This window comes from Rhizomicrobium sp. (genome assembly GCA_037200985.1).
In the GTDB taxonomy this organism is placed as follows: Bacteria; Pseudomonadota; Alphaproteobacteria; order Micropepsales; family Micropepsaceae; genus Rhizomicrobium.
Map to the genome: position 1 here is coordinate 1022664 of JBBCGJ010000001.1, position 54022 is coordinate 1076685.

Sequence of the window (54022 nt, forward strand, 5' to 3'; positions counted from 1 at the left end):
GTCCCGCGCTTGACGCCCCCATGCCCCCCGAATATAAGGCGCGACCTTTCAGGGACAGGTCGTTGGGCGCAAATCGCCCAAAACGCTGTCGGAAAGCCAGTTTAGAGCGTTAAACGCGCGACTCAGGGGCCACCCCTCAGTCCTCCGCGCTCAACCGGGGCGGGCCTTCAGGCCGGCACCGGATTTTGTTTCGGCTTTGGCGATGGTCGCCAAGGCTCGTCGAAGCCGGACGGTGAAAGCCGTCCAAGTTTGGAAGCCCGCGCGGCATAGCCGCGCAAAAGTGGGAATAGGTATGCCGACGATCAATCAGTTGATCCGCAAGCCCCGCGGCGAGAAGCCCAGGCGCAACAAGGTGCCGGCGCTCCAGGAGTGCCCGCAGAAGCGCGCGGTCTGCACCCGCGTCTATACCGTGACGCCCAAGAAGCCGAACTCGGCCCTGCGCAAGGTGGCGAAGGTTCGCCTGACCAACGGCTACGAAGCCCTCTCTTACATCCCCGGCGAAGGCCACAATCTGCAGGAGCACTCGGTCGTGCTCATCCGCGGCGGCCGCGTGAAGGATCTTCCCGGCGTTCGCTACCACATCATCCGCGGCGTGCTCGACACGCAGGGCGTCAAGGACCGCAAGCAGCGCCGGTCCCTGTATGGCGCCAAGCGTCCCAAGTAAGGAGCACTGATCGATGTCACGCCGCCGCCGCGCCGATAAACGCGAGATCACCCCGGACGCCAAGTTCGGCGACCTCGTCCTCGCCAAGTTCATGAACAGCCTGATGTATGACGGCAAGAAGTCCGCCGCCGAAGGCATCATCTATGGCGCCTTCGACACCATCCAGCAGAAGACCAAGACCGATCCGATCCAGGTCTTCCATGAGGCGCTGCGCAACGTCGCCCCGGCGATCGAAGTGAAGTCCCGCCGCGTCGGCGGCGCCACCTATCAGGTGCCGGTCGAAGTCCGCACCGACCGCGCCCGCGCGCTCGCGATCCGCTGGCTGATCACGGCGGCCCGCGGCCGCAACGAGCCGACCATGACCGGCCGCCTCTCGGGCGAGTTGATGGACGCCGCCAACAACCGCGGCACCGCCGTCAAGAAGCGCGAAGACACCCACAAGATGGCGGACGCCAATCGCGCGTTCTCCCATTACCGCTGGTAAAGCTCCGGAAGAGTTAGAACCATGGCCCGCACCACTCCGCTCGAACGCTATCGCAATATCGGCATCGCCGCGCATATCGACGCCGGCAAGACGACCACGACCGAGCGCATCCTCTACTACACCGGCAAGTCCCATAAGATCGGCGAAGTGCACGACGGCGCCGCCACGATGGACTTCATGGAGCAGGAGCAGGAGCGCGGCATCACGATCACGTCGGCCGCCACGACGTGCTTCTGGAAAGACCACCGCATCAACATCATCGACACGCCCGGCCATGTGGATTTCACCATCGAGGTCGAGCGTTCGATGCGCGTGCTGGACGGCGCGGTCGCGGTGTTCGACGCCGTCGCCGGCGTCGAGCCGCAGTCCGAGACCGTGTGGCGCCAGGCCGACAAGTACCACGTGCCGCGCATCTGCTTCGTCAACAAGATGGACCGCACCGGGGCGGACTTCCAGCGCTGCATCGACATGATGATCGACCGCCTCGGCACCCGGCCGATGGTCATCACCTGGCCGATCGGCTCGGAGAGCGACTTCAAGGGCATCGTCGACATCGTCAAGATGAAGGCGCTGATCTGGCACGACGAGCAGCTCGGCGCGAAGTTCGACGAGGTCGAGATTCCGGCCGAATACGCCGACAAGGCCAAGCAGCTCCGCGCCGCCCTGGTCGACATGGCGGTCGAGCAGGACGACGACGTGATGACGGCCTATCTCGACGGCACCGAGCCGTCGGAAGCCGATCTGAAGCGCTGCATCCGCAAGGGCGCGATGGCGTTCGCCTTCGTGCCGGTGATGTGCGGCTCGGCCTTCAAGAACAAGGGCGTGCAGCCCCTGCTCGACGCGGTCGTCGACTACCTGCCGTCGCCGCTCGACATCCCGCCGGTCAAGGGCACCGATCCCAAGGGCAACGAGGTCGAGCGTCCCGCCGACGACAAGGCGCCCTTCGCCGGCCTCGCCTTCAAGATCATGGACGATCCCTTCGTCGGCTCGATCACCTTCGTGCGGCTCTATTCCGGCACGATCGCCTCGGGCACCGCCGCGCTCAACTCGGTCAAGGACAAGACCGAGCGCGTCGGCCGCATGCTCCTGATGCACGCGAACTCCCGCGAGGACGTGAAGGAAGCCAATGCGGGCGACATCGTCGCCTTCGCGGGCCTCAAGCTCACGACCACGGGCGAGACGCTGTGCGATCCCAACAATCCGGTGATCCTGGAGCGCATGGAATTCCCCGATCCGGTCATCGAGGTCGCGATCGAGCCGAAGACCAAGGCCGACCAGGAGAAGATGGGCATGGCGCTGGTGCGTCTGGCGCAGGAGGATCCCTCCTTCCGCGTCTCGACCGACCAGGAATCCGGCCAGACCATCCTCAAGGGCATGGGCGAGCTCCATCTGGAGATCAAGGTCGACATCTTGAAGCGCACCTACAAGGTCGACGCCAATGTCGGCGCGCCGCAGGTCGCCTATCGCGAGACGCTCAGCAGGCCGGTTTCGATCAAGTACACCCACAAGAAGCAGACCGGCGGTTCGGGCCAGTTCGCCGAAGTGTCGATCGATTTCGAGCCGCTGGAACCGGGTTCGGGCTTCGTGTTCGAGAACGACATCGTCGGCGGCTCGATCCCGAAGGAGTTCATCCCCTCGGTCGAAAAGGGCCTCAAGGCGCAGAAGGAATCGGGCCTCCTCGCCGGCTTCCCGGTGATCGACTTCAAGGCGACCCTGACCGACGGCAAGTACCACGAGGTGGACTCCAACGCGCTCACCTTCGACATCGCGGCGCGCGCGGCGTTCCGCGAGCTCGCGAGCAAGGGCGTCGTCAAGCTGCTCGAGCCGATCATGAAGGTCGAGGTCGTGACGCCGGACGAGTTCACCGGCGGCGTGATCGGCGATCTGCTCGGCCGCCGCGGCCAGGTGCAGGGCCAGGACACCCGCGGCAACGCCGCGGTGATCTCGGCCATGGTGCCGCTCGCCAACATGTTCGGATACATCAACCAGCTGCGCTCGCAGACCCAGGGCCGCGCGCAGTATTCGATGGAATTCGATCACTACAGCCAAGTGCCGCAGACCATCGCGGACGAGATCAAAGCGAAATACGCCTAATCACGCGCCACATCGACCGGAGAATAAAATGGCGAAAGCTAAATTCGAGCGTAACAAGCCGCATTGCAACATCGGGACGATCGGCCATGTCGACCATGGCAAGACGTCGCTGACGGCCGCCATCACCAAGGTCCTGGCCGAGACGGGCGGGGCGACGTTCACCGCCTATGACCAGATCGACAAGGCGCCGGAAGAGAAGGCGCGCGGCATCACGATCTCGACGGCGCATGTCGAGTACGAGACCGCGAACCGCCACTACGCCCATGTCGACTGCCCGGGCCATGCGGACTATGTGAAGAACATGATCACCGGCGCCGCCCAGATGGACGGCGGCATCCTGGTGGTGTCGGCGGCCGACGGCCCGATGCCCCAGACCCGCGAGCACATCCTGCTGGCCCGCCAGGTCGGCGTGCCGGCGCTGGTGGTGTTCCTGAACAAGTGCGACATGGTCGACGATCCGGAGCTCCTGGAACTGGTGGAGATGGAAGTGCGCGAGCTGCTTTCGTCCTACAGCTTCCCGGGCGATGACATCCCGATCATCCGCGGTTCGGCGCTGATGGCCTTGGAAGACAAGAACAAGGAACTCGGCCATGACGCGATCCTGAAGCTGATGGCGGAGGTGGATCGCTACATCCCGCAGCCGGAGCGTCCGATCGACCAGCCCTTCCTGATGCCGATCGAGGACGTGTTCTCGATCTCGGGCCGCGGAACCGTGGTCACCGGAAGAGTCGAGCGCGGCATCGTGAAGGTGGGCGAGACGGTGGAGATCATCGGCATCCGCCCGACCTCCTCGACCACGGTGACGGGTGTCGAGATGTTCAGGAAGTTGCTGGACCAGGGCCAGGCGGGCGACAACATCGGCGCCTTGCTGCGCGGCGTGGAGCGCGAGGGCGTGGAGCGCGGCCAGGTCCTGGCCAAGCCGGGCAGTGTCACGCCGCACACGAATTTCACGGCGGAGATCTACGTGCTGACGAAGGACGAGGGCGGCCGTCACACGCCGTTCTTCGCGAACTACCGTCCGCAGTTCTATTTCCGCACCACGGACGTGACCGGCATCGTGAAGCTTCCGGAAGGCACCGAGATGGTGATGCCGGGGGACAACGTGTCGATCGAGGTCGAGCTGATCGTTCCGATCGCGATGGAAGAGAAGCTGCGCTTCGCCATCCGCGAGGGCGGCCGCACCGTCGGCTCGGGAGTTGTGGCGAAGATCATAAAGTGACCTGCCGATAGGCAGGTCATCCCCGCGAAAGCGGGGATCCAGAAAATAAAGCGTTGAGAACGGAATCGAAGGTCTAAAATGCAAAATCAGAACATCCGCATCAGGTTGAAGGCCTTCGATCACCGCATCCTCGACAATTCGACGCGGGAAATCGTCAACACGGCCAAGCGCACCGGCGCGCAGGTGAGGGGCCCCATTCCGCTCCCCACCGGCATCGAGCGCTTCACCGTGAACCGGTCCCCGCATATCGACAAAAAGAGCCGCGAGCAGTTCGAAATCCGGACCCACAAGCGTCTCCTCGACATCATCGATCCCACGCCGCAGACCGTCGACGCTTTGATGAAGCTCGACCTTGCGGCCGGCGTCGACGTCGAGATCAAGCTTTAAGGAGTGAGCGCGATGCGCACAGGCGTCATCACGCAGAAGGTCGGCATGACCCGTCTGTTCCTGGACGACGGACGGCACGTGCCCGTCACCGTCCTCAAGCTGGACGGCTGTCAGGTCGTCTCCACGCGTACGGAAGACAAGGACGGCTACACCGCGGTGCAGCTCGGCTCGGGCTTCGCCAAGCCGAAGAACCTGACTAAGGCCGATCGCGGCAATTTCGCGAAGGCCGAAGTGGAGCCCAAGCGCAAGCTTGCGGAATTCCGCGTCGACGCGGGCAACCTGCTGGAAGTCGGCGATCTGATCCAGGCGGATCATTTCGTGGTCGGCCAGAAGGTGGACGTCTCGGGCGTCACCATCGGCCGCGGCTTCACCGGCGCGATGAAGCGGTGGAATTTCCGCGGCCTGGAAGCCTCCCACGGCGTCTCGATCTCGCACCGCTCGCTGGGCGGCACCGGCGGCCGCCAGGATCCGGGCAAGACCTTCAAGAACAAGAAGATGCACGGCCATTACGGCGTGGACAATGTGACGACGCAGAATCTCGAAGTCGCGAAAGTCGACGTCGAGCGCGGCCTGATCATGATCCGCGGCGCGGTCCCGGGCCACAAGGGCGGCTGGGTCATGGTGCGCGACGCGGTCAAGCGTCCGCACAAGGACATCCCGCTGCCCGGCTCGGTGAAGAAGCGCGAAGCGGCCCCGGCCGTCGCCAAGGCGGAGGGCTGAACGTGAAGACCAAGGTCCTCAAACTCGACAACACATCGGGCGGCGACGACGTCGAGCTCAACGACGCCATTTTCGGCCTTGAGCCGCGCGCCGACCTGATCCAGCGCGTCGTCGTCTGGCAGCTTGCCAAGCGCCGCTCCGGCCAGCACAAGACGCTGACCCGCGCCGAGATCAACCGCACCAAGCACCGCTTCGGCAAGCAGAAGGGCGGCGGCACCGCCCGTCACGGCGCCCGCTCGGCTCCGCTGTTCGTCGGCGGCGCCAAGGCGATGGGTCCGGTCAGCCACAGCCACGAATTCGACCTGCCCAAGAAGGTCCGCGCGCTGGGCCTGCGCCACGCGCTGTCGGCCAAGGCGAAGTCCGGCTCGATCGTCGTGCTCGACGAGGCAAAGTCCGCCGCGGTCAAGACCGGCGCGCTGGCCAAGCAGTTCGCGGGCCTCGGCCTGTCGAAGATGCTGATCATCGACGGCACCTTCGACCGGAATTTCGAGTTGTCGGCGCGCAATCTCAACCATGTCGCGCTGCTGCCGGCCGCCGGCCTCAACGTCTACGACATCGTCCGGAGCGACAAGCTGGTCCTGACCAAGGCCGCCTTGACCGCGATCGAGGAGCGCCTCGGCGCGGAGCGCCGGCAATCGGAGTCGACTCCATGACCTATCATCACGACGTCATCCTCTCGCCGGTGATCACCGAAAAGGCGACCAAGCTGACCGAGACCAACCAGGTCGTATTCCGCGTGCCGCTCTCCGCCACCAAGCCGAAGATCGCCGCCGCGGTCGCCGAGCTCTTCAAGGTCAAGGTCAAGGCGGTGAACACGGTCACGGTCAAGGGCAAGAAGAAGCTCGCCCGCGGCAAGCCGTACAAGCGCAGCGATTTCAAGAAAGCGATCGTGACCCTCGAGCCGGGCCACCAGATCGACATCACGACGGGACTCTGAGATGGCGCTGAAACAATACAAGCCCACCACGCCCGGCCAGCGCCAATTGGTGCTGATCGACCGCTCCGGCCTGCACAAGGGCGGACCGGTGAAGGCCTTGACCGAGGGCAAGCACTCCCATGGCGGGCGCAACAACACCGGCCGCGTCGTCGTGCGCTGGCAGGGTGGCGGCCACAAGCAGCGCTATCGCATCGTCGATTTCAAGCGCCGCAAGTTCAACGCGCCCGCGACGGTCGAGCGCCTGGAATACGATCCCAACCGCACCTCCTTCATCGCCCTCATCAAGTACAAGGACGGCGAGCTCGCCTACATCCTGGCGCCGCAGCGCCTCGCCGTCGGCGACAGCGTCGTCTCGGGCGAGAAGGTCGACGTCAAGCCGGGCAACGCCATGCCGCTCTCGGCCATGCCGGTCGGCACCATCGTGCACAATATCGAGATGAAGCCGGGCAAGGGCGGCCAGATCGCCCGCTCCGCCGGCACCTATGCGCAGTATCTCGGCCGCGACGCCGGCTACGCGCTGATGCGCCTCAACTCGGGCGAAGTGCGCAAGGTCGCGCTGACCTGCATGGCGACGGTGGGCGCGGTGTCGAACCCCGACCACATGAACGAAGTCATCGGCAAGGCCGGCCGCAACGTCTGGAAGGGCAAGCGCCCCTCGGTCCGCGGCACCGCGATGAACCCGATCGACCATCCCCATGGCGGCGGCGAAGGCCGCACCAAGGGCGGCCGCCATCCGGTCACCCCCTGGGGCAAGGGCACCAAGGGCAACAAGACCCGCACGAACAAGCGCACCACGAAATTCATCGTGCGTACGCGCAAAGGCAAGGCACAGGGCTAAGCAATGACGAGATCTGTTTGGAAAGGCCCGTTCGTCGACGGCTATCTGCTGAAGAAGGCGGAGACCGCGCGCAATTCCGGCCGCAAGGACGTGATCAAGACCTGGTCGCGCCGCTCGACGATCCTGCCGCAATTCGTCGGCGTGACCTTCGGCGTCTACAACGGCAAGAAGCACATCCCGGTGCTCGTGACCGAGGACATGGTCGGCCACAAGCTCGGCGAGTTCTCGCCGACCCGCACCTTCTCCGGCCATTCCGGCGGCGGCGACAAGAAAGCGAAGAGGGGCTAATGGGCAAGCAATCCCGCGCGCGCGTATTGCCGGACACCCACGCCAAGGCGGTGGGCCTGATGATCCGCACGAGCCCGCGCAAGCTCAATCTCGTGGCGCAGACGATCCGCGGCCAGAAGGTCGAGAGCGCGCTGAACACGCTGACGTTCTCGCCCAAGCGCGTCGCCAAGGTGGTCAAGAAGGTCCTCCAGTCGGCGATCGCCAATGCCGAGAACAACCACGACCTCGACGTCGACGATCTCATCGTGTCCGAGGCGTCGGTCGGCAAGAACCTCGTGATGAAGCGCTTCATGGCCCGCGCGCGCGGTCGCGGCGCGGGCATCCAGAAGCCCTTCTCGCAGATCACCATCGTGGTCCAGGAGAAGCGCGAGGAAGCCGAAGACAAGACAGCGAAGGGCAAGGGCAAGAAGAAGTCCTCGCCCAAGAAGCCCGCGGCCAAGGCCGCGGCTGAGGAGACCGCCTAATGGGTCAGAAAGTTAATCCGATCGGGCTTCGCCTGGGCATCAACCGGACCTGGGACTCGCGCTGGTACGCGGGCAAGAAGGATTTCGGCCGGCTGCTCCAGGAAGACATCAAGATCCGCGAGTATCTGAGCGAGAAGCTCAAGGCTGCCGGCGTGTCGAAGATCGTCATCGAGCGTCCGCACAAGAAGTGCCGCATCACCATCCACTCGGCGCGTCCGGGCGTGGTGATCGGCAAGAAGGGCGCCGACATCGAGAAGCTGAAGAGCGACGTCCAGAAGTTCACGACGGACGAAGTGCATCTCAACATCGTCGAGATCCGGAAGCCCGAGATCGACGCCAAGCTGGTGGCCGAGAACATCGCCCAGCAGCTCGAGCGCCGCGTCGCCTTCCGCCGCGTGATGAAGCGCGCCGTGCAGTCGGCCCAGCGCCTGGGCGCGCTCGGCATCCGCATCAAGTGCGGCGGCCGCCTCGGCGGCGCCGAGATCGCGCGCGTCGAGTGGTATCACGAGGGCCGCGTTCCGCTGCACACGCTGCGCGCCGACATCGACTACGGCGTCGCGACCGCCAAGACGACCTACGGCACCTGCGGCGTGAAGGTCTGGATCTTCAAGGGCGAGATCATGGAACACGACCCCATGGCCCAGGACAAGCGCGCCGCCGAAGCCGAGCAGAGCCGTGGCGGCGGCGAACGCCGCGAACGCCAGCCGGCGCCCGCGGCAGCCAGTTAAGTAGAGCCCGGTAAGAGAAACCCATGCTTCAACCGAAACGCACCAAGTTCAGAAAGCAGTTCAAGGGCCGCATCCATGGCGCCGCGAAGAAGGGCACCGCGCTCAACTTCGGCGCCTATGGCCTGAAAGCCATGGAGCCCGAGCGCGTCACCGCGCGCGAGATCGAGGCGGCCCGCCGCGCCATCACGCGCCAGATGAAGCGCGCCGGCCGCGTCTGGATCCGCGTCTTCCCGGACGTTCCGGTGTCGAAGAAGCCGGCCGAAGTCCGCATGGGCTCCGGCAAGGGCGCGCCGGAATTCTGGGTCGCCAAGATCAAGCCGGGCCGCATCCTGTTCGAGGTCGACGGCGTCGACCTCGCGACCGCGAAGGAGGCGATGCGCCTGGGCGCCGCCAAGCTTTCGATCGCGACCAAGTTCATCGCGCGCATGGGTGCTTGAAGATGGCAAAGGCGAAGAAACAGAAACTGTCCGCGAAGACCTCGTCGAAGGCCGACGATATTCGCGGCAAGACGCCCGACGAGCTGGGCACCGAGCTGGTGAAGTTGAAGAAGGAGGCCTTCAACCTCCGCTTCCAGCGCGCCAACGGCCAGCTCGAGAAGACGCATCGCGCCCGGGTGGTCCGCCGGACCATCGCGCGCATCGAAACGGTTTTGACGGAGCAGCGCCGCAAGGCCGGCTGACGGAATAGAGGACTTAAGGGTTATGCCAAAGCGCGTGCTGCAGGGTGTCGTGGTCAGCGACAAGAACAAGAAGACGGTGGTGGTGAAGGTGGAACGCCGCTTCACCCATCCCGTGATGAAGAAGACCGTTCGTCGGTCGAAGAAATACCACGCCCATGACGAAGCGGGCGAATACAAGTTGGGCGACATCGTGCGCATCCGCGAGTGCCGGCCGCTTTCCAAGCTGAAGACCTGGGAAGCGTTCGAGCGCGTGGCCAAGTAAGCGCCCAGGACCGGAGTTTTTCACAATGATTCAGATGTCCACCGAACTCGACGTCGCCGACAATTCCGGCGCGCGCCGCGTCATGTGCATCAAGGTGCTCGGCGGCAGCCACCGCCGCTATGCCGAGGTCGGCGACATCATCGTCGTGTCGGTCAAGGAAGCGATCCCGCGCGGCCGCGTGAAGAAGGGCGAGGTCCTCAAAGCCGTCGTCGTGCGCACCGCCCATGGCGTGCGCCGCCCCGACGGCTCGCTGATCCGCTTCGACGGCAACGCGGCGGTGCTGATCAACGCCCAGGGCGAGCCGATCGGCACGCGTATTTTCGGGCCCGTGACGCGCGAGCTGCGCTCGAAGGGCCAGATGAAGATCATTTCGCTTGCGCCGGAGGTGCTGTGATGGCGGCCAAGATCAAGAAGGGCGACCGCGTCGTCGTGACGGCGGGCCGCGACAAGGGCAAGAAGGGCGAAGTGCTCAAGGTGATGGCCGAGGAGAACCGCGCATTGGTCTCCGGCGTGAACATGGTCAAGCGCCACACCAAGCAGACCCAGCGCGAGCAGGGCGGCATCGTGTCGAAGGAATCGCCGGTGCATATCTCGAACCTGTCGCATGTCGATCCGAAGGACGGCAGCGCGACGCGGATCGGCTGGAAGGAACTGAACGACGGACGGATGGTGCGTTTCGCCAAGAAGTCCGGTGAGGTCATCGATGTCTGACGCAGGCAGCAAGAATCCGCGCGAGCGGGAAAAGGCCGACGCGAAAGCCGCCAAGGCCGACAAGAAGGGCGCCAAGCGCGAGATCAACGCCGGCACGAAGGTGGCGGTGGGCGAGCATGCGCGCGACGCGAACTATGTGCCGCGCTTCAAGCAGCGCTACAACGAGGTCATCCGCCCCGAGCTGATGAAGAAGTTCGGCTACACGAACCTGCTTCAGGTGCCGCGGGTCAACAAGGTCGTGCTGAACATCGGCGCCGGCGAGGGCAGCCAGGACACCAAGAAGATCCAGGCCGCGCTCAACGACCTGACGGCGATCGCCGGCCAGAAGGCCGTCATCACCCGGGCCAAGAAGGCGATCTCGACCTTCAAGATCACCGCCGGCCGCCCCGTCGGCGTGAAGGTCACGCTGCGCCGCGACCAGATGTACGAATTCCTCGACCGCCTGATCACCATGGCGCTGCCGCGGGTGCGCGATTTCCGCGGCATCAAGGCGACCAGCTTCGACGGCAAGGGCAACTACGCCATGGGCCTGAAGGAGCACATCGTGTTCGTCGAGATCGACTACGACAAGACCGAGACGGTGTGGGGCATGGACATCATCGTGAACACGTCTGCGAAGACCGACGCGGAGGCGCGCGCGCTTCTCGAAGGCTTCCAGTTCCCGTTTGTGAAATAAGGACGAGCCAGATGGCGAAAACCAGCCAGATCAACCGGAACAAGAAGCGCGAGAAGCTTGTGGCGCAGTTCGCCGTCAAGCGCGCGGCGCTGAAGTCGACGGCCGAGAACATGAAGCTGCCGGCCGAGGAGCGCTTCGCCGCGCGGCTCAAGCTCTCCAAGCTGCCGCGCAATTCGTCCAAGGTGCGCATCCATCACCGCTGCGACCTCTCGGGTCGCCCCAAGGGCTATTATCGCAAAGTAAAGCTGTCGCGCATCGCGCTGCGCGATCTGGCGAATTTCGGCCAGATCCCCGGCATGACCAAGGCGAGCTGGTAAGGAGAACGATCGACATGGCAATGACAGATCCCGTCGGCGATCTCCTGGCCCGCATCAGGAACGGCCAGCTCCGCGGCTTGCACAGCATCAAGTCGCCGAACTCGCGCCTGCGCGTCAGCGTGCTCGACGTCCTGAAGGAAGAAGGCTTCATCCGCGGCTACACCGAGGTCGAGCTTCAGTCCGGCAAGCGCGAGATCGAGATCGAGCTGAAATATCACGAAGGCCAGCCCGTGATCCGCGAACTCAAGCGCGTGTCCACCCCGGGCCGGCGCGTCTACACCTCGGTGAAGGACTTGAAGCCCCATCGTCAGGGCCTCGGTGTCTCGATCGTCTCCACGCCCCAGGGCGTGATGACCGACACCCATGCCCGCGAGAAAAATGTGGGCGGCGAAGTCCTCTGCCAGGTGTTCTAAGGAGAAGACGATGTCTCGTATCGGCAAGAAGCCGGTTCCGCTGCCGAAGGGCGTCACCGCCACGGTCACCGGCAGGACCGTGTCCGTGAAGGGCCCCAAGGGCGAACTCAAGGTCAACCTCGTCGACGAGGTCGACGCCTCGATCGGCGCGGACGGCATCACCGTCATGCCGAAGAAGGAGATGGACCGCGCCGCCGCCATGTGGGGGATGAGCCGCACGCTGGTGAACAACCTCGTCGTCGGGGTGACCACGGGCTTCACCTCCAAGCTCGAGATCCAGGGCGTCGGCTACCGCGCCGCGGTGCAGGGCAAGAACCTGAACCTGCAGCTCGGCTTCAGCCATGACGTGGCCTATCCGATCCCGGCCGGCATCACGATCACCGCCGAGAAGCCGACGCTGCTGACCGTCGCCGGCATCGACAAGCAGCTCGTCGGCCAGGTCGCGGCCGAGATCCGCGCCTACCGCAAGCCGGAGCCCTACAAGGGCAAGGGCGTGCGCTACGAAGGCGAGTATGTCCGCCGCAAGGAAGGCAAGAAGAAATGACGAAGGACCTGTTCGGCCGCCGCAAATCGCGGACCCGCTTCAAGCTCACCAGCCATGCCTATGGCCGGCCGCGCCTGTCGGTGTTCCGTTCGGGCAAGCACATCTACGCCCAGGTCATCGACGACCGCGCCCAGGCGACGCTCGCCGCCGCCTCGACCAACGAGAAGGAAGGCAAGGCGCCGAAGACCTACAATGTCGACGCTGCTTCCAGCGTCGGCAAGAAGATCGCCGAGCGCGCGATCGCGGCCGGCGTCAAGCAGGTCGTGTTCGACCGCGGCGGCTACATCTATCACGGGCGCATCAAGGCGCTGGCAGACGCGGCCCGCGAAGGCGGCCTGGAATTTTGAAGGACCTGAAACATGGCACGTGAAGAAGGCAGTGAAGGCGGCGGACGCGAGCGCCGCGGCCGCCGCGAACACCGGGGCGACCGCGAAGAGCGCGACAACGAGTTCGTCGACAAGCTGGTCCACATCAACCGCGTCGCCAAGGTCGTGAAGGGCGGACGCCGCTTCGGCTTCGCCGCCCTCGTGGTCGTCGGCGACCAGCGCGGCCGCGTCGGCTACGGCCATGGCAAGGCGCGCGAAGTGCCCGAAGCCATCCGCAAGGCGACGGAAGAAGCGAAGAAGTCCCTGATCCGCGTGCCGCTGAAGGACGGGCGCACGCTGCATCACGAAGTGCGCGGCCATCACGGCGCCGGCAAGGTGATCGTGCGTCCGGCGCCGGCCGGCACCGGCGTGATCGCCGGCGGCCCCTTGCGCGCGGTGTTCGAAGCGCTCGGCGTCGGCGACGTCGTGTGCAAGTCGATGGGCTCCTCGAACCCCTACAACATGGTGCGCGCGATCTTCGACGGCCTGATGAACCAGCAGTCGCCGCGCATGGTCGCGCAGCGCCGCGGCCGCAGCGTCACGGAAATCCTGGCCCGCCGCGAAGGCGGCAAGGCCGAACAGGCGAGCGCCTAACCCTGTCTGTCGTGCCCGCGCAGGCGGGCATCCAGGCGACACGAACGAGACGGTAAGATGGCTGAGAAGAAGACAGGAAAGACGGTTACGGTCCGCCAGGTTCGCAGCGCGGCCCGCCGCCCCGCGATCCAGACCGCGACCCTCAAGGGCCTCGGCCTGGGCAAGATGCATCGCGTCCGCACGCTGGAGGATACGCCTTCGGTGCGCGGCATGATCAAGTCGATCGGTCACCTCGTCGAAGTGGTCGAGGAGAAGTAGCCAGTCGCCCTTCGAGGCGCCCCGAAGTGGGGCGCACCTCAGGGTGACGGACATTTTTGAGAAGCGTCATCCTGAGGAGCGAGCGAAGCGAGCCTCGAAGGATGACAGAAGGTGAAGCAGGATGAAGCTCAACGAAATCCGTAACAATCCCGGCGCCCATAAGCGCAAGGACAAGGTCGGGCGCGGCTCGTCCTCCGGTCTCGGCAAGACGTCGGGTCGCGGCGTCAAGGGCGCGAAGGCGCGTACCGGCAATCAGGTGCATGGCTTCGAAGGCGGCCAGATGCCGCTGCACATGCGCATGCCCAAGCGCGGCTTCAACAACATCTTCGCCAACGACTTCGCGGAGCTCAATCTCGGCCGCCTGCAGAAGGCGATCGACGACAAGAAGCTCGACGTCTCGGCGAAGATCGACGGCGAGGCCCTGCGCAAGGCCGGCATCGTGCACAAGAGCCGCGACGGCGTGCGCTTGCTCGGCAAGGGCGAATTCACGGCCAAGCTGGAGATCGAAGTCGCCGGCGCCTCGGCTTCCGCCAAGGAAGCCATCGAGAAGGCGGGCGGCACGCTGACCACGACCTTCAAAAAGGCCAATTATATGAACAAGAAGGGCCAGCCGGGCAAAAGGAAGCAGCGCCGGGCCGAGGCCGCGGAAAAGCGGGCGGCGCGCAGCGGCAACGCCTGATAGTGTAACCCGCGCACCACGCGCGGGTGCACAAAAGCCGCACTGACGCTTGTCGCGGGACCGAGGCGACCAGATATAAAGTCGGCCCGAAGCGGGAGTGAGACATGGCCTCAGCAGCCGAACAATTGGCCGCCAATTTCAATTTCAGCAATTTCGGCAAGGCGACCGAGCTGCGCCAGCGCATCCTGTTCACGCTGGTCGCGCTGGTGATCGCGCGGCTGGGCACCTACATCCCGATGCCCGGCATCGACCCGGCCGGCATGAAGCACCTGATGGACACCCAGTCGGGCGGCTTCCTGGACGTGTTCAACGTCCTGGCCGGCGGCGCGATCTCGCGCATGGCGATCTTCTCGCTGGGCATCATGCCCTACATCTCCGCCTCGATCATCATCCAGCTGATGACGACGGTGTTCCCCGAACTCGAGAACCTGAAGAAGGAAGGCGAGGCCGGCCGCAAGATCATCAACCAGTACACGCGCTACGGCACGGTCGGCCTGGCCGCGATCCAGGCCTTCGGCATCGCCATCGGCCTGGAGCATCTGCAGGGCATCGTGATCGCGCCCGGCCTGTTCTTCCGGCTGGAGGCCGTGATCACGCTGACCGGCGGCACCGTGCTCCTGATGTGGATCGGCGAGCAGATCACCAGCCGCGGCGTCGGCAACGGCATCTCGCTCATCATCTTCGCCGGCATCGTGGCGCGCTTCCCGCAATATATCGGCCAGGCCTTCGAATCGGTCCGCACCGGCGCCATCGGCCCGCTGACGGTCATCCTCGGCGCCGCCGCGATCGTCGGCCTCGTCACCGGCATCGTGTTCATGGAGCGCGCCCAGCGCCGGCTTCTCGTTCAATATCCGAAGCGCCAGGTCGGCAACAAGATGTATGGCGGGGAATCCTCGCATCTGCCGCTGAAGCTTAACGTCGCCGGCGTCATCCCGCCGATCTTCGCGTCCTCGATCCTGCTCCTGCCGACCACGGTCGCCGGCTTCAACGCGCAGAACATCCCCGACTGGCTGCAGACCATCGTGCAGTATCTCAGCCACGGCCAGCCGCTCTACCTGATCCTCTACGCCCTGATGATCCTGTTCTTCTCCTTCTTCTACACCTCGATCGTCTTCAATCCGGAGGAGACGGCGGACAACCTGAAGAAGTATGGCGGCTTCATCCCGGGCATCCGCCCCGGCAAGAAGACCGCCGAGCACATCGACTACGTCCTGACCCGCATCACGGTGATCGGCGCGATCTATCTCGCCTTCGTCTGCCTGATCCCGGAGATCGTGACGACCTATTACGCCATTCCGTTCTATCTGGGCGGCACGTCGATCCTGATCGTGGTCAGCGTGACGATGGACACGGTTGCGCAGATCCAGAGCCATCTGATCGCGCAGCAATATGAGGGCCTCATCAAGAAGGCCAAGCTACGGGGAGCGCGTCGTTGAATATCGTTCTGTTCGGGCCTCCGGGCGCCGGCAAGGGGACGCAGGCGAAGATCCTGCAGGAGAAGCGCGGCCTGCCGCAGCTTTCGACCGGCGACATGCTGCGCGCGGCCGTCGCGTCGGGCTCGGCGCTCGGCCGCGAGGTGGAAGCCATTCTCGCCAAGGGCGATCTGGTCTCCGACGGGATCGTCATCCGCATCATCGAGGAGCGGCTGCGCATGGCCGACTGCGTCAAGGGCGCGGTGTTCGACGGCTTTCCGCGCACCATCCCCCAGGCCGAGGCGCTGGACACGCTGCTGGTCGGCTTCCATCGCAAGATCGACGTCGTGATCGAGCTTCGGGTCGACGACGAGATCCTTCTCAGCCGCGTGAAGCAGCGCATCGATTCCGGCACCACGCGCCCCGACGACAATCCGGAGACGCTGAAGAACCGCCTCGCGGTCTACCACAAGAACACCGCCCCGCTGCTCGACTATTACGGCAGCCAAGGCAAGGTCGTGACGGTCGACGGCATGCTGCCGATCGCCGCGGTGACCAGGGCCATCGCCGCCGCGCTCGACGCCAAGGCGAAGTGATCGCGCGTATCGTGCGTCGGCGTGAATGTTGACCGTGCCCGCCCGAGGATATCGGTGCGAGGCGCGCCGCCGCCGTGTTGGCGGGCGTCCTGATTCTGCCGCTTGCAACTTGCATTGGTTGACGCGTCGGGTTCCCATTGCGTAGCATTCCGGAAAGCGCTGCCTGTGGGGGGGGGGATTCCATGCGTCGCATCGGATTGCTGCTTGTCCTTGTCTGCGGATTGTTTCCTTCGCTCGGCGAGGCACGGGACGGCAGCGAGAAGCTTCGCGCAGCGCTCGATCATCTGGTCGCGGTCGACTCGCAGAGCTGGATGTTCAACCGCTACGATGTCGGCAGCATGACCAATGTGGCCGTGCAGCAGCGTTCGCGCGACGGCGGCACCGCGACGCTCTATGGCGAGTACACTTACAATGGCGGCGCGCCGGGCTGGGTGCGGGTGCGCCTGGAGGGCGGCGAGCTCAAATGCATGGAGTTCTGGGATTTCTCCGGCATCTGCCGTCCGATCGGCGCCTCGCCGTCGCACCGCATCTTCTCGACCGTGGTGACCGGCGTCCTGGCCGGTGCCATGTCGGGCGGCGGCGGTTCGGACGACCGTCCGGCGCCCGGCCAAGGCTATTGCCCGAGCGGCGATCCGGACCATCCCTTCTATCCCTGCTAGGGCCGCGCTGCCCGCGCAGAGGCGGGCATCCGGAATCGCTGCGGCCAAGCCCGGATTGCGGTTCCCACGCTGACGCCATGAACTTGCGGGCAGGCAAGCGGAGCCGCGGCGATCCGCCCCCCTCCGCCGCCCTGGCGCTCATTCTCTGCGCCACGGCATGCAGGCGCCGCCAGATGCCCACCAGCTGGACGTCTCGCAGCCAGACCGTCGGGACGTCCCGGCCTGGACGGCCCGCATCCACGCCGCCGCCGTCGATGTCTGCGGCCCGGTACAAGCCGGGTCAGGCATCGTGCAGTTCATCGAAGATCGCCGGACCGTCGCCTTCTGCGTCTGGCAGGCTGGCGGGACGCTCGCCAGCAGCTTGCCGGTCTGCGGAACGCCTTGTCCGCCGGCCGGCTGGCGGCTGCCGGCAACTAGCCACCCTCATGGCTGGTTGCTAAAAGCCGTCTCCGCGGGCGCCCGACGGCACTCGGGCGCCCGCGGAACCCCGGTTTTCCGCCGAAAAAATAAGCCGCCGCGGCCTGTTGACTGAGGGGGGTGCATTAATATACTCCGCGCCCTCGCGGCAGAACTCCTGTCCAATTTGGCGGCTTGACGCCCTTTTCCATGAAAGGGCGCGCTGACGGTTTGGAGAGGGCGCTGTCGCCCTTTAATCGAGTAGGCCCTCGAACGGCTTACGGAACGCGGAGCACAACGTGGCACGTATCGCCGGCGTCAATATTCCCACCCAGAAGCGGGTCGAGATCGGCCTTCGCTACATCCATGGCATTGGCCCGGCCAAGGCCAAGGAGATCATCGAAAAGGTCGGCATCGCGCCGAGCCGCCGGGTCCACGACCTGACCGATGCCGAGATCATCCAGATCCGCGAGGCGATCGACCGCGACTATCTCGTCGAGGGCGATCTGCGCCGCGAAGTGGCGATGAACATCAAGCGCCTCATGGACCTCGGCTGCTATCGCGGCCTGCGTCACCGCAAGGGCCTGCCGGTCCGCGGCCAGCGTACTCACACCAACGCACGCACGCGCAAGGGCCCCGCGAAGGCCATCGCCGGCAAGAAGAAAGTGACCAAGTAATCCGATGGCGACTCCCGCATCCGCAGACAAGAAGGGCGCCGGCCGCGCCCGCAAGAAAGAAAAGAAGAACGTCGTGGTCGGCGTGGCGCATGTCGCCGCGACCTTCAACAACACGATCATCACCATCACCGACCAGCAGGGCAACGCCATCTCCTGGTCGTCCGCCGGCATGATGGGCTTCAAGGGCTCGCGCAAGTCGACGCCCTATGCCGCCCAGGTCGCCGCCGAGGACGCCGCCAAGAAGGCGGTCGATCACGGCATGCGCAGCCTCGAAGTGGAAGTCTCCGGTCCCGGCTCGGGCCGCGAATCCGCGCTGCGCGCGCTCCAGGCCGTCGGCCTGATCGTCACCTCGATCCGCGACGTGACGCCGATCCCGCACAATGGCTGCCGGCCGCCCAAGCGCCGCAGAGTCTAGAGGAGCATCGGCCAGGAAAAGTGCGGAGCGAAGCGGAGCGGTTTTCCGTCCGGCCGTGCGACCAGCCAAAAAGAGTATCCGAGAGCAGTCCCAAGAACCCTTCGTCGCAAGAATGGGCGCGCGCTCTCCGCGTCCGGGACACGATGAGGAAAAACATATGTTTCAGAAGAACTGGCAAGAACTGATCAAGCCGGGAAAGTTGAAGATCGAGACCGGCCACGATGTCGGCCGCTCCGCGACCATCACGGCCGAACCCCTGGAGCGCGGCTTCGGCCTGACGCTCGGCAATGCGCTGCGCCGCGTGCTCTTGTCCTCGCTGCAGGGCGCGGCCGTGACCTCGATCCAGATCGAGGGCGTGCTGCATGAATTCTCCTCGATCCCCGGCGTCCGCGAGGACATGACCGACATCGTGCTCAACGTGAAGCAGCTCGCGCTGCGCATGCACGCCGAAGGGCCGAAGCGCCTGTCGCTGCGCGCGCAAGGGCCGGTCGAAGTCACCGCCGGCATGATCACCGCGACCGCCGACGTCGATATCCTGAACCCCGAGCTCGTGATCTGCACGATCGACGAGAAGGTCGAGTTCCGCATGGAGCTCACCGTCGCGACCGGCAAGGGCTATGTCCCGGCCGACCGCAACCGCCCGGAAGACGCCCCGATCGGCCTCATCCCGGTCGACTCGCTGTTCAGCCCGGTCAAGAAGGTCTCCTACAAGGTCGAGAACACCCGCGAGGGCCAGATCCTCGACTACGACAAGCTGACGCTGACGGTCGAGACCAACGGCGCGGTCACGCCGGACAACGCGGTCGCCTATGCCGCGCGCATCCTGCAGGACCAGCTCCAGGTCTTCATCAACTTCGAGGAGCCGCGCGAGCGCGTCGCCGAGGAAGCCAAGCCGGACCTCGCGTTCAACCCGGTGCTGCTGAAGAAGGTCGACGAGCTCGAGCTGTCGGTCCGTTCGGCCAACTGCCTGAAGAACGACAACATCGTCTATATCGGCGACCTGATCCAGAAGACGGAAGCGGAGATGCTCCGTACACCGAATTTCGGCCGCAAGTCGCTGAACGAGATCAAGGCGGTGCTCGCCGAGATGGGCCTGCATCTCGGCATGGAAGTGCCGGGCTGGCCGCCGGAGAACATCGAAGACCTCGCCAAGCGGTACGAAGACCAGTATTAGCGGAAGGGATGGCCGGGTCGCGCCGACCCGGCCATGACAAGGATTGAACTGCCATGCGCCATCGCAACCAAGGCCGTAAGCTCAACATCACCTCGTCGCATCGCACCGCGATGTTCGCGAACATGATGGCCGCCCTCATCAAGCACGAGCAGATCAAGACGACGCTGCCCAAGGCCAAGACCATCCGTCCGGTGGTCGAGAAGCTCGTCACCCTGTCGCGCCGCAACAGCCTGCACGCGCGCCGCCAGGCGCTCGCGCAGATCCGCGACGAGGACCAGGTGCGCAAGCTGTTCGAGGTGATCGGCCCGCGCTACGCCTCCCGTCCGGGCGGCTACACCCGCGTGCTGAAAGCCGGCTTCCGTCACGGCGACAACGCGCCGATGGCCTTCATCGAGTTCGTGGACCGCGACGAGGACGCCAAGGGCAAGGATTCCGGCCCGGTGGAAGTGGCGGACGCCGACGAGGAGTAGTCCTCGCACCCGCGACTGCCTGACGATCAGGGCGGCCCTTGCGGCCGCCCTTTTTCATACCGCCTGTTCTTCGCTCTGGACCGCGCGCGCCACGGTCCGCACCAGCGAATCCGCCGCCAGCCGCATCATCCGCCGCGGCACCCGCATCGGCGCGGCGACCGCGGTGCCGTGCAGCAGCTGATAATCGGCCGCGAGCGCGACCGCCAGGGTCTGCGGATCGGACACGTTCAGGATCATCGGCCCCAGCCGCGTCGCCTGGCCGGCGCGGCCGACGCGGCGGATGCGCGTGCGCGTCAGGTCCGCGCCGCCGGTCTCCTTGCTGGGGTCGAAGGCGAAGGCGGTGAAGCCGTTGCCGTCATAGGCGCTGAAATTGCGGCAGCCGCCCGAAACGCTGGCGATGACATGCCCGAAGGGCCGCATGATCATGGCGAGGTCCGTCATGCGCGACTGCGTCACCCCGACCGGCAGGTCGGTGAGCACGAACATGATGTAGGGCCGGTAGATCGCCGGCAGGCCGCGGCAGGTGCGCCCGAACTCCGCCCGTCCGCTCGGCGTGCACACCGTCTCGAACGAGATCGGCACGCCGAGCAGGAAGCGGTCGCCGGATTCCAGGCTGCGGCTGAGCTGGCCGACGCCCGACCGGAGGCACGACAGCTCGATCGTGGTGCGCTCGCCCTGGGTCAGGTCGGCGATGTTGAGCTCCTCGCCCGGCGCATCGCGGCTCTCGATCGATTCCGGCGTGCACAGATAGGTCGAGATGACCTCGTTCTTGGCGTCCCAGACCGGCTCGAACTGATGGACGATCTCGAGGCCCGAGCGGCGCTTGCTCGGCCGCTTGGCCTGACGCCGGCGGTCGGCGCGGCCGGAGAGGCCTTGCCCCGCCTGGGAGGGATCGTCGGCGTCGAAGATCTGCCCCCGCTGCGCCAGCAGGCTGAGCTGTTCCGGCCAGATGCGGTGGCTCTTCATCTTGTGCGGGCTGTCATAGATCGCTTCCTCGATATGGATGCGGTCCAGGTCGCAGCGCCCGTTGAGCGTCATCTCGAGTTCCGCGCCGATGCGCAGCGCGGTGATCGCCCCGCCGTCGTTCTGTGTCAGCGGCGTGACGATCACATAGCGCGTGTCGCTCACGCGTTCGTAGCTGCATTCCGGCGTGAGACGGGCGTGCAGGATCGATTCCAGCCGCGCGCGTATGCTGTCCCCGATCTCGTCCCACAAGGGTCCCGACGACGAACGGATGATGCACAGATCGAAGACATGGACGCAGCGCCGCGCGAACAGGTCCGGCGCGATTGCCGTCTTGACGGTGGTCTCTATCTCTCGCTGCACAGCATTCGCACCAAAGGACGCCATCACGGCCCGTGTCTTGGGAGATTGAAATCTTTGCCTTAATTTTGGTTTAGTTGCGGCCGAGGTTCCCCCGTTAACACACGCAACCGGTAAACACGCGTACACCGGATTGCATAAAAGTTGGAGAATCCGCGACCATGCGTTCCCGGCGTGTCTTCGTATCCTTCGCATTAAGCATGTGCGCCGCGCTCGCGGCGGCCGCTCCCGCCTTCGCCGATCCGCCCCGCGCCGTTCCCTCCTCGATGCCGCAGGTCCAGCTCACCTTCGCGCCGATCGTCAAGCGCGTCGCGCCGGCGGTGGTGAACGTCTACGCCCGCTCCGTCGTCCAGGCGCCGATGAACCCGTTCTTCTCCGATCCCCTGTTCGCCCAGCTCTTCGGCAATCCCGGCCTGCGCCAGCGCGTGCAGCAGTCGCTCGGCTCCGGCGTGATCGTGCGCGGCGACGGCGTGATCCTGACCAACAACCATGTCGTGACCGGCGGCACCGACATCGTCGTGGCGCTGTCGGACAAGCGCGAGTTCAAGGCCAAGGTACTGCTCGCCGATCCGCGCACCGACCTCGCCGTGCTCAAGATCGACACCAGGGGCGAGACGCTGCCGACCGTGCCCTTCGCCGACAGCGACCGCGTCCAGGTCGGCGATCTGGTGCTCGCCATCGGCGATCCCTTCGGCGTCGGCCAGACCGTGACGATGGGCATCGTCTCGGCGCTCGCCCGCACCCAGGTCAGCGCCTCCGACTACCAGTTCTTCATCCAGACCGACGCGGCGATCAATCCGGGCAATTCCGGCGGCGCCCTGGTGACGACCGACGGCAAGCTCGCCGGCATCAATACCTCGATCCTGTCGCGCACCGGCGAATCCATCGGCATCGGCTTCGCGATCCCCGCCAATCTCGCGCGCCGCGTGCTCGAAGGCGCGCTCGGCGGCGGCGTCAAGCTCGCCTGGATCGGCGCCGACGGCCAGCCGGTCACCGCCGACATCGCCGCCAGCCTCGGCATCCCGGTGCCCAACGGCGTCCTCCTCAAGAGCGTCTATCCCGGCGGCCCCGCCGCCAATGCCGGGCTGCACACCGGCGACGTGATCTTCTCGGTCGACGGCCAGCCGGTCGACGACATGCAGTCGCTCAACTACCGCATCGCGACACGAAAGGCCGGCGACACGGTGAAGATGCACGTCCATCTCGGCCGCCAGGCCGCCGACATCGCGGTCACGCTGGCGCTGCCGCCGGAAAATCCGCCGCGCGAGCTGCAGACCATCGGCGGCCGCAATCCCTTGACCGGTGCGCGGGTCGAGAACCTGTCGCCCGCCGTCGCCACCGAGCTGCAATTGCCGCTCATGACCAAGGGCGTGGTGATCGTCGCCGTCGCGGCCGGCACGCCCTCGGGCGGCTACGGCTTCCAGGCCGGCGACATCGTGCGCGGCGTCAACGGTGTCGCGATCGGGCGCGTCGGCGATCTTCAGAAGGCGCTGGCGGGCGCCAGCGCCTGGTCGCTCGTGATCGACCGCGGCGGCCAGCGCCTGACGCTCAACGTGCAGGGATAGGCGCCCATCCCTTCGAGGGGACGGGATATCGGAACGGCGATGCTTCGGTGCAACACACTGACGCGTCTGGCTGAATCGCGTGCGACGTTTCTCTCGCAACTGCGTTAGCTAACCGGTGGGGGATGCGAAAAAGAAAAAAGAAGAGGCCCCACAATGAAGTTCCGTCTGTTGTTCGTTGCCGTCGCCGCAACCCTTATCGCGACCGAAGCCCAGGCCGATGGCTGGCATGCCTCCATTCTCGGCGGAACCGTCTGGTCGCCGCATTTGTCCGTAGGCGGAGTTCCCCAGAAGATCGATTCGGGGTTCAACGCCGGCGGCCGCCTCGGCTACGATCTGCGCAGCTGGACCGGCCTGTCGGGCCTGTCGCTCGATGCCGACGTGTTCTACACCCAGTCGGGCTATTCCGGTTCGCAGTCGCGCCTTTCGTCGCTCAGCATGATGGGCGATCTGGTCTATCGCGTCGATCTGGGCCTGCCGGTGGGCGTCTATGCCGGCGCCGGCGCCGGCGCGGTGCGCACCATGGTCGATTCCCACACGGTCCACGACGCCGGCACGGTGTTCGGCTGGCAGGCGCTGGGCGGCGTCGACTACCAGTTCACCCCCGAGACCAAGATGTTCGCCGAATATCGCTACCAGAACGCCCACAACGCCAATGTCGGGCCGCTGACGGGCGTCGGCTACACCTCCAACAACGTCTCGGTGGGGTTGAAATTCGATCTGTGACCGCGCCGGCGCTATAATGCGCCATGAGCGATTTGTTCGAAGCCGGAGGATTGGCCGACGACGCGCCCCGGCCGCTGGCCGACAGGCTGCGGCCGAAGGCGCTGTCCGAGGTCGTCGGCCAGGACCACATCATCGGGCCGGAGGGCCCCATCGGACGGATGGTTGCGACCGGGCGGCCGCATTCCATCGTCCTGTGGGGTCCGCCCGGCACCGGCAAGACCACCATCGCGCGGCTGCTCTCCACCGCGTTCAAGCTGCATTTCGAGCAATTGTCTGCGGTGTTCTCCGGCGTCGCCGACCTCAAGAAGACCTTCGAGGCGGCGCGCCAGCGCCGCAGAACAGGGCAGGGCACGCTGCTCTTCATCGACGAGATCCACCGCTTCAACCGCAGCCAGCAGGATTCCTTCCTGCCGGTGGTCGAGGACGGCACGGTGGTCCTGGTCGGCGCCACGACGGAGAACCCTTCCTTCGAGCTGAACGGCGCGCTGCTGTCCCGCGCCCAGGTCCTGGTCCTGCGCCGGCTGGACGATGCCGCGCTGGAGGAACTGCTCAAGCGCGCCGAGGCGCATTACGGCGAGCCCCTGAAGCTGACCGACGACGCCCGCGCCAGCCTGCGCGCCATGGCCGATGGCGACGGCCGCTATCTGCTGAACCTGGTCGAGGAACTGGCGACCATCAAGACGGTCAAGCCGCTCGACACCGCCGCCCTGGTCGACGCCGTGCAGAAGCGCGCCCCGCTCTACGACAAGTCCAGGGAAGAGCACTACAACATCATCTCCGCGCTGCATAAGTCGATCCGCGGCAGCGATCCGGACGCCGCGCTCTACTGGCTGGCGCGCATGCTGGTGGGCGGCGAGCAGCCGCTCTACATCGCCCGCCGTCTCGTCCGCGCCGCGGTGGAGGATATCGGCCTCGCCGACCCGCAGGCCCTCGTTCAGGCGCTGGCCGCCAAGGACATGTTCGATTTCCTCGGCAGCCCCGAAGGCGAGATCGCGCTGGCCCAGACGGTGATCTATCTCGCGAGCGCGCCCAAATCGAATGCGGTCTATGTCGCGCTCGGCGCCGCCAAGCGCGCGGCGCGCGACCACGGCTCGCTGATGCCGCCGGCGCATATCCTGAATGCGCCGACCAAGCTGATGAAGAACCTCGGCTACGGCGCCGGCTACGAATACGACCACGCGACGGATGAGGGCTTCTCCGGCCAGAACTACTTCCCGGATGCCATGGAGCGCGAGCAGTTCTACGCGCCGAAAGACACCGGCTTTGAGCGCGAGATCGCCAAGCGGCTCGACTATTGGGCGAAGCTCAGGGCGAAGCGGGCGCAGTCTTAGTGCCCCGAAGCCGACTCCTGCCGAATTCGAATCAAGGTGTCATGGCCCGCGTATGCGGACCACCCAGGTGACGCCTGCGCCGCAGGGTGTTACCTGGGTCCGCCGCATCGGCGGCGGATGACAGGACGTGTGAGAACCCCGACTCGGGACACTAGACGTCCGCCTCTTCCTCGATCGGAAGCTGCGCCACCTGCGGCGCATGGCCGTTGAGTCCGGCCGCGAGGAAATGCCCCATCGCCACCGCCGCGACGCACAGCGCCACCGACAGCACGATGTTCAATCCGGCCCGCACCACCGCACCGCCGCGCAGGAGGTCGAGCGTCTGCAGGCTGAACGACGAGAACGTCGTGAACCCGCCGCAAACGCCCACCATGACGAACAGCCGCATGTTCTCCGACACCGGAAAGCGTCCCTGCGCCAGCGTCAGCGTGCCGAAGAACCCGATGACGAAGGACCCCGCGATATTGATCCCGATGGTTCCCCAGGGCAGGTCGCGGCTCACCGGCAGCGCCAGCACGGACACCAGATAGCGCGCTAGCGAACCCAGCGCGCCGCCGATCATGACATAGATGCAGGCGGCGAAGGACATCGGCTCTCCTTATCGGAGGCGGCCACGAAAACCGCCTTGCGGAGGGCGTCGGGAAGACGGAGTCCTGCCGCGGTGAATGCGGTAGGAGTCATCAGCCATCTGGCTTTTCGGGCCGCCTGGCGGTTAAAGGGGGAACCCCATCCCCTCACAAGGAAACGCTAAGTGACTCCGTCCGGCCCGTCAACAACGCCAGAACCTCGCGCATGACCGACACCGCCCGCATCGCCCATGACGAGGACGGCATCCGAGTCGACCGCTGGTTCAAGCGCCACTATCCGGCGCTGACCCATGGCCGCCTGGAGAAGCTGCTGCGCACCGGCCAGGTCCGCCTCGACGGCAAGCGCGCCAAGGCCGCCGACCGCGTCGCCTCCGGCCAGACGGTCCGTCTGCCGCCGCAGGTCGTCCACGGCGATCTCGAAGAAAAGCCTCGCGCGAAGCCGCGGCAGGAGGTGAGCGGCAGTCTCCAGGACTACGTCATCTACATGGACAAGAACGTCATCGTGCTGAACAAGCCGTCGGGCCTCGCCACGCAAGGCGGCAGCGGCCTGACCGCCCATGTCGACGGCATGCTCGACAGCCTCGCCTTCGAGAAGAATACCCGCCCGCGCCTCGTGCACCGCCTCGACCGCGACACCTCCGGCGTCCTCGTCGTGGCGCGCACCGTCCCCGCCGCCGCGGAGCTGTCGCGCGCCCTTGCCACCCGCGACGCGCAGAAGATCTACTGGGCGCTGGTCAAAGGCGTGCCGAAGGTCAAGCGCGGCACGATCAAGGCGGCGCTCGCCAAGGAAGGCGGCCACGGCCCGCGCGGCCGCGACGAGCGCATGACCACGGTCGACGCGGCGGACGAGGGCGCCAAGGACGCCGTGACCGATTTCGTGGTGATCGACACCGCCGGCGAGGAATTCGCCTGGCTGGCGGTAAAGCCGCTCACCGGCCGTACCCACCAGATCCGCGTCCATTTCGCGTCCATCGGCACGCCCATCGTCGGCGACTTCAAATATGGCGGCACCGACGTGCGCGGCAAGGGCGAGATCGAGAACCGCCTGCACCTGCACGCCCGCTCCATCGACATCGCGCGCCCCGACGGCGGCCGTCTCCATGCTGACGCGCCCTTGCCGCCGCACATGCTAAAGACCTGGGAACTGCTCGGCTTCGACCCGAATTACGACCGCAATCCCTTCGAACGCAAAGCGAAGAAATGAAGTCCCGTCCGCCCTTCCTGAAGAACCGGCGCGAGATCGAACTCCCCGGCCCGCACAAGGGCCCGACCGGCGAGGCGTTCGGCTATACCGCCGTCTTCTCCACCGTCACCGGCCTGTCGCGCCTCAAGATCGCGCATCTGCGCTTGGCCCCCGGCACGCGGACCAACGCGCCCGTCGCGCGTCGCGACGAGGAGGAGTTCGTCTTCGTGCTGGAAGGCGCGCCGGACCTGTGGATCGACGGCAATCTCCACACGCTGACGGAAGGCGACGGCATCGCCTTCACCGACCGCACCGGCATCGCGCATACGCTGATCAACAACACGGACCGAGACGTGCGCCTCTTCGCATTCGGCGAGGCGGCGCGCCTGTTCTCGCAGTCCCATTGTCCGCTGCCGGACGACGAAGCGGCCAACGCGCATCTGCGCAAGCAGGGAAAGCTCTGGCCTGAGCCGCCCAGGCGCAAGCTCGGCCCCAACGGCGGCCGCCCCGGCGACCTGTCGGGCCGCAAGCGGAGCCGGCCGGATTGCGCAGCCAACTGGCGCGACATCCTGGAAAAGGACGAAGGCGGCTATCCCGGCAGTTTGGAGAAGCACGGCATCGACGCGAAGTTCGGCCGGCGCGCGCGGTTCTCGCGCATCGGCATTCATTTGGAGGTCCTGCCGCCCGGCCGCCGCACCTCCTGGCCGCATGCCGAGCGCGACGAGGAGGAGTGGGTCTATGTGATTGCCGGCGAGGTCCGGTGCTGGATCGACGGCCATCTCCACAAAATGACCGAAGGCGATTTCGTCGGCTTCGAGGCGCGCACCGGCGTCACCCATGTCGTCATCAACGACAGCGACCAGGACGCGCTGCTGCTGGTCGGCGCCGAAGCCGCCCGGACGAAGAATCAGTTCTGGTATCCCTATCATCCGCACCGCGACAAGGAGGTCGGCGAGCTCTTCTGGGCCGATCATCCCAAGCCGAAACTCGGCCCGCATGACGGCCTTCCCGACGCGCTGCGCGCTCGCCTGCCGGCCGCGGCCCGCAAGGATCCCATCGCCGCCAACCGCGCCGCGATGAAGCTGAAGCCATGAAGCGCTTCTACAGGACGGTTGCCGTCAAACAGGTCGGCGGCACATTCGGCATCGTGCTGGACGGGCGCCCTGTGAAGACGCCGAACGGCGAAACGCTCGCCCTGCACACGGCCAAGCTCGCCGAAGCCGTCGCGGCCGAATGGGCGGAGCAGGGCGACAAGATCGACCAGCGCACCATGCCGCTGACCGCCCTCGCCAACACGGCGCAGGATCACGTCGCGGGCGACCGCGCCGCGACGCTGGGCCAGGTCGAAACCTTCGCCCGGCACGACCTCGTCTGCTACCGCGCCGCCGATCCGCCCGAGCTTGCCGTCCGCGAGGTCCATGCCTGGGACGCCCCGCTGGCCTGGGCGCGCACGCGTTACGGCCTCGACCTGAAGGTGACGCATGGCGTCGGCTCGATCGACCAGCCTTCCGTCTCCCGTGATTCCATCGAACGGGCGCTGGCGCGCTTCGACGCTTTCGCGCTGACCGGCCTTGTGACCGCCGCCGGAATCATGAAATCGCTGGTCCTGGCCCTGTCGCTCGCCGACGGCCGCCTCGACGCTGCCGCCGCCCACGCCGCGGCCCATGTCGACGAGTTCTTCCAGGCCGAAAAATGGGGCCGCGATTCCGAAGCGGAAGCTCGGCTAAAATCGCTTTTGAAAGAGCTGGAAGACGCAGAACACTTTATGCAGTTAAGTTTACCCTCCCCTTGAGGGAGGGTCGAAAAATCGGAGCGCAGCGGAGATTTTTCGGGGAGGGGTCAGGCGGCGATGGAAGACCCTCCCCGAAATTCGCTGCGCGAATTTCGACCCTCCCTCAAGGGGAGGGTTGAATCGAAAGCCGTCCCCCCACACTCTGCCGCCATCGATGTTCCGAGAGCAAAGCACCCGATGAAACACGTCCTAACCGAACTCGAATCCCGCCGCGCCAAGGCAAGGCTGGGCGGCGGCGAGGCCCGCATCGCGGCCCAGCACGCCCGCGGCAAGCTGACCGCCCGCGAGCGCATCGAGCTCCTGCTCGACGCCAACTCCTTCGAGGAGTTCGACATGTTCGTGGAGCACCGCAACACCGATTTCGACACCGACAAGAACCGCATCCCGGGCGACGGCGTCGTCACCGGCTGGGGCACGATCAACGGCCGCATGGTCTATGTCTACGCCAAGGACTTCACCGTGTTCGGCGGCTCGCTGTCGGAGACCCACGCCAAGAAGATCGTCAAGATCGTCGAGATGGCGATGCAGAACGGCGCCCCCGTGATGGGCCTGCTCGATGCCGGCGGCGCCCGCATCCAGGAAGGCGTCGGCAGCCTCGCCGGCTATGGCGAGGTGTTCCAACGAAACGTGCTCGCATCAGGAGTCGTGCCGCAGATCAGCGTGATCATGGGTCCCTGCGCCGGCGGCGACGTCTATTCGCCGGCGATGACCGATTTCATCTTCATGGTGCGCGACACCTCCTACATGTTCATCACCGGCCCCGACGTGGTGAAGACCGTGACGCATGAGGACGTGACGCCCGAACAGCTCGGCGGCGCCAAGGTGCATTCGACCAAATCCTCCGTCGCCGACGGCGCTTATGACAACGATGTGATCTGCCTCGAAGAGATGCGCCGGCTCTACGATTTCCTCCCCCTCAACAACCGCGACAAGGCGCCGTCCTGGCCGACGCAGGACGATCCGCGCCGCGAGGAGCTCAGCCTCGACACGCTGGTGCCGGAGAATCCCAACAAGCCCTACGACATGAAGGAACTGATCCATAAGGTCGCCGACGAGGGCGATTTCTTCGAGATCGGCGAGGCCTTCGCCCGCAACATCATCACCGGCTTCGGCCGGATCGAGGGCTCGACCGTCGGCTTCGTCGCCAACCAGCCCATGGTGCTGGCCGGCGTGCTCGACAGCGATGCCAGCCGCAAGGCCGCGCGCTTCGTGCGCTTCTGCGACTGCTTCAACATCCCGCTGGTGACCTTCGTGGACGTGCCGGGCTTCCTGCCGGGCGTGGCGCAGGAGCATGGCGGCATCATCAAGCACGGCGCCAAGCTGCTCTTCGCCTATACCGAGGCGACGGTTCCGAAGGTGACGGTGATCACGCGCAAGGCCTATGGCGGCGCCTATGACGTGATGGCGTCCAAGCACATGCGGGCCGACGTGAACTACGCCTGGCCGAGCGCCCAGATCGCCGTGATGGGCGCCAAGGGCGCGGTGGAGATCATCTTCCGGGGGGAGCGCGGCAATCCCGACGCCATCGCCCAGCGGACGAAGGAATACGAGGACGCGTTCTTGAATCCGTTCGTGGCGGCGAGTCGCGGCTACATCGACGACGTGATCCGCCCGCACTCGACCCGCTGGCGCATCGCGCGCTCGCTACGGATGCTCCGCAACAAGCAGGTCGCGCAGGTGTGGAAGAAACACGACAACATACCGCTTTGACTCACCTTCCCCTTGCGGGCAGGTGAGTCTTAGGGTCGGCGCGCTGCGTGAGACCGCCTCCCGCGGCCATCTTCCGTTCATCTTGTCGCCTCGGTTCCGCCCCACTGCGGCGCTCTGCTGCCTCGCCATGCCGTCCGGGGGGACACGATGATCGGCGAGACGCTTTCCCTTTTCTTCCGCTCCTTCGCGCGCGCGCCGCTCGCCTGGCTGCTGCTGCTCGCGGTGGCGACGGGCACGAACCTGGTCGATCTCGTCTATGGCGTGGAGGCGGGGCGCGGCTTCAGCGCCCTGCAACTGGCGTCCTTGGCGGTGCGGCTGCTCGGCGTGGCCTGGCTGGCGGCCGTCACGCTGCGCCGCATGGTCGGACATCCCGCGCGGCCCTGGGCCTTCGACCGCGGCATCGTCTTCTTCGCGGCCTGGACCATCGCCATCTTCATTGTCGGGCAGGCGCTGGGCGTCGGCCTCACGCTGGCAGCGCGGAAGCTCCCGCTCGGCCAGGCGAATGTCTCCCTGACCGTCCTCTCCTGCATCGCGCTCGCCACGCTGCTGGTCGATCTGGCGGTGCTGCGGATCGTGCCCTGGCCGATCGCGCGCACCGCGCGGTTTCGCGACATCGGCTTCGGCGCCGCCTGGCGCGGCATGCGCGGCCGGTGGAGCGCCGCGGCCGGCGCCTATCTCGTCCTCGTCTTCGGGCTGTTCGCCCTCCATCTCGGCATGACCGCCTGGCTTCAGCTCGCGCCGCCGCCGCGGCCGCTTCTGATCGGCTGGACCGCCTTCGACGGAGTCGAATCCATCGTCTTCCTGATGATGTCGCTGGCGCTCGACGTCGCCGCCTTCAACCGGGCGAAATAGCCGCGACACCCACCCCGCGCAGGGCGCGGTCATTGCAGCGGCAGGAAGGCGTAGCGCGCCTGCGTCAGCCTGCCGGCCAGCGCCGGGTAATGGTCGCGCAGATAGGCCCGGGCGCGTTCGAGATCCTGGGTCGGCGCCACCTCGAGCCGGCCGGCGCCACGCCGGTATTGAAGGCTGGTGACGTAGACGACCTTGCCGGCGGGCGCCTCGAAGACCAGCGTCTTGGCGCCGGACGGAACGTATTTCTCTCCCAGGAACGACTGGCGCCAGATCGTCGAGATCGCCGAGACGACGGCATAGTTCGTGTTGCCGGGCACCTTCATCACGATATAGCCGCCGTCATCGGGCTTGTAGGAAAGCTCGGTCAGCCGGAAGAGCCCGGCGCGGAACACCCCCTTGCGCAGGCGCCCGTTGACGATTTGGAGGTTTATGTCGGACGGCGCGACGCCGAGCACGACATAGGAATCCTGGCCTGAGGGCGGGGCCGCCAAGTCCTCCGGCGACGAGATGCAGGCCGACAGCGCCAGCAGGGCGAGGCAGGCGCAGAGCGCCCGAAGCTTCACGATCATCATGGCAAATCCCCGAACCCGTCGCACTATAGCGCACCGGGCCGAATCCGAAATCCCGCGGCGCTCATGCCGCGGCGACGCATTCCATCTCCACCCGCGCCCCGAGGATGAGCTGGTGCGCGCCGATGGCGGTGCGCGCCGGAAAGCGGCCGGCCTTGAAATAGGGGACATAGACGGCGTTGAACGCGCCCCACTCCGCCATGTCGGCAAGATAGACGGTGCATTTGACGAGAAGGTCGAAATCCGATCCCGCCTCCTTCAGAACCGCGGCGATGTTCTCCATCAATTGCCGGCTCTCCGCTTCGATGCCGCCCGGCACCAGCGCCATCTTGCCCGGGACGTTGCCGATGCAGCCGGAGAGATAGAGCATGCCGCCGGCGCGGACCGCCTGGCTGAACGGCAGGTTCGCGGCCTGGGCGGCGGCGCCGTTGATGAACTCGATCATGGAGAACTCCGGGTGATGGATGGCCGGCAAATCCTAGGATAGCGCATCGCCGCGCCCCGCGGTGTCTTGCGCCAGCCCCGCGACGCGCCGCGCCGCGTGCTCGATATGCACCAGCCTGCGCTTCAGCACCGACATCCCGTTCGGCTGGTAGAGATCGTCCCGCGACGTCTTGCTCAGGCGCGGCGGCGCCTTCTCCGACGGCGCGGTGTCGAGGATTTCGAGCACCCGCCCGCGCATCTCGGCGGTCAGCGTCTCGGCCTGGGGGATTTTGTCCAGCTCCTCGCCGCGCAGCGAATACAGCACCTGCATCGACGTCAGGTCCGACAGCAACAGATAGTTCGCGGCCAGGAGCGCGTTCAGCCGCCCCAGCAGGTCCTTGCCGGTGTTCGGCTCGTCGGCCAGCCGCCGCACCGCGCCGGAGAGCGCCGCCACCGCCTCGAACAGCTTCTTGCGCGCCAGCCGGTAGTTCTGCTCGACCCGCGTCCGCGTCATCGCCTGGACGGCGAAGTCGCGGTCCGCCTTGAGCAGGCCCGCGATATTGCGCGGCAGGTCGTGGCGCTCCCAGGTCGGCAGCAGGAAGCTGAAGACATAGCTCAGCGCCGCCCCGATCAGCGTGTCGCCGATCCGCTCGGCCAGCGCGTGATGCGCGGCGGGCTGCAGGAAGTGCAGCAGCAGCAGCGCCGACACCGAGGCCGAGGCCGCCGTCACGCGATAGTTCACCGCCCCGAAAGCATGGCTCACCCCCGTCGCCAGCGCCACGAATACGAGCAGGTACTCGACCGGCACGAAGCCCTGCAGCCCGGCCGCCAGCACGCAGCCCGCCAGCGTGCCGATGATGCGGTCGGCGCGGCGCTGGCGCGTCACGCTGAAATTGGCGCGCATGATCAGCGCGATGGTGAGCAGGATCCAGCTTGCATGCGCGAAGCGCGGAAAGGCGACGGTGAGCGCCAGCCCCGCGATCATCGCCAGCGCCAGGCGGATCGCATAGCGGAAGGCCGGCTTGCCGAAGCCGAGCTGCGCCTTCAGATGCCGGAGGCCGCGCGGCCCCTGCTGGCGGAACAGGTTGAGGTCGGCATGCGGCTGCGGCGGCTCCTTGGCGCCGATGGCGGCGATGCGCAGCGCCGACTGCGCCAGCTTGTCGGCGGTCGAGCGGAACGCCGCGATCGCCTGCAGCTCCGGCTCGTCGCCGGCCGTCGACGGGGCGATGCGGGCGATCTCCGCCGCGATGGCGTCGCGCTCGCGGACATGCGGCTCGATCTCGACCACCTCGGCCGGCGCCAGCGCCAGCCGCTCGGCGTCCTGCGCCAGCGCCAGCGTCATGCCGCGCAGCCGGCGCATCAGGTGGCGGTGCCGCGATTTCTGCAGGATCTCGATATCGGCGTCGCTCGACAGGATGGTCTCGAACGCGTCGAGCAGCGCGATCAGCGCCCGCGCCTGGCGGTGCTGCCAGGACTTGGCCGTCCGCGCATAGATCGCGTCGCGCGCGATCTGCATGCGCTCGACCGCCGCGGCATGGGCCTCGATCATTGCCGCGAAGGCCTTGGCGCCGTCGCGCTCGACCTCGAACAGTTCCGCCTTGGCGCGCAGATAGCCGGCGAAGCTGCGCAGCGCCTCGGCCAGCAGCAGCCGGCGCACGCGCGCGTCGAACACCCAGGCCAGGCCGAGCGCATAGGCCGCGTAGATCGCGGCGCCCGCCGCGAACAGCGCCATATGCGCGATCGCCTCCCGTTCGCCCGCGATCTCCGCCGCCAGCGCCAGCACGAAGGCGAGCACGGTGACGACGCCGAGCCCGACCGCCCGCTTGCCATAGGCCGAGATCAGCCCCGCCCACAGCGCGACGGCCGCCGTCACGGCGAACTCTCCCCACACGACACCTTTCACGAGCAGCGTCGCCGCCGTCGCCAGGCAGGCCATGACGATCGCGGCGGCCAGCGCCCGCGGCTTCTCGTTCAGGGGATCGGGCTGGTCGGCGATGGAGACGCACAGCGCGCCGGTGGCCGCCGCGATTCCGGCCGCGAGGCCCAGCGGCAGGCCGGCGATCAGACCGGCCAAAGATACGCCAAGGCTCACCGACAGCCCGTTTTCGAGGTGCGGCCGGTAGAGCAGGGGATGGAGGGTGCGGGTGAGGCGCGACATGGCTTCCCTCCCGTAAACGAGGTTGGCCGTTTACGGCAAGCGCCGCCTCGCCTAAAACCTTGCTCCGTCAGGCCAAATCAACGGCCGCTCCGGGGTTCGATGTTCAAGAAAATCCTTATCGCCAATCGCGGCGAGATCGCCTGCCGCGTCATCAAGACCGCCCGCAAAATGGGTATCGCGACGGTTGCCGTCTATTCCGACGCCGACCGCGACGCCCTGCATGTCGAAATGGCCGACGAGGCCGTGCATATCGGCCCGCCGCCCTCGGCCCAGTCCTATCTCGTCATCGACCGGATCGTGCAGGCCTGCCGGGATACCGGGGCCGAGGCCGTGCATCCCGGCTACGGCTTCCTGTCGGAGCGCGAGGCCTTTGCCGAGGCGCTGGCCAAGGCCGGCGTGGTCTTCATCGGCCCGAACAATCGGGCCATCGCCGCGATGGGCGACAAGATCGAATCCAAGAAGCTCGCCCAGGCCGCCAAGGTGAACACCGTTCCCGGCTTCATCGGCGAGATCACCGACGACGCCCATGCCCGCAAGATCGCCAGGGAGATCGGCTATCCGGTGATGGTGAAGGCCTCGGCCGGCGGCGGCGGCAAGGGCCTGCGCATCGTCCACAAGGAGGAAGACCTCGTCCAGGCGATCAAATCCTCCCAGCACGAAGCCAAGGCCTCCTTCGGCGACGACCGCCTGTTCATCGAGAAATTCGTCACCGAGCCCCGCCATATCGAAATCCAGGTGATGGGCGACCGCCACGGCAACGTCGTCTATCTGAACGAGCGCGAATGCTCGATCCAGCGCCGCAACCAGAAGGTGATCGAGGAGGCGCCGTCGCCCTTCCTGGACGCCGCCACGCGCAAGGCGATGGGCGAGCAGGCGGTGATGCTGTCCAAGGCGGTCGGCTACGACAGCGCCGGAACGGTGGAATTCATCGTCGACAAGGACCGCAAATTCTACTTCCTCGAAATGAACACGCGTCTCCAGGTCGAGCATCCCGTGACCGAGCTCACCACCGGTCTCGATCTGGTCGAGCTGATGATCCGCTCCGCCGCCGGCGAGAAGCTGCCGATCGCCCAAAAGGACGTCGGCCTGAACGGCTGGGCGGTCGAGTCCCGCGTCTATGCCGAGGACCCCTATCGCGGCTTCCTGCCCTCCACCGGCCGCCTCGTGCGCTATCGCCCGCCGGCCGAAGGCGATTTCGGCGACATCACGGTGCGCAACGACACCGGCGTCTATGAGGGCGGCGAGATCTCGATGTTCTACGATCCCATGATCGCCAAGCTCTGCACCCATGCGCCGACCCGGCTGGAAGCCGTGGACGCGATGGCCAAGGCGCTGGACGAATTCCGCATCGAGGGCATCAACCACAACATCGCCTTCCTGACCGCGATCATGCACAACGAACGTTTCCGCGAGGGCCGGCTGACCACGGCGTTCATCGCCGAGGAATTCCCCGACGGTTTCCATGGCCTCGCGCTCGACGACGGCGACAAGCGCCGCTTCGTCGCCGCGGCGGTCGCCGCGCGGCTCACCCGCGGCCTGCGCGCCAGCGGCATCACCGGCACGCTGAACGGCGCGCATCGCCTGGCCGGCGATTACGTGGTCTCGCTCGACGGCGAGGCCTTCGCGGTCTCCCAGGCCAATCTCGCGGCCGGCAATCTCAGCCTGGTGATCGACGGCAAGCCGTACGATGCGCTGACCGAATGGATGCCGGGCCAGCCGATCATGCATCTCGCCGGCTGCGACGGCGAGCACGCCATCCAGCTCGGCCGCATCCAGGGCGGCTACAAATTGGGCCAGGGCGGCCGCACCGTCACCGCGATCGTGCGCTCGCCCGAGGGCGCGCGGCTGGCCGCGCTGATGCCCGAGAAGGTCGCGGCCGACACCTCGAAGATGCTGCTCTGCCCGATGCCCGGACTGATCGTCTCGGTGAACGTCGCCGTCGGCCAGGAGGTCAAGGCGGGCGAGACGCTGGCCGTGGTCGAGGCGATGAAGATGGAGAACGTCCTGACCGCCGAGCGCGACGGCACGATCAAGAAGATCAACGCCGCGAAGGGCGACAGCCTCGCGCTGGACGACGTGATCCTGGAGTTCGCCTAGCAGCTCCTCCACCTCCCAACTGTCATCCGCCGCGAATGCGGCGGACCCAGTTGACGTTTGCACCGGCTGCCCAGGCGTTAACTGGGTGCCCCGCATTCGCGGGGCATGACACCAGTGGTGATGTTAAAACGTCCTTCGTATCTGGAAATCGATCTGCGGCATCGAATGCGCGCGGTATTCGTCGATATTGTCCAGCGGCGAGGTGTTGCGCGGCCCCGAATAGTTGAATCTCTTGTCGTCGTAGACGAAGCTCGTGATGTTGTCGCCCTCGATGTGGAAGCTCCACGCCGCGCTCGGCTTGTAGTCCCAGAAGATGCTGAAATAGGGCGGCACGAGCTTGGTCTGGCGCACCTGCGCGAGCCGGAAGGCATCCTCGGACCAGCCATTGTTGAAGGAGATGCCCCAGGTCGATTTCAGGCTGTCCACGTCCTGGGTGAAGCTCACACGGATGCTCTGCGGCCGCTGTTCGGAGATCACACGGTTGGTGCCGGTCACCGGATCGCGCACCGAGGTGAGGTTGAAGGTGTTCGTCGCGGTCAGAAGTCCGTTCGGGATGAAGATGCGGTCGAGCGGCAGCGTCACCTGCAAGGTGATCTGGTTGTTCTGGCCGTTGCCGATGTTTCCTGGCGCGTCGAACACCCCGCTCGGGCTCGTCACCGGAATGAAATCGACGACGTCCTTGATCTCCTCATGCATGACGGTCAGCACCAGGGCGCCCTTGCCCCAGAAATGCCGCTCGAACGACACCTCGTATTGCGAGCGCTGGTCGGGACGTATGTTCTCGTTGCCCGCCGTGATGCCGGTGGCGGCCAGGTTGGCACTGGCGATGAAGTTGTTGAAATCGAGCTGGCCGACGACCTTCTCGTAGCGCAGCCGCACCTGGGTGTCCTTGTCCGGCGACCAGGTCAGCACCGCGCGCGGCTTGGGATAGAAGAACGACCGGCTGAGGCTGACCGAGCCGGTTTCGCTGATGGTCGAATATTCCGCGCGGATGCCGGCCTCGAGCAGCCATTCCGGCGAGTATTTCCACGTGCCCTGCGCGAACACCTCGCCGCGCCGCTCCTCGACCCGCGCGTCCGGCGCGGGCAGGGGCTGGATGACATTGTCGACGAAGAACGCGGTCGAGCCGTCGAGGAAATTGAACGCGCCCTCGGCGCCGCTCTCCAGCGTCAGCTCCGGCATCGGCTGGTAGCGCAGCGTCGCCCGCGCAATGGTCTCGCCCATGTCGGACTTGGAGACGAAATGCTGCAGCGTGGTGCCGTCGTCGGAATCCGAGCTCGCATTGTTGTGGTCGTAGCGCTGCAGCACCAGCGTCTCCAGCTCCGTAGCCCCGACCTTGCCTTTCCAGTGCAGGCCGAGCTCCGCGATGTTGTCGCGGTTGCGGTCCTTGAACTCCTCGAAGAATCCCGGCCGCGAATAGGACAGGCGGTCGATATACGGGATGTTCTGCAGCGTCAGGTTCGCCTTGAACTCGCCGCCCCAGAGCGGGACCGTCGCCGTGCCCTTGGCCGACAGGCCGGTGCCGAGCCCATGGCTGATCGTCTGATCCTGCGTCAGCAGATGGCCCGCTCCGTCGAACACGTTGTGGATGCCGTGGCCGACGGAATCGTCATAGCCCTGGGTCAGCCCGAACGAACCCTCATAGGTCGCCTGTCCCACATGGCGCGTGAACAGCAGCGACGCATAGGGCACCATGTGGCCGTCGATGAAGACGAAGTCCTCGGCCGTCGCCACGAGATGGGTCGAATCCCCCTTCTTGAGGACGACATTGGCGACCACCGTCTGGCCCTGCATGTCGATGCCCGGCGCGCCGCCGCGGATCAGCTCGATATGGTCGACGTCGGCGGCGTTGATGCGGTTGAGCACCGACTGCAGCGCGTCGTTCTTGGAGGTCGGCCGCTGCCCGTTGATCAGGACGTTGCCGGCGGTGCCGGCGAAGCCGCGCGCCGAGCCGACATCGGCGAAGGTGAACCCCGGCAGCCGGTTGATCATGTCATAGGCCGTGTTCGGCCGCGCATCGGCGAAGAACGCCGGGTCGTAGTTCAGGATGCTGGTCTGCGACTGGGCATGGGCGGATGAGATCGCCAGCAAGGCCGCGGCTGTCCATGCGGCCGTCCGTTTGAGCGTCAAGCGGGGATTCCCCAATATCTGTCGTGTGTTGTCGTTGCTCTAGTCGTCAAATTGGAGGCGGCACGCCTCGTCGGACAATGCGCGCCCCGCGCATAGCTCGATTGCGCGGCTCGTTTGATTGCCGACTAGCGGGGCGGGCGCAATCGCCGGCGCCGCGGTGGCGCCGCCGTCACGCGATCGTGACCGCGAGGTCCGACGGACGGCCACTGGAACTGCGCCGGCGCATCGGCCATACCTTTGCCATGAGCGACGACGATTTCACCCATCTGCGCCTTCGGATAGAAGGATTCGTGCAGGCCGTCGGCTATCGCAATTATGTGATCGCCGAAGCGACGCGCCTCGGGGTCGACGGCTGGATCCGCAACCGCTCCGACGGAACGGTCGAGGTCCTGGTCTCCGGCCCCAACAAGACCGTCGAGACCCTGATCGGCCTGTGCATGAAGGGCCCGCCCGGCTCGACCGTGCGCAATGTCGAGATGCACAAGGCCGACCCGGCCGAGGAAAAGGGCTTCAGGCGTCGCCCGTCGGTTTAGGCGCGCGTGCGGAACAGCTCGCGCAGCACGCAGATCAGGAACGTCAGCGCGCCCAGCAGCGCGAGGCCGCCGGCGGCGCCCGACGCGGGTCCCCAGACCGCCGAATTGCCGGTCGTCAGCAGCAGCGTCAACGTCACGGTCATCGCCAGAACGCCCAGCGTCGAGAAAGTGAAATTGATCCAGGCCAGGCGCGGCGACAGCGTCGCGGCGGTCAGTGCGTAGAACGTCCCGTACAGTGCCAGGGAGGCCCAGCCCAGCAGGTTCATATGCGCATGGACCGGCGCCAGCGTGAACTCCTCCTTGGCGCCCATATATTCGCCGAGCACCATTCCGCTGAGCAGCAGAAGAATGGCGACGGTGAAGAAAGCGGCTGAAACGCGCGGCATCGAATCCCCCCAAGGATGCGGTCGCGCCTGTTTATCCGAAGAGCAAAGTCGGGTGAAGCCTCAGCCGAACACATCCTTGAACGCATCGCGCATCGCGACGTCGACGTCGGCCATCGTCGCGAGAATGCCCAGGTCGTGCAGGCTGGTCACGCCGTGCTCGCTGATGCCGCAGGGCACGATGCCGGAGAAATGCGTCAGGTCGGGATCGACGTTCAGGCTCACGCCGTGGAACGTCACCCAGCGCCGCACCCTGACGCCGATGGCGGCGATCTTGTCCTCGCGGGCCCCGCGCGCGACCCAGATGCCGACGCGCCCCTCGCGCCGCTCGCCCTTCACATTGAAGGCGGCCAGCGTGCGGATCAGCCACGCTTCGAGATCGTGCACGAAGGCGCGCACGTCCGAGCCGCGCCGCTTCAGGTCGAGCATGACATAGCCGACGCGCTGCCCCGGCCCGTGATAGGTGAACTGCCCGCCGCGCCCGGTCTTGAACACCGGAAAGCGCGCATCGAGCAGGTCGGCGTCCTTCGCGCTGGTGCCGGCGGTGTAGATCGCCGGATGCTCGACCAGCCAGACCAGTTCGGGCCGCGTGCCGGCCGCGATCGCCGCCGCGCGTTCCTCCATGAACGCTACGGCCTCGGGGTAGGGCGTCAGGCCGGGCGCGATCCGCCATTCGACCGCGGACCGCGTTAACGCCTCCGAAACCATGTTCGCCGGAGACTGTGTGCCGTCATCCATGGGCTCTTTCATGTCCTCCAATATCTCCGGCGTCAAAGTCGAAATCTCGGTGGTGCTCGGCAGCTCCACGATTCCGATGCATCAGCTCCTGCGCATGGGCCGCGGCGCGGTGATCGAACTCGACTCCAAGCAGGACGATCCGGTGCTGATCCTGGCCAATGACAAGCCGGTGGCGAAGGGCGAGATCATCATCCATGGCGACAAGATAGGCGTCTCGATCACGGATATCCTGAAGGGATATCAGTAATTCCACCCAAATTCGTGTAATTCATAGCATTCCCCACCCCGTTCTTGCATTTTAGGCGGGTCATGCGTACCTCTGCTGTACAACCGGCCCGGTGGCCGGGCGGAGGCCGCTTTGCTCCCCATTCTGCTCAATCCTCAGACGGTCCGCGTCGGCCTTGCCGGCGCCGGTGAGGGCTATGTCCGCCGTGCCGCGCTCCTGGCCGAAGCCGCGGTCGAGGCCATCCCGGTAAGCCTCTCCGGCGCGCTGCCGCGTCTCAACATCCTGTTCATCGCCGGGCTCGACCGCGACGCCGCCGAGGTTATGGCCGCGGAGGCCCGCGCCATGGGCATCCTCGTCAATGTCGAGGACGTGCCGGGGCTCTGCGATTTCCACGTCCCCGCCATCGTTCGGCGCGGCGACCTCGTCCTCACCGCCTCGACCGGCGGCCAGGCGCCCGGCCTCGCGCGCCGGCTCCGCGAATGGCTGGAAAGCCATTTCGGCCCCGAATGGGAGGCCCATCTGGCCGATGTCGGCTCCGCCCGCGCAGTCTGGCGGGCCAGCGGCCTCGCGCCGGACGAAGTCTCCCGCCGCACCCGCGCGCTGGTGTCGGAGAAGGGCTGGCTCTCGTGAGCGCCGCCGTCACCGTGATCGACCGTTCGCGCGGCACCGCGCCGCGCGCCTTCGACAGGGCAGGGGCGGGCACGCCCGACCCGCTGATCCTCGCCAAGCTCGGCCAGCTTCAGGACGCCTCGCGCGGCCGGGACGCGCACGGCATCCTCGAATTGGCGCTGGGCGGCGAGTTCAAGGGCAAGAGCGCCGTCGTCTCGTCCTTCGGCGCGGAGTCCGCGGTGCTGCTGCACCTGGTGGCCGAGATCGATCCGGCGACGCCGATCCTCTTCCTCAACACCGGCAAGCTGTTCGGCGAGACGCTGCGCTATCGCGACCGCCTGCAGGACGTGCTCGGCCTCGGCGACATCCGCTCGCTGGCGCCCAATCCCGCCGACCGCGCCAAATTCGATGCCGAGGGCACGCTGTGGTCGAAGGACACGGATGCCTGCTGCAATTTCCGCAAAGTCATCCCGCTCAAGCGCGCGCTCGAGCCCTTCGCGGCGCAGATCACCGGCCGCAAGCGCTTCCAGACCAAGGAACGCGCGGAGATGCAGGCGGTGGAGTTCTTCGAGGGCCGCTTCCGCTTCAACCCGCTGGCCGACTGGTCGCTCGCCGACCTGGAGGCCTACACGGTCCGCCACGACCTGCCGCGCCATCCGCTGGTGGAGGACGGCTATCCCTCGATCGGCTGCATGCCCTGCACGCGGCGCATCCAGGCCGGCGAGAGCTATCGCGACGGCCGCTGGTCCGGCCTCGACAAGGACGAATGCGGGATCCACATCGGCGTGGACGGCGAGGGCATTTGAGGCAAGGTTGCCTCTGTTAAAGTCGGTTTGAACCGTCATTCCCGCGGAAGCGGGAATCCAGTTTTGGCAGTCTGCCCAGTCGCTGGACGCCCGCCTTCGCGGGCGTGACAGTGGGTTTTGATTGCTGGAAAGTGCCGCTTTTCAACCCGATCCGCCTCTGCTAAACCCCCGCGCCTACCTGTGAATCCCTGACGTGCGGTCGTGGCGGAATTGGTAGACGCACTACCTTGAGGTGGTAGCGGGGCAACCCGTGGAGGTTCGAGTCCTCTCGACCGCACCATTCGATTTTGGGCCGACCGAAATCGTCGGAATTTTCGGTTTGCCGCGCGCCTCTCGGCTAAAGGCCGGGGAACATTCCGCCATCGACGCGCAGATTGGTGCCGGTGATGTAGGCCGCCGCCGGGCTCGCGAGAAATGCCGCGACGCCCGCGATTTCTTCCAGGCGTCCGACGCGCCCAACGGGTACTTGCGCGAATTCCGGCAGCACCCGCTGCTCGATTTCGTCCCACGGCGCATCGTGCTTCGCCCAGCCCCGCTCCGTCGCGAATTCCCGAAACCGCTTGTCGAGCGCGTCGCTGCGTATGGTGCCCGGCGAGATCGCGTTGACCGTCACGCCGTCCGCCGCCACGGCTTTCGCCAGCGAGCCCGTCATCGCGTTGATCGCCGCCTTGGCCGCGGAATAGTCTGCCGCGCCTTTGGGCGGCATCGTCGCCGCCATGCTGGAGATGTTGATGACGCGGCCCCATTTCGCCTGCCGCATCTTGGGCAGCAGTCTTGTCGTGACTCTCAACGCCGCCAGCACATTGCGGTCATAGGCCGCTGCCCACGAATCCGGCCGGGGGTTTTCCCAGTCTTCCTTGCTGCCGCCCGATCCGCCGGCGTTGTTGACCAGGATCCCGATCGGGCCGGCGAGCCTTTCGGCTTCCCCGACCAGCCGTTCGACGTCCCCGTCCCGGGTGAGATCGCCGACCACGGCATGGGCTCGCCCGCCGCGGCCGACGATTTCGTCTCTCACGGCGTCCGTCCGAACGCGGTCGCGGCCATGAACGACGACCGTCGCATTCTCCTCGGCGAGTTTCCGGACGACGGCCTCGCCGATCCCCTTGCTGCTGCCGGTCACGAGCGCCGCCCGTCCGCGCAATTGCAAATCCATCGCGGAACATCCATCTGTCGCATTGCAGCTCCTCAGATCGAACGCGACGATGGCCAAGGCAAGTACGCACTTAAAAGTGCCCGTCGGCGACGATGCGCGCCGGAGCTGCCTCGGGCCCGAGGGGTCCGTCGCGCATGTCACGCGCGTCGTCGACATGATCAAGGGACGCTGGAAGCTGCCGATACTCTTCCGGCTTTATGCCGATCCCGCCATGCGCACGTCCCGGCTCAGGCGCGACCTGCCGGGCATCTCGCAAAAAATGCTGACCCAGCATCTTCGCGAACTGGAACAGGACCGCCTGATCGAGCGGGTCGATTTTCGCGAAAGGCCGCTGCGCATCGAGTACCGGCTGGCCGAGGAGGGGAGGAAACTCCTTCCGGTCCTCCTGGCGGCACGCGACTTCTCCGCGGACCATTCGCCGCTTGCCTAGGCCGAACGGCGGGCACGGCTTCAGCCTCGCCGGACGGTCAGGTGGGTCGCCCTGTCCGAGTACACATGCGCGTCGATCCGGTAGCCCAGCGCCGGCAGGTCGATCCCAGCCATCAGGTGTTCGCCAGAGCCCAGCAGCACGGGCGAAATGGCGAGGTGCAGCTCGTCGATCAGTCCCGCCTTCAGATAGGCGCGCACGGTGGCGACCCCGCCGCCGATCCGCACGTCGCGCTCGCCCGCCGCCTGCCGTGCCCGGGCGAGCGCCGCCGCGATCCCGTCGGTGACGAAGTGGAAGACCGTCCCGCCCTCCATCTCCAGCGGCGGGCGCGGATGATGGGTGAGGACGAAGACCGGCGTGTGGTAGGGCGGACTAGGACCCCACCAGCCCTTCCAGGCGTCGTCCGGCCACGGGCCGCGCACCGGGCCGAACATGTTGCGTCCGAGGATCGAGGCGCCGACATTCTCGAAGCTGCGCGCGGCGAAGTCGTCGTCGAGGCCGGTCTCGCCCTCGTCGCGCCCGATCACCATCCGCTGGAAGGTACGGGTCGGGACGAACCACTGGTGCAGCTGCGCGCCGCCGCGGCCGAGCGGCGAGTCGAGGCTCTGGTCGGGACCGGCGCCATAGCCGTCCGCCGAGAGGGTGAAGGCCGCGACGCGAAGCTTGGGCATGAAGGTTCCTCGATCGCCGCCCTCAGCGCGTCGCGTCCGGCACGTCGTCTCCGGTCGGGCTCTGGATGATCATGCGGTAGCAGAGCATCTCGCGCCGCGCGAAGGCCGCCGCGGCGCCCCACAGATAGAGGCGGAAGCGGCGGAAATTGTAGTCGCCGAAGCGTTTCACCACCTGCTCGCGGTTCTTGTCGAGATTCTTCGCCCATTGCATGAGCGTCAGCATGTAGCTCTTTGAATCGTTGTAGATTTCGATCGCCTGCATCTGCGTCTTGGCGAGCTTGTCGAGCAGGTCGGGCAGCACCAGGAAGGAATGGTTGCCGCCGTAAATATGGCGCACCATGAAGGAGTTCAGCTCGAACTTCTTGTTGGCCGCGCTGCCGTCCAGGAAGATGCGGCCGCCCGGCTTGATCAGGCTGGCGAATTTCTCCAGCACGCGCTGATAGTCGGGCAGGTGCTCGATCACCCCCATGATCACGATGGCGTCGTATTTCCTGTCGGTCCGGTATTCGAGCAGGTCCGAGAAGATCAGCTCCCAGTCATAGCCCAGCACCTTGGCCCGGCCGTTCAGGTAGTCGATCGATTCCCGGCTGATCGAGATGCCGGTGCATTTCACGCCGCGGGCGCTGGCATATTCGAACCACGCGCCCCAGCCCGGCCCGATCTCCAGGATGTGGTCGCCGGGCTTCAGCTTGAGCTGGCGGAAGGCGTATTCGAATTTGCGCGTCGTCGCGACGTCGAGCGTCTCCTCGTCCTTTTCGTAGACGCCCTGGGTGTAGCAGGGGGTCTTGGGGTCGAGGAAGCTCAGGAAGAAACCTGGGTCGATGTCGTAATGCGAATGGATCGCCTGCTTGTTGGTGTGCACCTGGCCGAACAAGAGCGGCTGGATGTAGCGCCAGGCCTGGGTCAGCGGATGGACGTCCTTCATAGACGCCTGGATCTCGAACGGCTTCATCATGTCGCCTTCGATCTCGAAGTCGCCGGCGAGATAGGATTCCGCGACCGTGCCCTCGTCGAGCGTCAGCGCCGCCTTGAGCGCGCGGTTGTTCTTGAGGGTGACGAGGAAATTGGGCGTGCCCTGGCCGACCCGCCTTTTGGTGCCGTCGGGAAAGACCGCCTCGAACGTCGTGGAGAGGCCGGAATAGCGTGCCAGCAGACGGTCGAGCAGCGAAGACGATGTTTTGGCGCCGGTTTCGGACAGCAGGTCGGATTGGATGTTCACGGAATCGCTCATCGTGCCCTCCCAACGGTGGGAGGCCGACATCGGTTCCGCGCTTAGCCACGCGAGATCGACGCGGCCCCTAGACGGCGAATATTAAGCAAAAACCGCGGCGATTGTCATCCCGGCTGCGGCGCCTGGCGCAAAGCGCTTTCGAGTTGAATCACCATGGTCTCCGCCGTTATTCCCGCGAAAGCGGGAATTCAGGCTTTGCCGCAAGCGACCCTGGATGCCCGCCTGAGCGGGCATGACAGTGAGCGGTTCTATCCGATGGAATTTTGCCCTACTCCGCGTCCTCCGGCATCCACAGGATGAGCCGGTAGCAGTCCAGGCTGCGGCTCAGGAATTCGTATGCCGCGCCCCACAGATAGAGCCGGAAGCGGCGGAAGTTGAACTCCCCGAACTTGCCCACCAGGAAGTCCTTGTGGGCGTCGAGGTTCTTCGCCCACTGGATGAAGGTGTAGCAATAGCTCATGCGGTCGTTGAACACTTCCTCGACCTGGAACGGCGTCTTGGCCACCTTGTTGAGCAGGTCGTCCAGCACCAGGAAGGAATGGTTGCCCGGATAGATGTACTTCACCATGAAGGACGACAGCTCGTACTTCTTGATGCAGGCGCTGCCGTCCAGGAAGACCCGCCCGCCCGGCTTGATCAGCGACCGGAATTTCTTCACCACGCGCAGGTAATCGGGCAGATGCTCGATCACGCCCATGATGACGATGGCGTCGTATTTGACGCCGGGATTGTAGTCGAACAGGTCCGACTCGATCAGCTCCCAGTCATGCCCCAGCGTCTTGCCCTTCTCGGTCAGGAAGCGGATCGACTCCTTGGAGATCGAGATGCCGGTGCATTTCACGCCGCGCGCGGATGCATATTCGAACCACGCGCCCCAGCCCGGCCCGACCTCCAGGATATGGTCGCCGGGCTTCAGCTTCAGCTTCTGGAAGCAATAGTCGAACTTGCGCAGCGTCGCGACGTCGAGGCCCTCGTCGGGGCTCTCATAGACGCCCTGGGTGTAGCAGGGCGTCACCGGATCGAGGAAGGCGAGGAAGAACGACGAATCGATGTCGTAGTGATGCGAGATCGCCTGCTTGTTGGTGTGCACCTGGCCGAAGAACAGGGGCTGGATGTAGCGCCACGCCTCGGTCACGAGGTGGAAATCCTTCATCGAGCCGCGCAGCTCGAACGGCTTCATCATGTCGCCCTCGAGGTCGAGGTCGGCGGCCAGATAGGCCTCCGCGATCTTGCCCTCGTCCAGGCTGCTGACGGCCTTCAGGCCCCGGTCGTTCCGGATGGTCATGGTGAAGGTGGGCGCGCCCTGGCCGAAGCGCTGATGCGTCCCGTCCGGCATGATCACCTCGAACGGCGTCGAAATATTCGCGTACTGCGCCGCGAAGCGGCCCAGGAGCGAAGTTTTCGCGGGCGGCGCCTCTGCGGCGGCGGGCAAGTTCAGCGTCTCCGTCATCCAATCCCCCGGATACTCATTTTGGGCAGCCCCAAACCGTTGGGGCGCGAATTCCCGCCAGATTAGGGGCTGGCAAAGGATTTGTCATGATCCGTCAGCGGTCTGCCCGGTCCCCGGCGTCGCGGTCGCGGGGGATCGCGGCTAGGATCGCGCCCCGTCTTCCCGGAGCCTTTCCTTCATGGCCAACGATTACCGCTCGCTCGACCACGACCTGGGCGACACCGCCAACATGATCCGCGACACCGTCCGCCCCTTCGCGGACGACCGGATCGCGCCCATCGCCGACGAGATCGACCGCACCAACACCTTCCCGCGCCATCTGTGGCCCGAGATGGGCGCCCTCGGCCTGCACGGCATCACGGTGGAGGAGGAGTTCGGCGGCCTCGGCCTCGGCTATCTCGAGCACGTCATCGCGATGGAGGAGGTCAGCCGCGGCTCCGCCTCGGTCGGCCTGTCCTATGGCGCGCACTCCAATCTCTGCGTCAACCAGATCCGCCGCAACGGCACGCGCGAACAGAAGCGCCGCTACCTGCCCAAGCTCATTTCCGGCGAGCATGTCGGCGCCCTCGCCATGAGCGAGCCGGGCGCCGGTTCCGACGTGGTGTCTATGAAGCTGCGCGCCGACAGGAAGGGCGATCGCTTCGTCCTCAACGGCACCAAGATGTGGATCACCAACGGCCCGCACGCCGATACGCTGGTCGTCTACGCCAAGTCCGATCCCGCCGCCGGTCCGCGCGGCATCACCGCCTTCCTGGTCGAGAAGACCTTCGAGGGCTTCAAGGCGGCGCAGAAGCTCGACAAGCTCGGCATGCGCGGCAGCGACACCGCCGAACTCGTCTTCGAGGATTGCGAGGTGCCGGAAGAGAACATCCTGGGCGGCCTCGGCAAGGGCGTGAACGTCCTGATGAGCGGGCTGGACTACGAGCGCGCCGTGCTCGCCGCCGGCTCGCTCGGCATCATGCAGGCCTGCATGGACGCGGTGGTGCCTTACGTCCACGACCGCAAGCAGTTCGGCGAGTCGATCGGCGCGTTCCAGATCATGCAGGCCAAGCTGGCCGACATGTATGTCGCGCTCAGCGCCACCCGCTCCTATGTCTACGCCGTGGCGCGGGCCTGCGACCGCGGCCAGACCACGCGCAAGGACGCCGCCGGCGCGATCCTCTACGCGGCGGAGAAGGGTACCTGGATGGCCTTGCAGGCGATCCAGTGCCTGGGCGGCAACGGTTACATCAACGACTATCCGACGGGGCGCCTCTTGCGCGACGCCAAGCTCTACGAGATCGGCGCCGGCACATCCGAGATCCGCCGCTGGCTCATCGGGCGGGAATTGTTCGAGGAGAGCGGGAACTGAGCGCTCCATTGTCATCCGCCGCGAATGCGGCGGACCCAGGTGACGCCGCTTCGCCGTCGAAATTTTGAGCGCACCAACTGGGTGGTCCGCATTCGCGGACCATGACAGTCGCTGTCTACAGCAGCCCCGCATTGATCCTGAGCACGTCGACCTTGCTGATATAGCCGACCGGCTTCAGGTGCTTGTGCAGGATCAGCCCCTGCAGCTTCTCATTGGCCCACAGCTTGGCCTGGGCCTGGAAGGCGTTGTCGGTCTCGGCGATGGTGTCGTCGCGCGTCGCCCCGCCGAGCTCGCGCAGCACCGCGCAGTCGGCCGGCGCCTGCAGCACCTTGACGAGATATTTGTCGATCGCGTCCATCGCCTTCTCGCCGGTGAAATCCTTCACCGCCCGCTTGCCAGGGATATAGCCGATGAACGCGTCCTTCTCGTTCGACAGAAGGACGTGCTCGACATTGTAGGGCTTCAGCATCATGAAGAGCTGGTGCAGCGTCATCCACAGGAACGGCTTCTTGGCCGAGCCCTTGATCGAGACCACGATGGATTTGCGCATCTGCTCGGGCGGCGTCTTGAACGTGTCGCCGAAGCGCACGAAGATCTCGCCGATGGATTGTTCGGGACGCGCCGTGACCTGAAGCGTGTCCGCGCCGCGGAACGCGAAGACGTATTCCTTCGCCGGGTCCTCGTTCAGCACGATGCCCTGGCGCGCGTTGCGGAAGGCCGGCCGGTCCATCGCGACCAGCGCGAACACCGCGACGGCGCCCGCGAAGACGAAAGCCGCGCCCACCGCCACGACCACGTCCGGCCGCACGGGGATGCCGGCAGAGAGCGCGCCGAAATAGGCCCCGGCCAGCAACAGGCCCGCGCCGACGCCGATCAGGGCTGCAAGCAGCCTTTTCCACATGCCCCCATTCCCCTTGAGCCCGCTGGTGCGGACTTCCGGTTTGATGATAACTCAGGGCCCGGCGCCGGTCATGGCTTTTGTGCCAATGCGAGACAGGTGCGCAACCTAGGGATTTCAAGGACATGGCCAGTACAGACGTCGTCATCCTCGCGGGCGCCCGCACGCCCATGGGCAGTTTCCAGGGCGAGCTTTCCGGCCGCACCGCCCCCGAGCTCGGCGCCGCCGCCATCGGCGAAGCGGTGAAGCGCGCCGGCGTTGCCGCCGCCGACATCGACGAGACGGTGATGGGCTGCGTCCTGCCGGCCGGCCTCGGCCAGGCCCCGGCGCGCCAGGCGGCGGTCTATGCCGGCGTGCCGTTCGACGTGCCCGCCACCACGGTCAACAAGATGTGCGGTTCGGGGATGAAGGCGGTGATGATCGCCGCCGACCAGATCGCGGCCGGGCGTTCCGTGCTCGCCATCGCCGGCGGCATGGAGAGCATGTCGAACGCGCCTTATCTGCTGCCCAAGGCGCGCGCCGGCCTCAGGCTCGGCCATGGCGAGGTCAAGGATTCGATGTTCCTCGACGGGCTCGAGGATGCCTATGAGCACCGCCTGATGGGAAGCTTCGCCGAGGACGCTGCGCGCCATTATCAGTTCACCCGCGCCGAGCAGGACGCCTACGCCACCGAATCGCTACTGCGCGCCAAGCGCGCGCAGGACTCGGGCGCCTTTGCGGCGGAGATCGTCGCGGTGAAGGTGCCCGTGAAGGGCGGCGAGACGAATGTCGCGCTGGACGAGCAGCCCAAGACCGCCAAGCCCGAGAAGATCCCGACCTTGAGGCCGGCTTTCGCCAAGGACGGCACGGTGACGGCGGCGAATTCCTCTTCGATCAGCGACGGCGCCGCGGCGCTGATCCTGTCGAGCGCCGAGGAAGCCGAGCGGCGCGGCCTGAGGCCCATCGCGCGTATCGTGGCGCAGGCCAGCAATGCGCACGAGCCCAAATGGTTCACCACCGCGCCCGTCGGCGCGATCCAGAAGGTGCTCAAGGCCGCCGGCTGGAGCAAGGACGATGTCGACCTGTTCGAGATCAATGAGGCCTTCGCGGTCGTCGCGATGATCGCGATGCGCGACCTCGGCCTCGACCATGCGAAGGTCAATGTGAACGGCGGCGCCTGCGCGCTGGGCCATCCCATCGGCGCCAGCGGCGCGCGAATCATCGTGACGCTGCTGAACGCGCTCGAAGCGCGCGGCAAGACGCGCGGCGTGGCCGCGCTGTGCATCGGCGGCGGCGAAGCGACGGCGGTGGCGGTGGAGCGGCTTTAACCGCCGGACAAAAGCGAGGGGCGCGTGCTTACGGAGATCAATCTCGCGCTGACCGCGCTGGTGTTCGTCGCATTCGGCCTGTGGGGATTGCTCGCGCCGCGCAACATGGTCGGCAGCCTCGGCATCGCCTTCACCGCGCCTTCGGGCGTGACCGCGATCCGCGCTACGTATGGCGGCTTCCTGATCGGCTCAGGCCTCCTGTTCGGGCTCGCCGCCTGGGATCCGCGGATGCACGGTTTCGGGCTGGCCGCGCTCGGCATCGTCGTCGGCGCCATCCTGGCGTCGCGCCTGTTCGGGATGGTCGTGGATGGCGGGCGGGCGGCGATTCAGCTTACCTATGCCGGAATCGAGATCGCTTCGCTGATCTTCACCGGGCTCTGCCTGCACGTCGATTTTGGATGGATCGGATGACGGCCCTGAAATCCGCCTTGCACGTCGGCGATGCCGCTTTCAAATCCAACGCCGCCGCGATGGCCGCGCTGGTTGGCGAACTGCGCGACCGTCAGGCCGCCGCCGCGCTCGGCGGTGACGAGCGCGCGCGCAAGCGGCATACCGAGCGCGGCAAGCTGCTCCCGCGCGAGCGGGTCGAGCGCCTCATCGATCCCGGCTCGCCCTTCCTCGAACTGTCGCCGCTCGCCGCCTATGGCATGTACGAGGGTGATATCCACGGCGCCGGGATCATCACCGGCATCGGCCGGGTCTCGGGCCGCGAATGCGTCATCGTCTGCAACGACGCGACCATCAAGGGCGGCACCTATTATCCGGTCACCGTGAAGAAGCATCTGCGGGCGCAGGAGATCGCGCAGCAGAACCGGCTGCCCTGCATCTATCTGGTCGACTCGGGCGGCGCGAACCTGCCGAACCAGGCCGAGATATTCCCCGACCGCGACCATTTCGGCCGCATCTTCTTCAACCAGGCGAACATGAGCGCGGCGGGCATTCCGCAGATCGCTTCCGTGATGGGCTCCTGCACCGCGGGCGGCGCCTATGTCCCGGCGATGAGCGACGAGACGATCATCGTCAAGGGGCAGGGAACGATCTTCCTCGCCGGCCCGCCGCTGGTGAAGGCCGCCACCGGCGAGATCGTCACGGCGGAGGATCTCGGCGGCGCCGAGGTGCACGCCCGCCAGTCCGGCGTCGCCGACCACTACGCCAATGACGACCTCCATGCCCTCGCCATCGTCCGCCGCATCGTCGCCGGCCTGAACACGGCGAAGCAGCCGAACATCCCGCTCGCCCCACCCAGGCCGCCGGCCTACGAGACCGCCGAGCTCGACGGCATCGTGCCGCCTTCGCTGGCGGTGCAATACGACGCGCGCGAGATCATCGCGCGGCTGGTCGACGGCTCGCAGTTCGATGAGTTCAAGAAGCTCTACGGCACGACCATCGTCACCGGCTTCGCGCATCTGGAAGGCATTCCGGTCGGCATCGTCGCCAACAACGGCATCCTGTTCTCCGAGAGCGCGCTGAAGGCGGCGCATTTCATCGAGCTGTGCTGCCAGCGCAAAATCCCGCTCCTGTTCCTGCAGAACATCTCCGGCTTCATGGTGGGGCGAAAATACGAGGCCGGCGGCATCGCCAAGGACGGCGCCAAGATGGTGACCGCCGTCGCCAATGCGCAGGTGCCGAAGATCACCCTGATCGTCGGGGGCTCCTACGGCGCGGGCAATTACGGCATGTGCGGCCGCGCTTTCGGGCCGCGCTTCCTGTTCTCCTGGCCCAACAGCCGCATCTCCGTCATGGGCGGCGAGCAGGCCGCGAGCGTCCTCGCCACCGTCAACCGCGACGCCGACAAATGGACGCCCGAGCAGATGGAAGCCTTCAAGCAGCCGATCCGCGAGCGCTTCGAGGCCGAGGGCAGTCCCTACCACGCGACCGCCCGCCTCTGGGATGACGGCATCATCGAGCCGGCCGACACGCGCCGGGTGCTGGCGCTGGCGTTCAGCGCCTGTCTGAACGCGCCGGTCGAACCGACGAAGTTCGGCGTGTTCCGGATGTAGTGATGTTCAACGCACCGAAGATCGTCCTCAAATGGTCGTCGGGCGATGAAGATCGTTTAGGCCCATTCGTTGAGCAGTGCCTGCGTGAAGGCGTCAAGTTCGTCGGCGTCGTTGGACCCGGCTGCGCCCGTATCGAAGACCTCATCGATGAGCACGTCGTCGGCGACGGAAGTGACGACAAGCGATTCATTCTCACCTCGTCGCATCCCGACGAAACTCTTGAAGAGGCAATTGCCTTCGCTAAAATGCTCACCCAAGAATATGAAGGCGACGTCGAAGTCGTCGAACTGTGACGGATCATGGCCAAAACGGATTTTGGATCGTCAACCCGCCGACTTTTTGTCCGTGCTGCATGTCCTCGCTGAAGAACGTCGTGCAGTTCGCCTTTTGCGCCGCCGCGAGCAGCATCGAGTCGTAGATCGAGAAATTGTAGCGTTCCGCGATATCGAGGCCGAGTTCGTGCGTCGCGGTGTCCGCCACGACGACCGCACAGACACTCCGTATGGCCGTCAGGGATTTGCGCACATCGGACATTGGCCGGCCGAGCTTGCGCAACGCCACGGAGGCGAATTCGTCGAGCACCTGGACGCTGACAGTGCCGCCGCCCAACAGGAGCGCAGCCGCGCGCGCCGCCTTGGCCTGCTGGTTCGAGGCGCCATAGAGCAGGATATTGGAATCGAAAAAGTCAGCGACGCTCATTGGGATCGTCGAGGCGCCAGCCGCGCTCATGGGCTTCCTCGCGGCTGAACTTGTAATCTGCGGGAATTTCCCATTGCATCGAACGCAGCACTTTCAGCGCCGCCTCGCGCTTGCGTTGTCCTTCGCGCTCCACCACCAACGCCTTCTTGCCGCCGGCCGAGATTTCGACACGGTCGCCTTCTTTGAGGCCGAGCTTTTCCACCAGCGCCTTCGGCAGGCGCACCGCCAGGCTGTTTCCCCATTTGGCGATTTGCACGGCAACCTCGATGATATACAGTGGACAATGTATATCATTGCGCGCCGAATTTCAACATTTGGTTGACCCCATGACCGCCACCGCCAAACGCGCTTTCCCCGCCGCTCGGGCGCGCCGCTACCTGGAGCCCGGGCCGATCATCCTGATCAGCTCGGCGCACGAAGGCGAAACCGACATCATGACCTGCGGCTGGCACATGATGCTCGGCTACGACCGCATCGGCTGCTACATCTGGAACGCGAACCACAGCCACCGCCTGATCCGCGACAGCGGCGAATGCGCGATCAACATTCCGGCGGTCGATATCGCGCCCACCGTCGTGCGCATCGGCAATTGCTCGGGCCGCGACACCGACAAATTCGCCGCCTTCGCCCTCGCCAAGGAGAAGGGCCGCAAAGTCTCCGCGCCGCTCATCGCCGCCTGTCCCGTCAACCTCGAATGCCGTCTCGCCGACGACCGCCTGATCGACGACTACGAGCTGTTCGTCTTCGACGTCGTGGCTGCCCGCGCCGCCGCGACGCCCCGCTGGCCGAAGACCATCCACTATCGCGGCGACGGCGCGTTCATGGTAGCAGGCGCCGAGACGCGCAAATGGCGCAAGCTCTTCCGCCCCGCCATGCTGGAGGATCCATGATCGTCGTCGCCGGCCATGTCGTCGCCTCCGAAGCCAACCGCGCCGAGATGCTGCGCATCGCCCTCGAGCACGTCCACCGCTCCCGCA

The 54022-nt window shown here is 66.1% G+C and carries 67 protein-coding genes, 1 tRNA gene, 1 pseudogene and 1 riboswitch (1 of these 70 running past the window's edge); of the genes and pseudogenes, 54 read left to right on the forward strand and 15 right to left on the reverse strand.

Annotated elements, in window-relative coordinates:
• The first annotated feature begins 292 nt into the window (after positions 1 to 292).
• From rpsL to rplQ, 32 genes and pseudogenes are all read left to right on the forward strand, one after another.
• Positions 293 to 664, forward strand: a complete 372-nt coding sequence (rpsL, locus tag WDN01_04730; GenBank protein MEJ0025314.1) for a 30S ribosomal protein S12 — start codon at positions 293 to 295, stop codon at positions 662 to 664.
• Positions 665 to 677: 13 nt separating this feature from the next.
• Complete coding sequence (gene rpsG, locus WDN01_04735; protein MEJ0025315.1) at positions 678 to 1148, forward strand: 30S ribosomal protein S7; 471 nt, start codon at positions 678 to 680, stop codon at positions 1146 to 1148.
• A gap of 21 nt (positions 1149 to 1169) precedes the next feature.
• Complete coding sequence (gene fusA, locus WDN01_04740; GenBank protein MEJ0025316.1) at positions 1170 to 3242, forward strand: elongation factor G; 2073 nt, start codon at positions 1170 to 1172, stop codon at positions 3240 to 3242.
• Between the two features lie 28 nt (positions 3243 to 3270).
• Positions 3271 to 4461 (forward strand): elongation factor Tu, encoded by a 1191-nt coding sequence (tuf, locus tag WDN01_04745; GenBank protein MEJ0025317.1) that lies wholly within the window; start codon positions 3271 to 3273, stop codon positions 4459 to 4461.
• A gap of 78 nt (positions 4462 to 4539) precedes the next feature.
• Positions 4540 to 4848: a 30S ribosomal protein S10 gene (gene rpsJ, locus WDN01_04750; GenBank protein MEJ0025318.1), complete on the forward strand. Its 309-nt coding sequence runs from the start codon at positions 4540 to 4542 to the stop codon at positions 4846 to 4848.
• Between the two features lie 12 nt (positions 4849 to 4860).
• A complete protein-coding gene (gene rplC / locus WDN01_04755; GenBank protein ID MEJ0025319.1) occupies positions 4861 to 5568 on the forward strand; it encodes a 50S ribosomal protein L3 in 708 nt (235 codons plus the stop codon).
• A gap of 2 nt (positions 5569 to 5570) precedes the next feature.
• Positions 5571 to 6221: a 50S ribosomal protein L4 gene (gene rplD, locus WDN01_04760; protein MEJ0025320.1), complete on the forward strand. Its 651-nt coding sequence runs from the start codon at positions 5571 to 5573 to the stop codon at positions 6219 to 6221.
• Positions 6218 to 6505, forward strand: a complete 288-nt coding sequence (locus WDN01_04765; protein MEJ0025321.1) for a 50S ribosomal protein L23 — start codon at positions 6218 to 6220, stop codon at positions 6503 to 6505. Before rplD ends, WDN01_04765 begins: the two co-directional genes overlap by 4 nt.
• A 1-nt stretch (position 6506) precedes the next feature.
• Entirely contained in the window at positions 6507 to 7343 is an 837-nt protein-coding gene (gene rplB, locus WDN01_04770; protein ID MEJ0025322.1) for a 50S ribosomal protein L2, read from the forward strand.
• Positions 7344 to 7346: 3 nt separating this feature from the next.
• Positions 7347 to 7631: a 30S ribosomal protein S19 gene (rpsS, locus tag WDN01_04775; protein ID MEJ0025323.1), complete on the forward strand. Its 285-nt coding sequence runs from the start codon at positions 7347 to 7349 to the stop codon at positions 7629 to 7631.
• Between the two features lie 59 nt (positions 7632 to 7690).
• Positions 7691 to 7996, forward strand: a pseudogene (rplV, locus tag WDN01_04780) (50S ribosomal protein L22).
• Between the two features lie 98 nt (positions 7997 to 8094).
• Positions 8095 to 8823: a 30S ribosomal protein S3 gene (gene rpsC, locus WDN01_04785; protein MEJ0025324.1), complete on the forward strand. Its 729-nt coding sequence runs from the start codon at positions 8095 to 8097 to the stop codon at positions 8821 to 8823.
• 23 nt (positions 8824 to 8846) lie between these two features.
• Complete coding sequence (gene rplP, locus WDN01_04790) at positions 8847 to 9260, forward strand: 50S ribosomal protein L16 (GenBank protein ID MEJ0025325.1); 414 nt, start codon at positions 8847 to 8849, stop codon at positions 9258 to 9260.
• 2 nt (positions 9261 to 9262) lie between these two features.
• Positions 9263 to 9502, forward strand: a complete 240-nt coding sequence (gene rpmC, locus WDN01_04795; protein ID MEJ0025326.1) for a 50S ribosomal protein L29 — start codon at positions 9263 to 9265, stop codon at positions 9500 to 9502.
• A gap of 22 nt (positions 9503 to 9524) precedes the next feature.
• On the forward strand, positions 9525 to 9764 hold the full coding sequence (rpsQ, locus tag WDN01_04800; protein ID MEJ0025327.1) for a 30S ribosomal protein S17: 240 nt from the start codon (positions 9525 to 9527) through the stop codon (positions 9762 to 9764).
• 25 nt (positions 9765 to 9789) lie between these two features.
• A complete protein-coding gene (gene rplN, locus WDN01_04805) occupies positions 9790 to 10158 on the forward strand; it encodes a 50S ribosomal protein L14 (GenBank protein ID MEJ0025328.1) in 369 nt (122 codons plus the stop codon).
• Positions 10158 to 10475, forward strand: coding sequence for a 50S ribosomal protein L24 (rplX, locus tag WDN01_04810; GenBank protein ID MEJ0025329.1), 318 nt, complete (start codon positions 10158 to 10160; stop codon positions 10473 to 10475). Before rplN ends, rplX begins: the two co-directional genes overlap by 1 nt.
• 136 nt (positions 10476 to 10611) lie before the next feature.
• Complete coding sequence (rplE, locus tag WDN01_04815; GenBank protein ID MEJ0025330.1) at positions 10612 to 11151, forward strand: 50S ribosomal protein L5; 540 nt, start codon at positions 10612 to 10614, stop codon at positions 11149 to 11151.
• Positions 11152 to 11162: 11 nt separating this feature from the next.
• Entirely contained in the window at positions 11163 to 11468 is a 306-nt protein-coding gene (rpsN, locus tag WDN01_04820; protein MEJ0025331.1) for a 30S ribosomal protein S14, read from the forward strand.
• A 14-nt stretch (positions 11469 to 11482) separates the two neighbouring features.
• Positions 11483 to 11881, forward strand: a complete 399-nt coding sequence (gene rpsH / locus WDN01_04825; protein MEJ0025332.1) for a 30S ribosomal protein S8 — start codon at positions 11483 to 11485, stop codon at positions 11879 to 11881.
• 10 nt (positions 11882 to 11891) lie between these two features.
• On the forward strand, positions 11892 to 12425 hold the full coding sequence (rplF, locus tag WDN01_04830; GenBank protein ID MEJ0025333.1) for a 50S ribosomal protein L6: 534 nt from the start codon (positions 11892 to 11894) through the stop codon (positions 12423 to 12425).
• On the forward strand, positions 12422 to 12772 hold the full coding sequence (gene rplR / locus WDN01_04835; GenBank protein ID MEJ0025334.1) for a 50S ribosomal protein L18: 351 nt from the start codon (positions 12422 to 12424) through the stop codon (positions 12770 to 12772). The genes rplF and rplR overlap by 4 nt, the downstream gene beginning before the upstream one ends.
• 12 nt (positions 12773 to 12784) lie before the next feature.
• The gene (gene rpsE, locus WDN01_04840) at positions 12785 to 13384 is read left to right on the forward strand and encodes a 30S ribosomal protein S5 (GenBank protein MEJ0025335.1); all 600 of its coding nucleotides are present in this window, start codon (positions 12785 to 12787) and stop codon (positions 13382 to 13384) included.
• Between the two features lie 57 nt (positions 13385 to 13441).
• A complete protein-coding gene (gene rpmD, locus WDN01_04845) occupies positions 13442 to 13642 on the forward strand; it encodes a 50S ribosomal protein L30 (GenBank protein MEJ0025336.1) in 201 nt (66 codons plus the stop codon).
• A 121-nt stretch (positions 13643 to 13763) separates the two neighbouring features.
• Positions 13764 to 14321, forward strand: a complete 558-nt coding sequence (rplO, locus tag WDN01_04850; GenBank protein MEJ0025337.1) for a 50S ribosomal protein L15 — start codon at positions 13764 to 13766, stop codon at positions 14319 to 14321.
• 104 nt (positions 14322 to 14425) lie between these two features.
• Complete coding sequence (secY, locus tag WDN01_04855) at positions 14426 to 15757, forward strand: preprotein translocase subunit SecY (GenBank protein ID MEJ0025338.1); 1332 nt, start codon at positions 14426 to 14428, stop codon at positions 15755 to 15757.
• Positions 15754 to 16329 carry an adenylate kinase gene (locus WDN01_04860; protein MEJ0025339.1) on the forward strand — a complete coding sequence of 192 codons (576 nt, stop codon included), beginning with the start codon at positions 15754 to 15756 and terminating at the stop codon, positions 16327 to 16329. The genes secY and WDN01_04860 overlap by 4 nt, the downstream gene beginning before the upstream one ends.
• Positions 16330 to 16511: 182 nt before the next feature.
• On the forward strand, positions 16512 to 16988 hold the full coding sequence (locus tag WDN01_04865; GenBank protein ID MEJ0025340.1) for a hypothetical protein: 477 nt from the start codon (positions 16512 to 16514) through the stop codon (positions 16986 to 16988).
• 695 nt (positions 16989 to 17683) lie between these two features.
• Positions 17684 to 18061, forward strand: coding sequence for a 30S ribosomal protein S13 (rpsM, locus tag WDN01_04870; GenBank protein MEJ0025341.1), 378 nt, complete (start codon positions 17684 to 17686; stop codon positions 18059 to 18061).
• Between the two features lie 4 nt (positions 18062 to 18065).
• Positions 18066 to 18476 (forward strand): 30S ribosomal protein S11, encoded by a 411-nt coding sequence (gene rpsK, locus WDN01_04875; protein ID MEJ0025342.1) that lies wholly within the window; start codon positions 18066 to 18068, stop codon positions 18474 to 18476.
• 157 nt (positions 18477 to 18633) lie between these two features.
• Positions 18634 to 19650 (forward strand): DNA-directed RNA polymerase subunit alpha, encoded by a 1017-nt coding sequence (locus WDN01_04880; protein ID MEJ0025343.1) that lies wholly within the window; start codon positions 18634 to 18636, stop codon positions 19648 to 19650.
• 53 nt (positions 19651 to 19703) lie between these two features.
• A complete protein-coding gene (gene rplQ, locus WDN01_04885) occupies positions 19704 to 20120 on the forward strand; it encodes a 50S ribosomal protein L17 (GenBank protein MEJ0025344.1) in 417 nt (138 codons plus the stop codon).
• A gap of 54 nt (positions 20121 to 20174) precedes the next feature.
• Here the strand turns inward: rplQ and WDN01_04890 are convergent, their stop codons facing one another.
• Positions 20175 to 21446 (reverse strand): hypothetical protein, encoded by a 1272-nt coding sequence (locus tag WDN01_04890; GenBank protein MEJ0025345.1) that lies wholly within the window; start codon positions 21444 to 21446, stop codon positions 20175 to 20177.
• Between the two features lie 158 nt (positions 21447 to 21604).
• Between WDN01_04890 and WDN01_04895 the strand changes: the two genes are divergently transcribed.
• The 3 genes from WDN01_04895 (at position 21605) to WDN01_04905 (ending at position 25062) form a co-directional block, all read left to right on the forward strand.
• On the forward strand, positions 21605 to 23008 hold the full coding sequence (locus WDN01_04895) for a Do family serine endopeptidase (GenBank protein MEJ0025346.1): 1404 nt from the start codon (positions 21605 to 21607) through the stop codon (positions 23006 to 23008).
• 153 nt (positions 23009 to 23161) lie between these two features.
• The gene (locus tag WDN01_04900) at positions 23162 to 23731 is read left to right on the forward strand and encodes an outer membrane beta-barrel protein (protein ID MEJ0025347.1); all 570 of its coding nucleotides are present in this window, start codon (positions 23162 to 23164) and stop codon (positions 23729 to 23731) included.
• A 23-nt stretch (positions 23732 to 23754) separates the two neighbouring features.
• Positions 23755 to 25062, forward strand: coding sequence for a replication-associated recombination protein A (locus WDN01_04905; GenBank protein MEJ0025348.1), 1308 nt, complete (start codon positions 23755 to 23757; stop codon positions 25060 to 25062).
• A gap of 151 nt (positions 25063 to 25213) precedes the next feature.
• On the opposite strand, the gene crcB is transcribed toward WDN01_04905, so the two are convergent.
• Positions 25214 to 25651 (reverse strand): fluoride efflux transporter CrcB, encoded by a 438-nt coding sequence (gene crcB, locus WDN01_04910; GenBank protein MEJ0025349.1) that lies wholly within the window; start codon positions 25649 to 25651, stop codon positions 25214 to 25216.
• Between the two features lie 75 nt (positions 25652 to 25726).
• A riboswitch (Fluoride riboswitch) is annotated at positions 25727 to 25805 on the reverse strand.
• A gap of 49 nt (positions 25806 to 25854) precedes the next feature.
• Here crcB and WDN01_04915 point away from each other — a divergent pair.
• From WDN01_04915 to WDN01_04935, 5 genes are all read left to right on the forward strand, one after another.
• Entirely contained in the window at positions 25855 to 26853 is a 999-nt protein-coding gene (locus WDN01_04915) for an RluA family pseudouridine synthase (protein ID MEJ0025350.1), read from the forward strand.
• Positions 26850 to 27926 carry a cupin domain-containing protein gene (locus WDN01_04920; protein MEJ0025351.1) on the forward strand — a complete coding sequence of 359 codons (1077 nt, stop codon included), beginning with the start codon at positions 26850 to 26852 and terminating at the stop codon, positions 27924 to 27926. Before WDN01_04915 ends, WDN01_04920 begins: the two co-directional genes overlap by 4 nt.
• Entirely contained in the window at positions 27923 to 28624 is a 702-nt protein-coding gene (locus WDN01_04925) for an ATP12 family protein (GenBank protein MEJ0025352.1), read from the forward strand. The genes WDN01_04920 and WDN01_04925 overlap by 4 nt, the downstream gene beginning before the upstream one ends.
• Positions 28625 to 28801: 177 nt before the next feature.
• Complete coding sequence (locus WDN01_04930) at positions 28802 to 30334, forward strand: acyl-CoA carboxylase subunit beta (protein MEJ0025353.1); 1533 nt, start codon at positions 28802 to 28804, stop codon at positions 30332 to 30334.
• Positions 30335 to 30481: 147 nt separating this feature from the next.
• Positions 30482 to 31186, forward strand: coding sequence for a hypothetical protein (locus tag WDN01_04935; protein ID MEJ0025354.1), 705 nt, complete (start codon positions 30482 to 30484; stop codon positions 31184 to 31186).
• A 29-nt stretch (positions 31187 to 31215) separates the two neighbouring features.
• On the opposite strand, the gene WDN01_04940 is transcribed toward WDN01_04935, so the two are convergent.
• From WDN01_04940 to WDN01_04950, 3 genes are all read right to left on the reverse strand, one after another.
• Positions 31216 to 31758: a hypothetical protein gene (locus tag WDN01_04940; GenBank protein ID MEJ0025355.1), complete on the reverse strand. Its 543-nt coding sequence runs from the start codon at positions 31756 to 31758 to the stop codon at positions 31216 to 31218.
• A 61-nt stretch (positions 31759 to 31819) separates the two neighbouring features.
• Positions 31820 to 32200: a Rid family detoxifying hydrolase gene (locus WDN01_04945; protein MEJ0025356.1), complete on the reverse strand. Its 381-nt coding sequence runs from the start codon at positions 32198 to 32200 to the stop codon at positions 31820 to 31822.
• A 33-nt stretch (positions 32201 to 32233) separates the two neighbouring features.
• Positions 32234 to 34336, reverse strand: a complete 2103-nt coding sequence (locus tag WDN01_04950) for an FUSC family membrane protein (protein MEJ0025357.1) — start codon at positions 34334 to 34336, stop codon at positions 32234 to 32236.
• A 99-nt stretch (positions 34337 to 34435) separates the two neighbouring features.
• Here WDN01_04950 and WDN01_04955 point away from each other — a divergent pair, with 99 nt between their 5' ends.
• A complete protein-coding gene (locus WDN01_04955) occupies positions 34436 to 36433 on the forward strand; it encodes an acetyl/propionyl/methylcrotonyl-CoA carboxylase subunit alpha (GenBank protein ID MEJ0025358.1) in 1998 nt (665 codons plus the stop codon).
• Between the two features lie 123 nt (positions 36434 to 36556).
• Here the strand turns inward: WDN01_04955 and WDN01_04960 are convergent, their stop codons facing one another.
• Positions 36557 to 38563, reverse strand: coding sequence for a TonB-dependent receptor (locus WDN01_04960; GenBank protein ID MEJ0025359.1), 2007 nt, complete (start codon positions 38561 to 38563; stop codon positions 36557 to 36559).
• A gap of 242 nt (positions 38564 to 38805) precedes the next feature.
• On the opposite strand from WDN01_04960, the gene WDN01_04965 reads away from it, so the two are divergent.
• A complete protein-coding gene (locus tag WDN01_04965) occupies positions 38806 to 39096 on the forward strand; it encodes an acylphosphatase (protein MEJ0025360.1) in 291 nt (96 codons plus the stop codon).
• Here the strand turns inward: WDN01_04965 and WDN01_04970 are convergent.
• Positions 39093 to 39482, reverse strand: a complete 390-nt coding sequence (locus tag WDN01_04970; GenBank protein MEJ0025361.1) for a hypothetical protein — start codon at positions 39480 to 39482, stop codon at positions 39093 to 39095. The genes WDN01_04965 and WDN01_04970 overlap by 4 nt on opposite strands.
• Positions 39483 to 39542: 60 nt before the next feature.
• Positions 39543 to 40217, reverse strand: a complete 675-nt coding sequence (gene lipB, locus WDN01_04975) for a lipoyl(octanoyl) transferase LipB (protein ID MEJ0025362.1) — start codon at positions 40215 to 40217, stop codon at positions 39543 to 39545.
• A gap of 10 nt (positions 40218 to 40227) precedes the next feature.
• Here lipB and WDN01_04980 point away from each other — a divergent pair, with 10 nt between their 5' ends.
• The 4 genes from WDN01_04980 to WDN01_04995 all read left to right on the forward strand — a co-directional run bounded on the left by WDN01_04980 (position 40228) and on the right by WDN01_04995 (position 42138).
• Positions 40228 to 40464: a FliM/FliN family flagellar motor switch protein gene (locus WDN01_04980; GenBank protein MEJ0025363.1), complete on the forward strand. Its 237-nt coding sequence runs from the start codon at positions 40228 to 40230 to the stop codon at positions 40462 to 40464.
• Positions 40465 to 40575: 111 nt separating this feature from the next.
• The gene (locus tag WDN01_04985; protein MEJ0025364.1) at positions 40576 to 41073 is read left to right on the forward strand and encodes an NAD(P)-dependent oxidoreductase; all 498 of its coding nucleotides are present in this window, start codon (positions 40576 to 40578) and stop codon (positions 41071 to 41073) included.
• A complete protein-coding gene (locus WDN01_04990) occupies positions 41070 to 41858 on the forward strand; it encodes a phosphoadenylyl-sulfate reductase (GenBank protein ID MEJ0025365.1) in 789 nt (262 codons plus the stop codon). The genes WDN01_04985 and WDN01_04990 overlap by 4 nt, the downstream gene beginning before the upstream one ends.
• Before the next feature lie 195 nt (positions 41859 to 42053).
• Positions 42054 to 42138 (forward strand) — tRNA-Leu (locus WDN01_04995).
• Between the two features lie 57 nt (positions 42139 to 42195).
• Here WDN01_04995 and WDN01_05000 read toward each other — a convergent pair.
• Positions 42196 to 42978, reverse strand: a complete 783-nt coding sequence (locus tag WDN01_05000; protein MEJ0025366.1) for an SDR family oxidoreductase — start codon at positions 42976 to 42978, stop codon at positions 42196 to 42198.
• Between WDN01_05000 and WDN01_05005 the strand changes: the two genes are divergently transcribed.
• Positions 42962 to 43441, forward strand: a complete 480-nt coding sequence (locus WDN01_05005; GenBank protein MEJ0025367.1) for a helix-turn-helix domain-containing protein — start codon at positions 42962 to 42964, stop codon at positions 43439 to 43441. The genes WDN01_05000 and WDN01_05005 overlap by 17 nt on opposite strands.
• A 20-nt stretch (positions 43442 to 43461) precedes the next feature.
• On the opposite strand, the gene WDN01_05010 is transcribed toward WDN01_05005, so the two are convergent.
• The 3 genes from WDN01_05010 to WDN01_05020 form a co-directional block, all read right to left on the reverse strand.
• Complete coding sequence (locus WDN01_05010; protein ID MEJ0025368.1) at positions 43462 to 44109, reverse strand: dihydrofolate reductase family protein; 648 nt, start codon at positions 44107 to 44109, stop codon at positions 43462 to 43464.
• A gap of 22 nt (positions 44110 to 44131) precedes the next feature.
• Positions 44132 to 45340, reverse strand: a complete 1209-nt coding sequence (locus WDN01_05015) for a class I SAM-dependent methyltransferase (protein MEJ0025369.1) — start codon at positions 45338 to 45340, stop codon at positions 44132 to 44134.
• A gap of 268 nt (positions 45341 to 45608) precedes the next feature.
• Positions 45609 to 46790: a class I SAM-dependent methyltransferase gene (locus WDN01_05020; protein ID MEJ0025370.1), complete on the reverse strand. Its 1182-nt coding sequence runs from the start codon at positions 46788 to 46790 to the stop codon at positions 45609 to 45611.
• A 178-nt stretch (positions 46791 to 46968) separates the two neighbouring features.
• Between WDN01_05020 and WDN01_05025 the strand changes: the two genes are divergently transcribed.
• The gene (locus WDN01_05025; GenBank protein ID MEJ0025371.1) at positions 46969 to 48141 is read left to right on the forward strand and encodes an isovaleryl-CoA dehydrogenase; all 1173 of its coding nucleotides are present in this window, start codon (positions 46969 to 46971) and stop codon (positions 48139 to 48141) included.
• A 115-nt stretch (positions 48142 to 48256) separates the two neighbouring features.
• Here the strand turns inward: WDN01_05025 and WDN01_05030 are convergent, their stop codons facing one another.
• Complete coding sequence (locus WDN01_05030; GenBank protein ID MEJ0025372.1) at positions 48257 to 49042, reverse strand: hypothetical protein; 786 nt, start codon at positions 49040 to 49042, stop codon at positions 48257 to 48259.
• Between the two features lie 122 nt (positions 49043 to 49164).
• On the opposite strand from WDN01_05030, the gene WDN01_05035 reads away from it, so the two are divergent.
• Genes WDN01_05035 through WDN01_05050 form a run of 4 tightly spaced genes read left to right on the forward strand, consistent with a single transcriptional unit; the run spans position 49165 to position 52639 of the window.
• Positions 49165 to 50346, forward strand: a complete 1182-nt coding sequence (locus WDN01_05035) for a thiolase family protein (protein MEJ0025373.1) — start codon at positions 49165 to 49167, stop codon at positions 50344 to 50346.
• 24 nt (positions 50347 to 50370) lie between these two features.
• The gene (locus WDN01_05040) at positions 50371 to 50757 is read left to right on the forward strand and encodes a DUF4345 family protein (GenBank protein ID MEJ0025374.1); all 387 of its coding nucleotides are present in this window, start codon (positions 50371 to 50373) and stop codon (positions 50755 to 50757) included.
• Positions 50754 to 52346: a carboxyl transferase domain-containing protein gene (locus WDN01_05045; protein MEJ0025375.1), complete on the forward strand. Its 1593-nt coding sequence runs from the start codon at positions 50754 to 50756 to the stop codon at positions 52344 to 52346. Before WDN01_05040 ends, WDN01_05045 begins: the two co-directional genes overlap by 4 nt.
• Before the next feature lie 2 nt (positions 52347 to 52348).
• Positions 52349 to 52639 carry a hypothetical protein gene (locus WDN01_05050; protein MEJ0025376.1) on the forward strand — a complete coding sequence of 97 codons (291 nt, stop codon included), beginning with the start codon at positions 52349 to 52351 and terminating at the stop codon, positions 52637 to 52639.
• A 4-nt stretch (positions 52640 to 52643) separates the two neighbouring features.
• On the opposite strand, the gene WDN01_05055 is transcribed toward WDN01_05050, so the two are convergent.
• Positions 52644 to 53045, reverse strand: a complete 402-nt coding sequence (locus tag WDN01_05055) for a PIN domain-containing protein (GenBank protein ID MEJ0025377.1) — start codon at positions 53043 to 53045, stop codon at positions 52644 to 52646.
• On the reverse strand, positions 53032 to 53301 hold the full coding sequence (locus WDN01_05060) for an AbrB/MazE/SpoVT family DNA-binding domain-containing protein (GenBank protein ID MEJ0025378.1): 270 nt from the start codon (positions 53299 to 53301) through the stop codon (positions 53032 to 53034). The genes WDN01_05055 and WDN01_05060 overlap by 14 nt, the downstream gene beginning before the upstream one ends.
• A 70-nt stretch (positions 53302 to 53371) precedes the next feature.
• Here WDN01_05060 and WDN01_05065 point away from each other — a divergent pair, with 70 nt between their 5' ends.
• Together WDN01_05065 and WDN01_05070 are read left to right on the forward strand one after the other, a co-directional pair.
• The gene (locus tag WDN01_05065; GenBank protein MEJ0025379.1) at positions 53372 to 53935 is read left to right on the forward strand and encodes a flavin reductase family protein; all 564 of its coding nucleotides are present in this window, start codon (positions 53372 to 53374) and stop codon (positions 53933 to 53935) included.
• Positions 53932 to 54022, forward strand: the 5' portion of a protein-coding gene (locus WDN01_05070) for a putative quinol monooxygenase (protein ID MEJ0025380.1). It continues 206 nt past the right edge of the window; the window shows 91 of its 297 coding nt (coding positions 1-91); its start codon is at positions 53932 to 53934; its stop codon lies off the right edge, out of view. The genes WDN01_05065 and WDN01_05070 overlap by 4 nt, the downstream gene beginning before the upstream one ends.

Coding starts and splice junctions, on each gene's coding strand:
- rpsL (MEJ0025314.1), top strand. CDS start 293: ATGCCGACGATCAATCAGTTGATCCGCAAGCCCCGCGGCGAGAAGCCC.
- rpsG (MEJ0025315.1), top strand. CDS start 678: ATGTCACGCCGCCGCCGCGCCGATAAACGCGAGATCACCCCGGACGCC.
- fusA (MEJ0025316.1), top strand. CDS start 1,170: ATGGCCCGCACCACTCCGCTCGAACGCTATCGCAATATCGGCATCGCC.
- tuf (MEJ0025317.1), top strand. CDS start 3,271: ATGGCGAAAGCTAAATTCGAGCGTAACAAGCCGCATTGCAACATCGGG.
- rpsJ (MEJ0025318.1), top strand. CDS start 4,540: ATGCAAAATCAGAACATCCGCATCAGGTTGAAGGCCTTCGATCACCGC.
- rplC (MEJ0025319.1), top strand. CDS start 4,861: ATGCGCACAGGCGTCATCACGCAGAAGGTCGGCATGACCCGTCTGTTC.
- WDN01_04765 (MEJ0025321.1), top strand. CDS start 6,218: ATGACCTATCATCACGACGTCATCCTCTCGCCGGTGATCACCGAAAAG.
- rplB (MEJ0025322.1), top strand. CDS start 6,507: ATGGCGCTGAAACAATACAAGCCCACCACGCCCGGCCAGCGCCAATTG.
- rpsS (MEJ0025323.1), top strand. CDS start 7,347: ATGACGAGATCTGTTTGGAAAGGCCCGTTCGTCGACGGCTATCTGCTG.
- rpsC (MEJ0025324.1), top strand. CDS start 8,095: ATGGGTCAGAAAGTTAATCCGATCGGGCTTCGCCTGGGCATCAACCGG.
- rplP (MEJ0025325.1), top strand. CDS start 8,847: ATGCTTCAACCGAAACGCACCAAGTTCAGAAAGCAGTTCAAGGGCCGC.
- rpmC (MEJ0025326.1), top strand. CDS start 9,263: ATGGCAAAGGCGAAGAAACAGAAACTGTCCGCGAAGACCTCGTCGAAG.
- rpsQ (MEJ0025327.1), top strand. CDS start 9,525: ATGCCAAAGCGCGTGCTGCAGGGTGTCGTGGTCAGCGACAAGAACAAG.
- rplN (MEJ0025328.1), top strand. CDS start 9,790: ATGATTCAGATGTCCACCGAACTCGACGTCGCCGACAATTCCGGCGCG.
- rplX (MEJ0025329.1), top strand. CDS start 10,158: ATGGCGGCCAAGATCAAGAAGGGCGACCGCGTCGTCGTGACGGCGGGC.
- rpsN (MEJ0025331.1), top strand. CDS start 11,163: ATGGCGAAAACCAGCCAGATCAACCGGAACAAGAAGCGCGAGAAGCTT.
- rpsH (MEJ0025332.1), top strand. CDS start 11,483: ATGGCAATGACAGATCCCGTCGGCGATCTCCTGGCCCGCATCAGGAAC.
- rplF (MEJ0025333.1), top strand. CDS start 11,892: ATGTCTCGTATCGGCAAGAAGCCGGTTCCGCTGCCGAAGGGCGTCACC.
- rplR (MEJ0025334.1), top strand. CDS start 12,422: ATGACGAAGGACCTGTTCGGCCGCCGCAAATCGCGGACCCGCTTCAAG.
- rpsE (MEJ0025335.1), top strand. CDS start 12,785: ATGGCACGTGAAGAAGGCAGTGAAGGCGGCGGACGCGAGCGCCGCGGC.
- rpmD (MEJ0025336.1), top strand. CDS start 13,442: ATGGCTGAGAAGAAGACAGGAAAGACGGTTACGGTCCGCCAGGTTCGC.
- rplO (MEJ0025337.1), top strand. CDS start 13,764: ATGAAGCTCAACGAAATCCGTAACAATCCCGGCGCCCATAAGCGCAAG.
- secY (MEJ0025338.1), top strand. CDS start 14,426: ATGGCCTCAGCAGCCGAACAATTGGCCGCCAATTTCAATTTCAGCAAT.
- WDN01_04865 (MEJ0025340.1), top strand. CDS start 16,512: ATGCGTCGCATCGGATTGCTGCTTGTCCTTGTCTGCGGATTGTTTCCT.
- rpsK (MEJ0025342.1), top strand. CDS start 18,066: ATGGCGACTCCCGCATCCGCAGACAAGAAGGGCGCCGGCCGCGCCCGC.
- WDN01_04880 (MEJ0025343.1), top strand. CDS start 18,634: ATGTTTCAGAAGAACTGGCAAGAACTGATCAAGCCGGGAAAGTTGAAG.
- rplQ (MEJ0025344.1), top strand. CDS start 19,704: ATGCGCCATCGCAACCAAGGCCGTAAGCTCAACATCACCTCGTCGCAT.
- WDN01_04895 (MEJ0025346.1), top strand. CDS start 21,605: ATGCGTTCCCGGCGTGTCTTCGTATCCTTCGCATTAAGCATGTGCGCC.
- WDN01_04900 (MEJ0025347.1), top strand. CDS start 23,162: ATGAAGTTCCGTCTGTTGTTCGTTGCCGTCGCCGCAACCCTTATCGCG.
- WDN01_04905 (MEJ0025348.1), top strand. CDS start 23,755: ATGAGCGATTTGTTCGAAGCCGGAGGATTGGCCGACGACGCGCCCCGG.
- crcB (MEJ0025349.1), bottom strand. CDS start 25,651: ATGTCCTTCGCCGCCTGCATCTATGTCATGATCGGCGGCGCGCTGGGT.
- WDN01_04915 (MEJ0025350.1), top strand. CDS start 25,855: ATGACCGACACCGCCCGCATCGCCCATGACGAGGACGGCATCCGAGTC.
- WDN01_04920 (MEJ0025351.1), top strand. CDS start 26,850: ATGAAGTCCCGTCCGCCCTTCCTGAAGAACCGGCGCGAGATCGAACTC.
- WDN01_04925 (MEJ0025352.1), top strand. CDS start 27,923: ATGAAGCGCTTCTACAGGACGGTTGCCGTCAAACAGGTCGGCGGCACA.
- WDN01_04930 (MEJ0025353.1), top strand. CDS start 28,802: ATGAAACACGTCCTAACCGAACTCGAATCCCGCCGCGCCAAGGCAAGG.
- WDN01_04935 (MEJ0025354.1), top strand. CDS start 30,482: ATGATCGGCGAGACGCTTTCCCTTTTCTTCCGCTCCTTCGCGCGCGCG.
- WDN01_04940 (MEJ0025355.1), bottom strand. CDS start 31,758: ATGATGATCGTGAAGCTTCGGGCGCTCTGCGCCTGCCTCGCCCTGCTG.
- WDN01_04945 (MEJ0025356.1), bottom strand. CDS start 32,200: ATGATCGAGTTCATCAACGGCGCCGCCGCCCAGGCCGCGAACCTGCCG.
- WDN01_04950 (MEJ0025357.1), bottom strand. CDS start 34,336: ATGTCGCGCCTCACCCGCACCCTCCATCCCCTGCTCTACCGGCCGCAC.
- WDN01_04955 (MEJ0025358.1), top strand. CDS start 34,436: ATGTTCAAGAAAATCCTTATCGCCAATCGCGGCGAGATCGCCTGCCGC.
- WDN01_04965 (MEJ0025360.1), top strand. CDS start 38,806: ATGAGCGACGACGATTTCACCCATCTGCGCCTTCGGATAGAAGGATTC.
- WDN01_04970 (MEJ0025361.1), bottom strand. CDS start 39,482: ATGCCGCGCGTTTCAGCCGCTTTCTTCACCGTCGCCATTCTTCTGCTG.
- lipB (MEJ0025362.1), bottom strand. CDS start 40,217: ATGGATGACGGCACACAGTCTCCGGCGAACATGGTTTCGGAGGCGTTA.
- WDN01_04980 (MEJ0025363.1), top strand. CDS start 40,228: ATGTCCTCCAATATCTCCGGCGTCAAAGTCGAAATCTCGGTGGTGCTC.
- WDN01_05010 (MEJ0025368.1), bottom strand. CDS start 44,109: ATGCCCAAGCTTCGCGTCGCGGCCTTCACCCTCTCGGCGGACGGCTAT.
- WDN01_05015 (MEJ0025369.1), bottom strand. CDS start 45,340: ATGAGCGATTCCGTGAACATCCAATCCGACCTGCTGTCCGAAACCGGC.
- WDN01_05020 (MEJ0025370.1), bottom strand. CDS start 46,790: ATGACGGAGACGCTGAACTTGCCCGCCGCCGCAGAGGCGCCGCCCGCG.
- WDN01_05025 (MEJ0025371.1), top strand. CDS start 46,969: ATGGCCAACGATTACCGCTCGCTCGACCACGACCTGGGCGACACCGCC.
- WDN01_05030 (MEJ0025372.1), bottom strand. CDS start 49,042: ATGTGGAAAAGGCTGCTTGCAGCCCTGATCGGCGTCGGCGCGGGCCTG.
- WDN01_05035 (MEJ0025373.1), top strand. CDS start 49,165: ATGGCCAGTACAGACGTCGTCATCCTCGCGGGCGCCCGCACGCCCATG.
- WDN01_05045 (MEJ0025375.1), top strand. CDS start 50,754: ATGACGGCCCTGAAATCCGCCTTGCACGTCGGCGATGCCGCTTTCAAA.
- WDN01_05050 (MEJ0025376.1), top strand. CDS start 52,349: ATGTTCAACGCACCGAAGATCGTCCTCAAATGGTCGTCGGGCGATGAA.
- WDN01_05055 (MEJ0025377.1), bottom strand. CDS start 53,045: ATGAGCGTCGCTGACTTTTTCGATTCCAATATCCTGCTCTATGGCGCC.
- WDN01_05065 (MEJ0025379.1), top strand. CDS start 53,372: ATGACCGCCACCGCCAAACGCGCTTTCCCCGCCGCTCGGGCGCGCCGC.